Origin of the sequence: Mucilaginibacter sp. PAMC 26640, from assembly GCA_001596135.1 — a bacterium.
Classification (GTDB): domain Bacteria; phylum Bacteroidota; class Bacteroidia; order Sphingobacteriales; family Sphingobacteriaceae; genus Mucilaginibacter.
Window position 1 is genome coordinate 5,418,942 of the sequence record CP014773.1, and the last position, 57,671, is coordinate 5,476,612.

The window sequence follows — 57,671 nt, forward strand, 5'->3', positions numbered from 1 at the left end:
ATTTTACAAGTTCATCAAATATTTCATTTGCTATATACATTGCGCATCAAAATAGCTACTCATACGGACCATCTATTTTATTCCTTGTTCTAAATATCCAGCTAACGCGCGGATCCTGGCCGATACTACCCCTATTTGCTGCTCCGTTTCGGTCCAGTTGCGTTGCTCTATTGCTTCGCGAATGCCCGGCAGTGTTTTTACGCCATAGCCGGTATAAAAGCCCGGTGCATAAATGGTATGCTTGTACCATCCCCTGCGCGGTAATCCATCCGTTGATAACAATTGTTGCTCGGCATGGTAAAGCAGCCCGTTAAGTTTTTTATGGTCCCCGTCCTTTAACGTAGCTGAGGCCCAGTAAACGGAAAGCTTATCTGCCGATTTTTTGAGCGAATCCAGCGCAGTGGTCAAGGGTGCAAAATTTACCACCGGCACATCTGCTTTTGCTGCAGGTGCCATATATTTTACAGCAGGATCGGCAGCCAATGTATAGGCATTGCCTTTTACCATCTGGTTATCTACCTGTGTGGCCTCCCGCATATCGGTAACCAGTTTAGCCAGCTCGGTGGCATACCGTCCAATGGTTTCCTGCAGATTACGGAAATCGAATGGTAATACATCCGCATCTGCCATGCGCAAGGCGGCATGCCCGGCGGTTTTACTTAAAGCAACCCCGTATTCGAATGTGGGATCCTTGAAACGCTTGTAATCATCGTACGAATCATAAATTGAGTGATATTCGCCGCCACCATCTTCGCCTCCAAAGCCAAAATCGAGCGTAGGTATACCCAAATGCTGCAAAAAAGAGGAGAAATCCGAGCCGGAGCCCAGCGGCTCCAGTCGCTGCCCTTTACGGTCCAGGATCTCTTTTTTATCGCTTATTGATGAAGCACCAACTAATTGTGATGCCTTTTTACGCTCAAATACGCTCACCTTCGTTTGTGGATCAATAACTCCCTGGGTTATTTCGTCTGTAAAGGTCTCCAGGGCCTGCGAGCCGCCTGCGTTTAAAAACCCGCGACCGTTGCCATCTGAATTAATATAGACTACTGCTTTTTGCTGCAGCTCTTTCTCGTGCCCTTCGGCATATTCGGTAGAACCTATCAGGCCCGGCTCCTCACCATCCCAGGAGCAATAAACAATACTGCGTTTTGGTTTCCAACCTGTTTTTAACAAGGCACCTAATGCCCTGGCTTCTTCCAGCATAGCTGCCTGCCCGCTTATTGGGTCGTTTGCGCCATTTACCCACGCATCATGGTGATTACCCCGCATTACCCATTCGTCCGGGTATTCTGATCCTTTTATTTTTGCGACTACATTATAGGCAGGAACCATGCTCCAGTTAAATTCCAATTTTAAATGGGCGATGGCCTTGCTCCCTCCCAAATGATAAGTGATAGGCAAAGAACCGGCCCAGCCTGCCGGGACAACCGGCCCATCCATCCCAGCCAGCAAGGGCTGTGCATCGTGGTAGCTGATCGGTAACACCGGGATCTTCAATATGGTTGTGGCATCAGCCCGGTTCAACCGTTTGGCTTCTTTGGTTGCACCCACGCCCGGCGTAAGCGGATCGCCAGGGTAAAGCACCATATCCATTACAGAGCCACGCTGAACGCCGTATTCATTTTTGTACGCACCCATGGGATATACATCACCGGCTGAATAGCCGTCATCTGCCGGATCTGAGTAAATAATACAGCCGATAGCGCCATGCTCATAGGCAACTTTGGGTTTGATGCCGCGCCAGGAATGGCCGTATTTGGCAATCACGATTTTCCCTTTAACATCTATACCCAGCGTTGCCAGTTTTTCATAGTCGGCCGGTAAGCCGTAATTTACAAACACCAGTGCACCGGTTACGTCTCCATCCGCACTCCAGGCATTGTAAGTGGGCAATTGGTTGGCCTGCCCGGAGGTGCCGTCTGCTGCCAGCACAGGTTCTTTTAACAGCGCAGTATATTTATTGGGAGCGGTGAGTTCCAGCACCCGTGTTTTTGGCGTAGGGAAAAGCACAGTATAGGTTTCCAGCCGGGCATCCAGCTCATAGCTTTTGTACATGGCCAGGATCTTATCGGCTACTGCCTTGCTCCCCGGCGAACCCAGGCTATGCGGAAAAGCAGAAAGATCTTTAATGGTTTGGCCAATGTGAGCAGCGCTTAAAGAGGCATCAAAGGCTGCTTCGTTTTGCATTTGTTTAGCTGCTGCATCAGGGCTAAAACCAGTTATCGTTTTTTGCTGACCGAAAGCAACACTTGTACTTAAAAGAAGAATGGCTAGAGATTTTTTCATGCAATATGTTGAGATAGGTGAAGATATAGAATTTGAATGAACAATGCAGGCCTGAAGCAGCTTGATTTTTAGCGCATTCGGAAACTATCGTTCAAAAGATAAGCATAGAAGGTGTTTCATCGAAAGTGATTCACAATATTTATGGCGAAAATTCAACTACTATAATGCATTGAAAAACAATGATTTGCACAAATAAGTTTCTGGATGGGTGTTTCACCTAAAAATGCAACCAATTGGTAATCAAACAGAAAGGTGATTCACCCGATTCAGATTCGCGGAATGAAACACCTGTATAGTGATGCAAAAAATTTTAAGTTTTAATGATTAGTCCCGGTGTAGGTTTATACTTTACTAAAGATAAAGAATAATCAATTGTCGATTGCTTGTCGCGATGGAACTATTTATATTTCCAATGCCTGGTTTTGCCCTCGCTGATCCATTGCAACCCTTCCGCCAGCCGTTTTTGGCGTGTGGCATCGCTCTTGGCATCTTCAAACCAGGCAATGTATTCTTTTTTTTGCGAGGCACTAAAGTTTTCGAAATGACCCGAAGCATCAGCGTTTTTATCCAGCAGATCTTTTAAATAGGAAGGAACTTCCTGCGCAGCGCTCATGGTGGGCATTTTTTTTGCTGCCGGTTTAGGAAGGGCTTTAGCAGCAGGTCCTCTCAGGGCCATCGCCTGCCGGATATACCAGATCAGGATATCGTCTTCGGGCAAATCGCTTAAGGATTCAATTCTGCCCAGGCTCCCTGCGGATTCGCCACCCTCCAGATGAAGGATACCGTGCGGATCGGGCAAGGTTTCTGCCTTCCAGAAACCAAATCCAAGATGTTGTTTAAATGCCATCATATGACAAAGTATGCCGTTATACTCAAAAAAAGGCGAACTCCATTTCATAGTTTCCTTAATCTCCGGCGAGGCTTTATGCACAAGTTCGCGCAGATGAATCAAGATGGGTTTGGCAAAATCGGCCGCCTTCGCAATGTAGGCATCTATCCGTTGATCGTACTGTTCCATTATGCAATATAAATACAAAAATGAAATATTGGCCCCCTAGCCGCGCAATAAATTCTTCAGATCGGGATGCGATTGCGAAGCCAGGAATTCAGTAATTTCAAACTCGGCCAGTTGGTGTTTATGGAAAGGATCTTCAGCAATGATCTTTTCTAAGATCTCCTTATCGTCTGCCTGGGCAATGATTATCCCGCCGGTACGCGGCACCTTTCTGCCACTCATGATGAAAACATCGGCCCTGTAATATTTATTGAGATACTTTACATGTGCCGCCATGTGCTCGTCGAGTTCCTCCAGCGGAACAATATAGGTGAGGTTGATGATAAACATTTTAGAACAGATTGGTAATTAATTTAACAGCGACTAACCCTATTGGTTTGTGCTTCCTAAAGCTTTGGGTCACTTTAAAAAACAAAAGGACCTGCATAGCTTTTCGCCATGCAGGTCCTCTATATTCAGCATCATGATTGGCTTACACCAATTGCATAAGTGCTTCTTTAGTAAAACCTTTTAATTCATCTGTACGGTGCTCACGAATTTTCTGTACCCAGTATGGGTCGGCAAGTAACGGGCGCCCTACTGCCACCAGGTCAAAATCACCGCGATCCATCCTGCGCAATAATTCGTCGAGTGAACTCGGCTGTGAACTTGCACCGCCAAAAGCAGCCAAAAATTCTCCGTCGAGGCCTACCGAACCAACCGTGATTGTTGCCTTGCCGGTAACTTTTTTGGCCCATCCGGCGAAGTTCAGGTCTGATCCTTCAAACTCCGGCTCCCAGAAACGGCGCTGCGAATTATGGAAAATATCCACACCTGCATCAGCCATCGGGATCAACCACTCTTCCAGTTCCTTCGGCGTTTTGGCCATTTGCAAATTATAGTCAGCAGGCTTCCATTGTGATAAGCGAATGATCACTGCAAAATCTTCTCCTACCTGTTTCCTTACTTCTTTTATCACCTCTATTGCAAAGCGGCTGCGTTCGGCCAATGTTTTGCCACCATAACTATCGGTGCGCAGGTTGGTGCCTTCCCAAAAGAACTGGTCTATCAGGTACCCATGTGCGCCGTGGATCTCCACGCAATCAAAACCCAGTTTTTTAGCATCAGCAGCGGCGCGGCCAAAAGCGGCGATGGTATCAGCAATGTCGGCATCAGTCATCGTGTTACCATTATTTGAGCCCGGTTTGTTTAAGCCAGAGGGCCCTTCAAAGGGCTGCGATGGCAACCAGCCTGATTGGTGATTATCCATAATGCCCATATGCCAGATCTGCGGACCCATGGCACCGCCCGCGGCGTGTACGCCATCCACTACATTCTGCCAGCCGTTGAGGGCTTCAGTACCGTAAAAATGCGGGATACTTGCATCATTGGATGATGATACCCGTTCTATAACTGTACCCTCAGAAAGGATCAGTCCAACTTCTCCTTCGGCGCGCTTGCGATAATATGCAGCCACGTCTGGAGTTGGTACCCCATTTGGAGAGAACGACCTTGTCATGGGAGCCATAACGATGCGGTTTTGGATATTTAAAGATTTCAGGCTAAACGGCCTGAATAAGGTGTCTGTAGTACTCATGATATATATTTAATACGTAATATTTGATTTATAATTCGGATCCAATCAGCTCACTCAGGGCAGCAAAGGCTTCTTCATTTCTTTTATAGTAGGTCCACTGCCCTATACGGGTAGCGCTAACCAATCCGGCCCGTTGCAGCAGCGACAAGTATTCGGAAACGGTAGACTGGGTAAGCGAGGCTTTTTCCTGAATTTTGCCTACGCACACACCGGCCCCGCATGCCGCAGTATGTCCCGGAAAATTAATTTCCGGCTGTTTTAGCCATTGCAGAATCTGCAAGCGGGTGTTGTTTGAGAGTGCCTTAAATATGGCGAGCTGATCCATGGCACAAAGATATATCGGGTTTTCCCGATATCTAAATAAAAGAAAATAGATGACTCATGGCTGATAATGACACGGAGTAGCGTCTTGCCTATTAGAAAGTTTTAGAACAGCTTTTATTTGAGAGCTACTCCACCACCAAGTCCCGGAATAACTGGATATGCCAGCTATCTTTAAACGGTACTTCCCATTTGGTTTGCAAATCTGACAGGTTTTGCGCCATGTTGTTAAATACAATGGTGCTGGTACCGATCTTACCTTCTTTGAGTAGTTCTTCAAATTGGTGGCGCGGTACGGAAACGATTTCTTCACCATCACGATAAGCCAGGTTAAATCTGTCGAATAAATTAATTCCAAATTGCGGCTCCAATTGCTTCATAAAATTGACTGATTTATCAATAGTGCAACCGCTGGCTCCGGCCTGGCTTTCATCCACAAACAAAATTAAAAACCGATTGTACCTGATCTCGGCCTTTGCTTTCAACTGGTTATTGTGGGCCGTCCACCCGGTAGTAAAATTGTCTAGCTGCACCTGTATTTGCAGGGTTTCGGCATCGGTTAATTTACGGTCGGATTGGTAGATCCAAACCCGGGTGTGTGAAGAAAATTCCATATGCAAATTTATTCAATTTATTAAATTAGAAGTATTGATTGTTGTCATCCCAGCATCAATTCTACCTGTTGTGAAAAAAGTAAATATTGTAATACTCATTTTGGCGATGACGCCACTTTTATACAGCTTTAGAGCTTTGATGGGCGAGCAGGAGTGGCTAAACTGGGGCAATAAATTCCTGAACGATGCCTATGACCCCTCAGGAGATATTAAAATTAAAAAGTGGGAGATTACGCTTACGCAAGATCATTTTATCCGCCTCCGCAAAACTTATCAACAGGGTAAACAGGAATATTTTTCCTTTAATTTAAAGCGCTTTGCAGAGATAAATTACTTACCGGGAAGTGCCGCCAACGATACGCTCCAGGTAAAAACACAGGCTGATGATATCATCATGCAAACCTACAGTGATCCGCAGGGAGACCTTGATTCTATGGCAACAATGATTAGCATTCCGGTGAAGAAAATTAGCCCAGCTCGGTTAGATAGCCTGCAACAGGCGTTGCGTTATTTAAAGGCGGGGACAATGTAATAAGGCCAAAGCGGGAGTTAATCGCTGTACCAAAATCCTTCTACTTGCTTCCCAAAGGAAGAAACGGCGCATGCCCCACACCCATTCTAAATCTACGCTATATCACAACCCGTTCGCCCTTGCGGTAATCTCTGCGATATCCAGCACTTTTATTTCCGTTTCTTTTTCCATATGCTTTACGCCATCGGTCAACATCGTCATGCAAAATGGGCATCCGGATGCGATAACATCAGCTTTTGCTTCCATTACATCCAGCATCCGTTCGTCATTGATGTCTTTTTTACCAGGCTCGGGTTCTTTAAACATTTGGGCGCCGCCTGCACCACAGCAAAGGCCGTTGCTTTTGCAGCGTTTCATTTCTACCAGTTCCGTATCTAATATTTCTAACGCAGCGCGTGGCGCTTCATAAACGCCATTGCCACGGCCTAAATAGCAAGGATCATGAAAAGTGATCCTGCGCCCTTTGAAGCTTTCGCCACCCTCCGCCTTGAGTTTGCCTTCATTAATCAAACCCTGGATCAGCTGCGTGTGGTGGATCACTTCATAATTTCCGCCTAGTCCCGGATACTCATTCCTGATCGTATTGAAACAATGCGGGCAGCCGGTCACTATTTTTTTGATCTCGTAAGCATTCATCACTTCGATATTGGTCATGGCCTGCATCTGGAATAAGAATTCATTACCGGCGCGTTTTGCAGGATCGCCGGTGCAGCCTTCTTCTGTGCCTAAAACGGCGTAGCTGATGCCAACATGCTGCAATATCTTGCAGATATCGCGGGTGATCTTCTGCGCCCGCTCATCAAAGCTGCCGGCACATCCTACCCAAAACAATATCTCGGGCTGCCTGCCTTCCGCAGCCATTTCGGCCATGGTTGGAACTTTAAGCATATCAGGCTTTGACATTCCCTGTTCGGATTTATACTGGCTGCTCTCCATTTTGACAATCTTTATTCTTCTTCGCTTATTTGGCTAATGAACTCATCGATGCTGCTGTAATTGGCAAACTTGATGGCCGAATTAATCTCTTTAAGCCGGTTCAGAATAGCTACTACCAGTTCCAGCGCATCAACTTCTTTACCCAGCATATTGGCATCCCAGTTAATGCCCGCTAAAGTATCGTTTTCAGACAGATCCATACACCAGTCTTCCAGGAACATGCCAAGCGGCACCTCGGTTGGCGAAAAACTCTTCCAATCGTCGCGGGCGCAGATCTTGGCATAGGCCCTGTCCGACCAGAAAGGAATTACCCCTACTTCGTCATCTTCCGCAGATTCGGTATTCGCCCAGCCTGTTTTGTTCTTTAAACCCCAAACCAATTTAGTGGCGGCTACCCGTTCAACAAACTGGTTATATTTACTTTCTATAATATCTGTGACCTCTAACATGCTCTTTTAAATTAATCCTTCTCCGCCCAATTGAGCCTGTCGGCCTGGCTGTATTTCCACGGCGCGCCATTATTTTCCATATTGCCGAACATATTGTTTAGGCTGGCCGGTGCCTGCGACTCCTCCATTACCACGTACCGGCGCATTTCAGTAATAATTTCCAGCGGATTAATGTTTACCGGGCAAGCCTCCACGCAGGCGTTACAGGTAGTACAGGCCCATAATTCCTCTCTGGTAATGTAGTTATCCAGTAATGTTTTGTCATCGGTATAATCTTTTCCGTGCTTATCAATGTTGTCGCCCACTTCGGTTAACCTGTCGCGGGTATCCATCATAATTTTACGCGGCGATAAAAGCTTACCGGTGATGTTAGCCGGGCAAACCGAGGTACACCTGCCACATTCGGTGCAGGTATAGGCCTCCATCAGGTTTTTCCAGGTAAGGTCGGTTACATCTTTCACCCCAAAACGGTTTACTTCCGCAGGCTCCGGTACAAAAGAAGGATCCAGCATGGCTTTCACCTCGTTGGTTACAGATGCCATATTAGTGAACTTACCTTTTTCCTGAAGGTTTGAATAATAAACATTCGGGAAGGCCAGCATAATGTGAAAATGCTTGGAATACGGCAAATAGTTTAAAAATGCCAGGATACCGATGATGTGAAACCACCAGCAAACCCGCTCTATGGTTTCCAATATAGCAGCACCTTGCGGCAGCAAAGGTGCAATGAACGCACTTACCGGGAACTTCCCTGCCGAAACGTAATGCCCGAAGTGTAAAGCTTGTAGTTTGTAATCGGCAGCATTCATGGTGAGGAATGCCGTCATCAGCAATACCTCGATAATAAGGATATAATTGGCATCAGATTTTGGCCAGGCAGTCATCTCCGCGCCGCCAAATCTTTTTAACTTGAGGATGTTTCGCCGTGCAAGAAAAACCACGCAGGATAATAGCACCAATAAAGCCAGCACCTCAAAACCGCCTATCAGCAAGCCGTACAAGCTGCCAAGTGGTTTTGCAAATACACGGTGCGAGCCAAAAATTCCATCAATCATAATCTCCAGCACTTCCAGATTGATAATGATAAACCCTGCGTAAATGAAAAAGTGCATTACTGCGGCAACCGGGCGTTTAACCATTTTGGTTTGGCCGAGGGCCACTTTGGCCATAACTTTCCAGCGTGCGGCGGGGTTGTTGCTGCGGTCGGTATCTTTACCCAGCAATATATTCCGCCGTACTTTAGCCACGTTTTTACCGAACAGGTAAACAGCAGCTGCTAAGATGATGATGAAGATAACCTGGCCTATCATTATGCGTGCATAGTAATTTAAAAGCTAAAGTATAGAAATGTTTCAATGTTGGAAAGGTAAGTTTTGTTTTAAGATGCAAATGATGATTGCCGGCAAATTTTTCTAAAAAAAAATCTCCTTGTAAATTACTGAAAACCAAAGCCCGAGCCTTCTAAAAGGACGAGAGACCTACCCTGTGAGCAACAAAAATGAAAAAAAACTTTACAGGAATAAAAAAAACGCTACATTTGCAAACCTTAAACGGAGCGGTATCATAGCTCAGTCGGTAGAGCAAAGGACTGAAAATCCTTGTGTCGCTGGTTCGATCCCAGCTGATACCACACTTAATCTAGCCTCTTAGGAATACTAAGAGGCTTTTTTATGCCTTAAAACTGCTTTTGGAGCCTATAAATGCAGATTTTATATAATTTGTTATTTATGATTCGGTAGACATACAATTGGTCCTACCCTATTCAAATTTACCAATCTTTAGGTGAATCCGATGCTTTTGGCGCAGTTTTGGCGCAGTTTTTCATGTTTCCATATTGATTTTGATTAAAGTGAATGAATGATTATGATGCCCATACAGGTGCAAGGTTTGATCTAAGTGCAAGGAGGAATGGAATAAATGATGGGTAGTGTGTGGGCATGTGTTTATGCCGGAAATTCCTTGCCATGTGTCAAACCTAACGCCTAACTTTGCTGAATAATCATTCCTCACTCTTCCCTTTCCTATTCAAGAATTTCCATTTTCCAAAATGTTCATTCAAACTACCTTATATAGGAAGATTACAAGAAATGTATATTTTTTGGAAATTTTGTAATAGCTAGATCTATATGTCGACTAACACCCTATTATGTTTAACTAAAGCTGCAAAAACTCATTTTATCCTTAAAACAGGCAATAAGCTGTCTTTTGCCTTATTTGTTGCAAAACCTATGTTTTGGCGCAATAACGTGCAAACTCATGCTTTTGTAGACAAGTTCCAAAAAGTTGATATAATTCTGCTTTATATAGGAAATTACAATAATTTAAAAATTCTTGGATAACAGTTGAATGATCGGTTGGGTACATTTAAACCCAATTTATTACAAGTTGACACGTCAAAATTGAATCTTTAATGCATCAACTTCCAACTAGTTCCATCTGAGAACGAAACTTCTATTGGCCAAGCTAATTTCAGCTTCTTAGCATCCCGGCTTAGTACGTTCCAGGTGGAACCTTCACTTCTTCCTGGTCGCAAAGGATCATCTGTAAAACCTCCTCCAAAGCCAGCTGCATAGGTGCTTCCTAAATCTGCAGGTTCATTAAACGCATTGGTGCCGTACCATTGAAACTTAATGCCACTAACGGTTTTCTTAGATATGTTTTTATATTTCAAAAAGACTGAACGATAATTTGAGTATTCTTCCTTGACGATCTTAGCTTGAAGAACCTTTACCGGGGCACTATGCAAACCTACGGTGTCGAAGGCAGCTTTTGCGATATTCTGATTAACCATTTTTTTAATGTGCTCATCCGCACTCTCGCCATACATTTTGCGCGAAAAGCTATCTCGTTCCATTGCCTTGTCAATTTCTGTCTTCGGTTTATCCTGTTGTTGACAGCCAGAAAGGATTAAGTAAATTGAAGCAATCAGAAAAAGTTTAAAGGTTTTCATTGTGATAACTTGATTAGGTGTGTAAGGCCTAAAGTTATATAACATTTAAGAGAATATCCATTTTCCACTTTTTTTTAATAAATGTACCTTATAGGGATATTACAAAGATTTAAGATTTTTTGGAAATGATATTTTAGTGTATGTGGTATGGTTTGTTGGATTATGAGTAGGTGGTTTTCTAATTTAATGTATTAAACGGTACAGAATTAAAAACCTAATTATTTGCGATTGTTGACTATATTTCTAACGTATCAATAAGTGTAATTTTGCTACATAAGTCCATTCTGACACTTTCTTTTCAATCCACGATTTTGGAAATATCATACTTTTATATGGAGCAGAAAGCTTGAACTACTTAATTAAAAGCATAGTCAATTTATAAACATTGAAATTCTTCAGTTTATATAGATTTTATAAACTATAAATCGATAGATATACATTTAAAAGTAAATTACACATTTAGGTAATAGCTTTTTAATCCTCTCTTTCTCTAAATAGTTAAGACGATTTCTTTCAATATGAAGCTCTTCAAGATGTTTAAGATTTGTTATAGTGGATGGAAGAGCCATTAACTTATTATTACCTAATTCCAGGTAAAGAAGCTCTTCAAGCATACCAATTTCTTTTGGTAGCTCACTGAGTTTATTGTTATTCATAATTAAGATGCGAAGATTCTTAAGCCTTCCTATTTTAGAAGTAACTTGACTCAGCTCATTCGAGCTTAATGAAATTTCTTGAAGTTGTACTAAGTTAGTTAATACATCAGGAAACTTTTCAAAGCGGTTTCCTAACAAGTTTACCGAAAGTGCATTGTGTAGCGTGCTAAACCCAATTGGCAAGTAAGTTATATCTTGACTGGCAACATCGACACTTAATACTTTGCCTGATTGTTTGATAGCAGAATCAATATTATTGTACTCAGGAAGACTTCTGAATTTTCTAATATAATCCCAATAGTACCTCATTCCGTTTATCAAGCTAAGCGAAAAGTCGAAGCTCTTGTTGCTTTTTGTTGATGTCCATCGCCCAGCTGCTTCGGCGCGGTTCTCTGAAACTTTACCTTTAAACGATCCTGTGACTTCTTCCTTCGCATCTCGTTCATAGAGTATGAATGTATTGTCTTTGTACATCTTGCCTTTGAGTTGCAGGCTACCCTGTTCAGGTTTGTACCAGTAAGAACCAACTACCGTAGAATCGAGAAGAACTAGGAAGTTAAGCTTTACAGGAACTTTTTTCGATGGAGCGATTTGTATGTAGCCTTCATAGATATAGGTTGGACGAAAGCTTTTATCTTGAGCATAGAGATTAATCGCAAGCAGATAAAAGACAAAGGTAATAAAGGCGGGTTTCATATGATCTAAAGTAAATAACTTTTTTCTTGATGCAGTGAGGGTTTAATGATTCTTTACTTTTATAGAGGTACTCAAATTTTTTAATTAAATTCACTTCCAAAAGTAAGCAGCCACATCAGCAATTTTTATCATGGAAGCTCTTGTTAATTAAGGATATTTAGCAACTATCAAATCCTGTGTAGCTTTGTGATTTGCCTCTTCGTCTTCACCAGACCATAAAACATCATTTACCGCATATGTTAATATTTCTGCAATGATCTTTTCTATTTCATAACCATACTCTTCAGTTAAGAGTTCTAAAGTATCAACAACACTTACACAATTTATTATAGCTTCATTTATAGTATACACCCAATAAGATGAGAAACATAATCTACCTAGTACTCTTTTATTTAATTGTATCATGCGCGAGTAGTCAGGGTATAACAACGATACAATACAAAAGTAAACACATTGGCGAATTTGATCCGAGAAGTATCACTATGGTTTTACCGAAAGGCTTCAAACTTATAACTTTAATCGGCGGCCATAATGAATTAGAAAATCAATATGTTTATTCAGACTCTTCATATATCTATATATCTGACTTTGGGGGCAGTACTTTAAACGATAAAAACATACGATCCTTAGGTGATAGTATTGCAAACAAACGCTTTGAGGGCACAGAATTAAAGGCTAAAATTGCGAAACAACTAGGTAGACAATACGAGCCGGAGACTATGATCCTTCAAGGTAGAATGGCCAATGGCTTGTACTGGAAAGACATCAGAATTCTTAATCTCAGTATAGGATATGTAAGTGTGTCGGAAATAAAAAAGAGTGAGTTTGAGAAGGCTTTAGCTTCTTTTAGAAATAAATAAACAGATATAAACGACTTGAGCCTAGCGATGTGCCAGGAGTTGTTAATTTTAAGATACCTAGGATATATAGTTAGACCCTTTGACAACTAAACCTGACAATACATTTGTAAATAAGGTGATTAAAAAAGAAGCAGAGTGAATGTAGTAAATTATATTAATATGAAAATAAAAACAGATCGAAAAACGATATTTATCGCATCTTTTTTGGCAGTTCTTATATGTGATTTTACTATAGCTGCTAATATAAACATTGAAACGAATTTTGTTCCTGATAAGAAAACTGCTATTAAAATTGCCGAGGCAGTTTGGTTACCAATCTATGAAAAAAATATATTTAAAGAACTTGATGCACATCACTTTGATGCAGCAAGACCAGGAAAGCAGGCAGATCAGTTGATAGACACTATAGTAAAGTGGCTTAAAAAGCAAGGCGTAAAACATTAGTATATGAGAACTATGCTATATTATATAACCTTTGTTATAGCATATTCGGCTTTAGCAGCAACAACAGCTATGTTTTTTTTAACATGGGGTGCAAAAAGGAGTTTTCTTGAAAAGATTTATGTGTTTTTTATAGGTACACCTTTTAATTGGAGTAATTCTTTGTGGTATCTACCGCTTAATGGAGTAGTTTGGGCTACCGTTTTTTATCTAGTAAGAATTGGCTTACGTAGGTGGCCTTCAATGTTAAAGAGTTAAAAATATGATGAATTATAGGTAACAACAAAGCCCGGTATCTCGCCTAGCTTTGCTCTTTATCGAGCGTAAATTGGGTTATTTGTAAAATTTGTTATTAGGTATTCTAAACTGATGTTTTAAAAGGTACAGAAGCACTTAACAGGTTATGCATTCACTGAGTGAATTGCCTAAGTACCCTATAATACATTAGTCATAAATTCTACTAATACCTGCCTACAGATTAGTATCTTCATCATTTAAGTAGCATTAATACCTTTACAATAAGAAGGAATTGTAGAAAGAAACAGGCCAGTACGATTATGGCGTTAGATTCAATGACCCGGTGATTGCAAGGTGGACGAGTGTAGATATTGATAAAACTAAACCACATAACATTATTACCTCTAATTAAGATGGAGTTAGAAAAGGAGATATTACTAAACAAATTTGCGCAGGGATTAATTGACATTAGCTTAATATTAGAGCATTTTGATAAGCTTGACTTGGGTAATAAGCGATTGTTTCTAAATGAATTATCTTTTTTAATTATGCAATCAAAACCGGTTGTAACAGATACAGAAATCGCAATTAAAGATAGTTTGTTGAAAACTTCATTTACACCATGTGTTCTTTTGTGTAAAGGCCCAATATCCACGAGCATTCAAAAGATAATCGGTTTACCTGAACCTGAATTAGGCAAAGCTGTAAACTTATTATTAAACCTGTTTAAGGTTGCATATGTCAGGCGATTTAAGGCAGAAAAGGATAATTCTTCTAAATGGTGGTTTTGGGACTTGTCGAATGAACAAAACATCAAAGCAATCAAGGAATGATCTAATTATTATTAAACTAAAAAAATCCACTAAACTGTGGCTTCTGTTATTTAATGTGCGTAAGACTTACCAGTTTACATACCTGATAATGGCAGTAGACATAAATAGGAATGGTTTGAACGATAGACTTGAGAGTAGTTTTTGATTAAGGTAGCTGTAAGGTCTTCCAATCTGATGTTTTATACGGCAAAGAAGCACTTAAAAGGTTATGCATTTAGTGAGTGACTTGCCTAAGTACCTTGTAATAAACAAGCAGAGCCTTATTCAACGTGTAAGTTGGAATGGAAAATTTAAAATATTGTAGTTCATTCACAAGTTGTGTTGCCTTCATCTTTCAATATATCAGTCTTTGTTAAATGAATAGATATCTCCGTATTTTCCTTTACACTTACGAAAGAGTAAACTCTTTGCCTATTTTATTTACTCTTAAAACTTTATCCGATTCGAATCCTAGACTTGTGCAAATTGGCTATTAGCGGTAAAAATTAAAAAGACAGAAAGACGTTTAATGTTAACCATATCACTTCAGCTTATTAGATTTAGCTCGAAACCGGTCGTATATTCGGTAATTTATGTAAATTGGAACCACATTCATGTAACCTTACCATACTCAATGAAAGTGCTAATCTACATCTTAATATTATTCTTCGGCATTACAATTATTGCGTGTAATAAACCAATCCCAAAGGTGAAGTTGTCAGATGTTCAAAACCATTCGATTGATACACTTAGCATTGTTAAGGATGTTTCTCTTATTTCTCTGATTGGAAATGCCCAAAGTTTTTACAAGCAGAAGGTTAGAGTCATTGGCTATTTACATCTAGAATTTGAAGGCAACTGTCTGTATTTAGACAAAGGCGATTACGAACACAGTATCGAAAAGAATGCACTTTGGGTTGATGTCAATAACAAGATATTTAAGCATAATTTCAGTAACCATTATGTCCTTATCGAAGGGGTGTTCGATGGCAACAGGAAAGGTCATATGAGTATGAATAGCGGGTCTCTATCTAACATATCCCGTATAGAACTATGGCAGCCTAGTATAAGAAGACCTTAAATTATAAAATATACTATTATTTGCTTTAGAGCATTGTCAAATCAATTTAAACTTTATGTTCTGAAAAGATACTATTCGCAAGTTCTCATAATAAACAGCTTAAACCTTAAAATTTTAGCATCCCGGATAATAGCATTCGTAGAAGAACTTAAAATTTCGTTATCGATAGATTTGAGTCAAGTTTTGATTGAATTGGCTGTAAGGTATTCTAACCTGATGCTTTATAAGGTACAGAAGTTCATTGCCAAAGTAATCATTCAGTGAATTAAGTATCTAAGTACCTTTTAATAAATTAGTTTGAAATTCTATTAATATCAGCGTACAGATTATTAACTTCATATCATTAAAGTAGCAATAATACCTTCACAGTAGCAGGGGAATACAGGAAGGAATGATTAGTATGATTAGAGCGCACGGTTCTATGACCCCTCATCTTAAGATCGAAAAGCATTGATCCTCAGGCTGAAAATGATAGAAAGTGGTTGCCATAAAATCATGCAAGTGATGACCTTATTATTGGTTATGGTCGTGAAGAACATACGGACAAGCCGTTAATAAAAGACAGACAAATGTATCATACGTAGATCAGGAACAGCAACATATAGGAAGTGGACTATGCTCGGCTTAGCCGACCTTACTTCAAAAATGTTTGTTGTAATTGTCATCATTTGCATTGCACAAATAGAAAAGTGTCAATGGAGAATTACCCCTTCATTAAATGTATTTTAAGGCTTAATAGTGTATGAAAAAGGCGTTATTATTATTAATAATATTATTATTCGCAGCGATTGTCTGGAGAGTAGAGTATAGATCCTTCTATTACTTGAAAAATGGAAAGTGTGTTACAGTTTGGAAAGCATATGATGGTCTTTGTTACATTATTCCCCGTAAATATAACGGAGTGTTGAAGCCGTCGGCTGAAAGCTATTTAGTAACACCTTACACAAAAGGTCTCGACATTATTTGGCAAGAAAATTCTAATAATATTATTGCAAACTTAGAAGATGAAAAAAATCAAATCATACATAATTGTCCAAGTGGTATTCAGATTGCCAATTATAATTTGAATAAAAGATACAATGACAGTTTGTACCTTTATTTTGATGGTGAATATTATCGTTATAAAAAAAACGTCGATTATCTTACTCTTAATATCAAAGAAGAATATGCCTATGATAAGAAAGGTAAAAGGCAAGATTAACCCTCGCTAACCCCAAGACTAGGGTTTCGGCGACATGTTGGATCATCATAACAAAGAAGATCCAGATCAAATACGAGAAAATGATGGAAAGAATGGTTAAATTACAAAAAAAGAGCTGAATGGTAGAGTAAAAGTCGCTGAAAATGCTATCTAATCCCAGTTACAAAATGCTTTACAACAAAGAGCGGAATATCTCAAAAAACAGGAAGAAGAAAAGAAAAAGAAGTAATGAACTACTTATACAGGCTTTTATGAAAAGAGTAACGACATATTTAACTGCGATTTTGATTAATTGTGTAGTTATTTACGCTACACGTTATTTGGTTTTTAAAAAAGAGCTAAAAGACATTAAATTAATGTCTTATGTTTACAAGCACCCAATCATTCAAGTAAGAGAGGAGGTTGTTAGAATGTTTTCTGATGAACGGTATCATGCACTTGATATGACTCAAGGATATAACCCCTCAGAAAGCAACTTGCTGAAAATATCGCAATCCGACAATCAAAACTATTTCTTTATTAACTGGTACGCTTGGGATTCAGTAGGAGAATCAGAACTATATTACAATTGGTGGGGGAAATTAAAGTACATTCCAAAGTACCATATCGTTTTAGACTCGATATCTAATGATCAGACAAAGATCGAAATCCAAAGCTTTCCAAAAGTAGAAGCTGGTACAGAGTTTTCTCTAAATCATGGCTTGCCTTATGTTACGTCTCGCAAAGTCGAAGTGAAGCCTACCACTATCGAGGAATATGAAATTATCAAAAGGATTGGCAAGGCATTAGGCGAGAAAATGCCCGAGTAAAATGTATGTTGCAAAACTCCCGCTCGGCCAAGCCTCCGTGCTTTCCGAGCTAACGAAATGTTGTTAATAGAACGAAACCTGGCCATATGCCTGGCATTGATATTTAATGTGCGTCAGCCTTACGAATTTTTATCATCTCTGGTAATAGGAATGGTTTGAACGATAGACTCCGGTTTGGTTTTTGATTAAAATAGTTATTGGGTATTCTAACCTAATGTTTTAAAAGTTATAGAAGCACTTAACAGGTTATCCATTCACTGAGTGAATTGCCTTAGTACCTTGTAATAAATTAGTCATAAATTCAATTATACCTGCGTACAGATCAGTATCTTCATCATTTAAGTAGCATCAATAACTTTACAACAAGAAGGTTTATAGGATTAAACAGGCCAGTACGATTATGGTGCAAGGTTCTATGATCCGGTAATTCCCCCGTTGGACAAGTGTTAACCCTTTGGCGGAGAAGTTTAGACGCATGAGTTCCTATGTTTATGGCGGTAATAACCCTATTCGGTTTATAGACCCTGATGGAATGGCTTTTATGGATCCTGGTGATAGGTTTAAAACGGTCTTGCGCTAACGTATTAGTATTCATTTCTTTATCTAGGTCATGGCTAATATACAGCATTTACAAGTTAAGACGCTTACGGCCGTTTACAATCTAACAATTACTTGTAGCCTATTACATCCTTCCTTATCTCTTTACGCCACTTCTTGCCAAATTGTTTATCAAGGTGGGTAAAGATTGCCTTGTTGTACTCCTTTATATACTTTTCCTCAGGTGAGTTGCAAGCAAAGTCGTAATAGCTCACTTTATACTTCTTCTCAAACACCTCCTGGCCTTCATAGTGAACGGACGCAATACCTCCAACGAGTAAGAGCTTAGCTTTACTTTGCTCAATATCTTGCTGAGCTTGTTTAGCGCTAACCTCATTCCACATGAATGACTCGCTTGGCTTATTACCCAACTCGTCTTGAGCATATCCAGTAAGTGAAATAGCAACAAGGACACAGATGTACAATAAAGAAGATGTACTGAATTTATAAATCAAGGCCATTCTGTTCATAGTTTACTTACTGCAATGTAGCAATCTTTCGCTATCTTCATAGCTTCAGGCAATCGAATTCTATGAATCTAAATTTAATAAGCTTAATAGCTTTCGTAATGTTATTTATACTATTGCTTGTTGTCTTTGTAGCCTTTGTTTATTTAACAGGCAGCCTAAACAAGAGAAAGTATCTTAAGGATATTAAGAGCACATTCCAGAGGCTTGGCTATACGATAATCAAAATTGAGAAGGCTACTGGCGTTGAAGAAACAGCACAAGAAGATCCCTCAATTGCTTTCGTTATAAGTTATGGAGGAAGCGCTACGCATACCTTTTATAAGAACGTTGTCTATCTTAATAAGTTTAATCAACAGAAGAACTGTACTGTTGCAATCAAGAAGTTTCTATTTATAATTGTGTCTATCAAATATAAGTTTGAGCATTGACTATCCTAGCAGATCTTTATCTTCATAGTATGAAGTGCATCCTTATCCTTGTCTTTATAGCCTTGTTGACTTGTAAAGCATCAGCGCAACAAACGCACCCGCCATTGGACTCGATTTTAGGTCTAAAAATGGCGAACCCTGAAGAGCCTCATTTGCCCACTAGCGAGGTTTCAACGCACATGGGTAAGGATGTCTACATATATGATATTGTATGGGGGCATAAGGCGTTAAATGACACACTATCAATTTTATACATTGGCGGATTGTTCCCTAAACATCACATAATAGTTATGCTCCAAGGCAAGCAAGTGGTAAAGCACTTGCAGTTGGTAAGAGAGGGATTGCCTATGCACTTTGGAGGCATTGTTACTACATATGAGGGGAAGCCTGCAATTATCATTACCAACTCCTTTCAATTTTGTACCCGCATACAGATATAATATATCATTTATCCTAAAGCAAGTATGTATCCATACCCTTTAACAAGCAATGTAGCATCGTTCCTTATCTTGATTACATGAAGAACCTCGTTATTGGAGCCTTTGTAGCTTTGTTGACTTGTAAAGCGCTAGCGCAAGTATATAAAGTAGTTGATGCAAGAAAGAGTAATATTCCCACAGGCAAATGGATTTCAGTTGAGGACTCTGTGTTTGGCTATAAGGCTACATCTGATGCAATGATGGTTTTCTTGGGTGGGGCATATCCGAATCAGCGCTTAACAGTCATCTTGAAAGAAGACGCGATGGCTTCTCCTGAGTTCTTTCATAAGAAGGTTGTTGTAGTTAGTGGCATTGTTAAAAAACGAGATGGTCAGGCTAAGATGATGTTAACAGATAAACAATTTCTATGGGTCAAACGATCTGATACATCAAGAGCTCATAGGGGGCGAGGGGAAATCTATGATGTTTTCCCAGGTAGGCCACCAATAACAGCAAGAGAAGCAATGAAGCTAGTTGGAAGGACGGTTCTTATTCGTGATACAGTGTATTACTATAAAGCTATCAGTTCTTCATTAGGGTTGCTTTACATTGGCAGCAAAGTAAGAAATAACGCTTTAATGATTGTGCTTAAGAACATGTATCCAACAACCAATCTTGGAAGTTTGCTTGGGATAAACTTTGACTTCTACGGTAAAGTCATTCTCTATAAACGAAGGCCCGCTATTATACTTCCCGACTGGGGATATAAATATTCATTGTAATGCAACATTTACCCTCAAGCAGGTATGACCCTTTAACTTCTAAATTTGCACTGGTTACTTAGAATGATGCTGATAGAACTTCAATGTCTTAATCGCTGCTATAAGCTGCTGCTGTTGTAAGAAGGTAAGGTTAGAGGTGGACATTTGAAACTTAACCTTACAGCATCCTTGCATCCAAAGGCTATCAATGTAAACACCTGTAGTACCTCTTGTTGTTACTTTCGGTGTTATAAGTTTAGCCTTGTGGCCATCAATATATATCCATGCTACTTTATTTCGTCTTACACTTTCTAATGTCGTGCTGTCAGCCTTGCCAATAAGTAGCCTTTCCTTGCGCTTTTTTGACCTTCGGAACTTGTAAACTTTCCCATCTTCCACCTGGTAATAGTCTCCGAACTCGTCTTCGTTAAGATTGTTTGAGTACCAACCTAAATCAAATCCAACAAATTCATCCTTGCCTATTTGAATGTATCCAAAGAAGGAATCTTCAGTCTCTACTTCTAACCTTACCCACTGCTTGGGTACTCGTATACTGAATTGAGGATATTGAATTAGTTTCGTAGCTCTGCTGACCTGAGCAAATGCCAAACTTGAAGTAAATAGAATAGTAAGTAAGGTATAGACGTATCGATAGGTTCGTGACATGGTGTTAAGTAGATTGGGTAAAGCTAAGTAAACTTGTTTAAAAGGTAAACCTCTAAAAGAGAGTGCCCTGAACACCATTGATAGATTTTGAAGCTTGTGTAGGCTCAAACGGCTTGTCAAACTTAGACCTTGCCTGTTCACTTACTGGTTTAAGCCATATGTAACTTTGTTCAGGCTCTGTAAACTCAACTTAGTAAGGCATGTTGTAACCGTTAACTAATATAGTTTGGATCTTATAACCACGATAGAAGTCATTGCTAAATTAGTTATATGGGCTATCTAACCTTGTAAAGAGTTAAGTAGCATGTTAAGCAAGGCCATTTTACAGCATGTTAGTCAAGGTCTGCACCGTAAAGCTTAAGGTGCCTGTTGATCTTAGCTGCACTAAGTAGCACCCTACCGCTACCGCAAGCGCAATCAGCAACGGTTTGTCCGTCGGTAGGATTGCCAACGCTTATAGTCGCCATCATGTCGCAGATGGGTTCCGGTGTAAAGTACTGGCCATTGTGTCCATTGCTGATAGCTTGCATGTACAATTCAACAAGTGGGTCTGAAAAGCCTTCTAATAGTTCACCTACAATCTTTACAAGTTCAACAAATTCGTTTACCTTCTTATGGTTGCGGTATGTGTCCAGTGCTGATTGCTGCGCTAATTCATCCTCGTACACTTTAAAAGGTAAAAGTGTCCAGTCTAACAGGTCGGTAAAGGCGGTATGCAAGGATTGGCCATAAGCGAAGCGTTCGAACTCTTTAAGTAGTTGTCTAATGTCTGTCATTGCAGTGAGTTTTAATCCGAGGAAATTCTCGAACAGACGAACTGCTGAACAGACGCACTAAGGCAAGGTGGAGAGCTAAGTAAATGTGGAAGGCTGCCATTGATTACAATGGAATACCCATTTTCGTACTACTACCTTGAAGCGTAGCGACTATGTGCGGATGGGTCAGCTAACTTTGAGAAGAGAATGACCGAGTGCCTACCTAAATACTGTATTGTTTCTTACAAATTGGATATCACCTGAGTAGTTGATCAAAGAGATTCTTTCTTCATAGTGCTTTGTTTCTGCTTTAAGATAGTAATAAGCTTTCTGCTCGTTAAAGTCGATTATAATTTGGTCGCCTTTCTCAATTCCGTCAGCAACATTTGTATAGATCTCTGCCAACCCGTTCTGAATCTTGTATGGATAAATACCTTCTTTCAATGTATCTACAAACCGACTTTTATTTGCTGTATCTAGCTGTAAAAGCAATATACCAAAGTTATGGCTGTTAGAGGTCTTGACGCTTAGTACCGTTCCCCGAAAATACAGATTATTCATTAGCATACGATTGCTCAGAACTGCCTGCTTTGACGTTACAGATTGGAGGCACTTCACCATACCAAAGATGATAAAGAGCATGAATATAACTTTCAGGATTGTTCTAGGTGCTATTCTTGTAGTCATAAGATTATGTTCACAAGGTTAATGCTTTCTTTGGCTACTTAGGAACCTTCCTACGCGAATTGAGCAAATGGTCCGAGTAGAGAAGATCTGTAGGTAACTTAGTAAACAGCTAACGTGCTTGGTAAATTATTGCGACGTCTTCAACGTTCTTGTTTTTTAGGAATGTTCTAAGCCGCTTATCATAATCACTAGGTGAGTGTTATCTTTCCATCGTAAGCTAATGGCTGTAGCGTTAAGAAATGCTTTGCCATGATCAGAGTCAGTAGTAAAGGTATTACCCACCTCTGTTTCATCTAAGCTGTCATCAGCGTCTTTAATGGATATTTGTAAAGAATCATCCGCGGTCGCATTACCTCCTTTCAGAAACAGAATGGCTTGTTTGGTTTTGGCCGGGTTAGGCACACTTTTAATTTGAGAAGCTGGTCCAGGCGCAAACAACGAAAAGCAACTACTTAATAGCAACGTTGCGATCAGGATAAAGCATTTTAATGGAACATTGAGATATCTCACGCTTGCAAGATAACAAAGGCAATTGGGCTTAACAAGCACCCTGCGAGCCGTCCGCGAGTGGAGTTTGGGTCTGAGTGGAGGAAGCCCCGATAAGGTGCAGGTATTATCATACTGTCAGTGTTTAGAGAATATTATCGCCTTACCCAGACTCGGGTCATCATCAGTACGGATAAGCTTATAAGGTCGCTGATCACCCATCAAATACATCGATGCGAAGCCCTCGGGCATCTTTGATAACCGAATCCCATAACAGGGCTTCGAATGCTTCCATGATGCTTCTAAAGTATCAATTTTCCAAGTGCCTTCGGCATCTATATAATCAGGATCATCAGAATCAAACCTTTGAAATACATTAGGAACGTGTACTGCTTTATATGTACCGCCTGCTTGAATATTGATTGACGAAGCGGCAGTCTCTTTCTGAGGAAACGCCTCTGGCTCAATGGATATACTTTGTTCCTCAAATTTGTAGATGCCACACACATCAAGCGGAATTGGTGGCTTATTGGTTATATCGCCAATATAGGGTGGAGATTATGATGAATGAGACCACACTATTTCGGCGCAAGCTGACCCACTGTTTCGGGGCAAACTGACCATGGTATTTCGGGGCAAACTGACCCACCAAAACGCGTAGCAAATGCTGTAGAAGCAACCATCTTTTGAGGGCAAAAGACCCGTTCTAAGATGGCCAATTTGACAATCAGCATGAGTAAGATTAGAAAGATTTTAAGGATGAACAGCCAGGGTCGCAGCACGCGATTTATAGCTGCCCAGATTGATTCATCCCGGAATACCGTAAGAAAGTACCTGGCCGTCCTTAAGAAGAGCGGCTTTACCTTTGAAGAAGTTAATAACCTTAATGATAAGGAACTGGAAGACTTTTCGGCAAGACCAGGGAAAACAACCAGCCAAGCAGCCGTATGCAATCCATGCTGCGCTGCTTCCCCCACGTCGATAAAGAGCTTAAAAAGACTGGTATGAACCGGCAGATCTTGTGGGAAGCCTATATCAAGGAGTTCCCCGAGGGCTATAAGTACACCCAATTTTGCACGTATTACAACCAGTGGAAGACCAAGGTCAATCCGACCATGCACATGGATCACAAGGCCGGGGACAAACTGTACGTCGATTTTGCGGGTGAAAAGATGAGCTATACGGACAAGGAAACCGGTGAAGTCATTGAAGTAGAAGTTTTTGTGGCAATCCTTGGGGCCAGCCAGCTCACCTATGTAGAGGCTGTTATGAGCCAGCAAAAGGAAGACTTTATAGCGGCCTGCGAGAATACCTTGCACTTTATCGGCGGCGTTCCGGCCGCCATTGTGCCGGATAACCTGAAGGCGGCCGTAACCAAAAGCAGCCGCTATGAACCTACCCTCAACGAAACATTTGAAGACTTTGCCGATCATTATGGCACTACCATATTACCGGCGCGGGCGTACCGCCCGCGCGACAAGGCATTGGTAGAAGGGGCCGTTAAGATCATTTATACTAAGGTATACGCCCCTTTAAACAAGCATATCTACCATTCTTTAACAGAACTCAATACAGCGATCTGGCAGGCCTTGGAAGCCCATAACAGCCAGTTGCTCAAAGGCCGCAATTATAGCAGGATACTACAGTTTGAAGAGATAGAGCGTGGCACCCTGGCACCCCTGCCTGTCCTGCGTTACCAGTTCAAAAAGCACTTTTATGCCAGGGTGATCAAGAACGGCCATGTCAATCTCGGCCCGGATAAACACTATTACAGTGTGCCTTACCGCTTCATCGGCAAAAAGGTCAAGCTGTTATACTCCCGCACCATTGTAGAGATCTACTACAATTATGAGCGTATCGCTTTGCACCAGCGCGAAAAGAACCCCTACGGTTATACTACCGACAAAGAACATATGGCCAGTGCCCATCGCTTTAAAAGTGATTGGACACCGGATATGTTCCTCAATTGGGCGACCTCCATCCATGAGGATGTCAGGCTATATATCCATCAGATACTGGAGCGTAAACAACACCCCGAACAGGCTTACAAATCCTGCCTGGGGATACTTGGCTTTGCAAAAAAAGCAGGGAACGACCGGTTAATAATGGCCTGTCAGCGGGGGCTCAGTTATGGTATTTATAGCTATAAAACGATACAAACCATATTGGAAAACAAGATGGACAATTATGAGGAAAGCATATTTGCCGATGAGCTACCTATGCCTGATCACGGTAATATCCGGGGAAAAGACTATTACAAATAACCATTAAAACAACAATAACATGAACACAAGTACCTTAGACAAACTGCGGAAGATGAAGTTCTTCGGGATGTTCCATGCCTTTAAAAGCAGCATGGAAACCGGTAAAACAAACGACTATACGGCAGATGAACTGCTGGCCCACCTGGTAGATGCAGAATGGGACGACCGGCAGAACAGGCGTATTGAACGCACGATCCTTTATGCCCGATTCCGCTATAAAGCCGCTATAGAGGACGTTCACTACCATGCCGACCGAAGTATCGACCGCAACCAGATCATGCGCCTGGCGGACTGTACGTTTGTTGATCGCTTCGAGAACCTGCTGATTACCGGGAGTACAGGCATCGGTAAAAGCTATATTGCTTCTGCTGTGGGTTACCAGGCCTGTGTATTGGGCTACCGGGTATTGTACACCAGTACGCCCAAACTGTTCGCTAAACTGAAGATGGCCAAGGCGGACGGCTCCTACATGAAAGAGCTGGCTAAGATCGAAAGGCAGCAATTGCTCATACTCGACGACTTTGGTATCCAGCCTTTTGATGCACAAAGCAGGGCTGCACTAATGGAGATCATTGAAGACAGGCACGGTAAGACCTCGCTGATCATCACTTCGCAGTTGCCGGTGAGCAAATGGTTTGAAGTGATCGGTGAAAAAACGGTTGCTGATGCGATCCTTGACCGGATCGTTCATGATGCACACCGTATCGAGCTAAAGGGAGAATCTATGAGAAGAAAACGTAATGTTGAACCGGAAAACAGCCATTAATGAAATTACCTTTTAAATAACTATTTTTGTACATGCTTTTATAGCATTTGCTGCAACCCAAAAGTCAGCTAACCCCTGGGTCAATTTGGCCCGAAACAGGGTGGTCAACATCTCCATAATATACACTATAAAAGACAGGTGTTTGCCGAAAACTTCGTACATGGAAACCGGGAAAAACTCACGAATATTATCACTGCAAGCTGTTATTTTGAAATCAGCATTTACACTAATTAACAGCCCATGGCTTTGCACCCTCCCGGGAATATGTATTGGTTCACGATCGCAATTTGTGAAGTCAACTTTGAGCATAGCTTTAGGTTTTTAAATAACTAAAGGGATTGTTAAGACATTGAGGTAACTCTGTCTCGTTTAATATCAAATTCCAGCAACGAACGCAAGTTTTGAAACGTTCTGTTCGCACTCTTTACAATACGTTCAAAATGGACTTCCGGAATCCAATCTAACTCCTTGTTGAATATCAGCCACTTGTCCATAGTCTCGGACCCGTAACCATAGAAATAGGAAAGCCCTTTTTGGTCGATAAGACCTAGCTTGGCATTTATCGCCCTAATAAAGAATTTTCCGCCAAGCGTTAAACCCTCCATGACATACACTGCCCCAAGCGCATCTAAATAATTAACGATGTCAGGAAGGATATGATTATCAGTAGTTATAGTGGAGTGACCTCCTAAAAATGTAATGTCTTTTAAAAGCGCGTATGATTTGCGCCTATGATGGAATTCCAAATGGCCGAATTCGGCCAAATGAGGATCGATTATAGACTCAAGTGGGCTAAAAAACCTGTAAAAAACTTCCAGCAGTTTTAAAAGATCTTTTTTAGAAAGAAGTTCGCCAACCACAATTGACATCACTTTTTTAAGCTGCTGATGTTCTCTTCGTGTATGAAGTTTAAGCATTTCTGATAAAGAATCCTCGCTTAACATACTTTAATTATCTAGTGAGCAAGGTTACCAGTAATTACTCATGATGTTTCTAGGAAGACGGCTTATAACACCCTGTAAAAGGCTTAATATTTCTTACTTTTCAGATACCAAATTACGGATTCGGCTTTATGACTCTTGGCCACTGAATTGTCCAGGGCAGGTTTAACCATTTCACGGTCTTTTGGCGCTTTAAAATTTTAAAGCCAAATTGAAACGTGGGCTCATGATCCTCCGAAACATCGAGGATATCACGCAATTTTGCTCGATGAGGGGGTACCATTATCGATTTTTTTTCAAGCACTTATGCGGCTAATCTCATTGGTTTTGTTCAGGACTTCAAACAATTTTATATTGGCGGCATCCAAAACTTTTATAGATGTTACATCTTCCGTTGTAATTATAACACCGGCTATTTGTTGCTGGTGGTTATACCATGGCCGAAGGTCCCACTTGATCCAACACCTCGATCCATCATCCTTGAGAACTTCGTCTCCGTTACTGCTCAATGTCTCACCATCCAGGCATCTTTTGAACATAGCTTTATGCCTGCTCGAGTATTCTAAAAAGAACCCTTTGAATTCCGTGCCGATTACCTCTTGTTCGTTTAGATTGTAATAGGTTACCCAAAGTTTTGAGCAAGCAAGGTAACGAAAATCGCGGCCGAGCATGGCAACGGAAGAAGGAAGTTGGCTCACAAGGGTTTTATGAAGATCTTGATATTCCAGTTGTAAGGCAATAACTTCTAAACGGTTGTTTTTCTGGTCGAGATATTTCCGGTAACAGTCGTTAAAATTACTTTGATTAGCAAAACTGAAATGCGCTGAAGCTTGCTTTTTGCTCCATTTTTTTTCAGTCAAATAGTTTTCAGCTATCTCCATTTGCAGGGTTCGGTAAAATGAAAAAAGTGTGCATTTAAATTTAGCTTTAAAACCCCTTTTTAAGCTTGTAGAAGAGATAAAATGCTTTTTGGCAAGGGACTCTATACCTGGAAATATACTGAGCACGTCGGATTTTAGTGATAGGGCTACCTGATCTATTATTTGTGTCCTGTAAGGCAAATTATCTATTGCTTGAGCAATTTTGCTTTCAGTATTTACAATTAAGCTGACGTCTCTCTCTCCTTTTAACTGAGCTAAATGGACAAAAAAGCCTATGACCTTGTTTCCTTCAAAATCAGGCGTATATGTTGCGATCGACTTCCTTGATTCCCCAGATATAACCGGGATTTCTCTTTCGAATATCTGTACTTTACCGTCGAGCACACCGGATATATGTTTACTGTTCAGGAAAAAATGTGCCTCCAATAACCCTGGTAACAAAACTTTATCGATCAATTCTTCCGCCGGTTGCTCGAACCAGTCCAAATAACTCGAATTAGCATATCGGCAAACGAGGTTTTTATCCCAATAGGCGAGCATTGCCGGAACATGGTCAGCAACCTTATTAACCATGTCAAATTTCAATCCCACTTTGTCGGACATTTACACTTGTTTAAACGAATGAGGTATTCGGAAAGACCGGCTAAAAAGAATTTATAAACCTAAACAATATTTGGTTACTGCAACCTTTTTAAATATAGTGTTACGCTTCGATATTTTAGGATTGATTTGTGTGATCTGATATTTTCAAATTCATTTCCATTAAACCATTCCACCATTTAAATCAGAATTTTAGTTTTTGATGATTAGTTTTTTATAATTTGGGTTACAGAAAAACGAAGGTTTTAATGTAATCTGGAAATCTATGCAAATGTTCGTTTTTATACCTGCAAGCTCCATTACACTAAACAGTTACACAGATTATATTACATAAAACGGTAATTGATATAACGTTTTTCTGTAAAATGCTTAAGTTAAAACATATGGCTTAACAACCCATTTCAAGTAATTAGATTAAAAGATTTGTCAATTTGGACTCTTATCCGTTTGTATTAAATAAAACTCATAACAATCAACGTGACGAAAGACTGCCTCGAAGGATGACACAAATATTTTAAGGATTTTAAAGCAATTATTAAGGTAGATGTATTCATTTTGAATAAGTGATCTAGTTTCAATAAACCTCAAACCAATTTATTTAAGCCAGCTATTAATCTTTGAAACAAACTTAAAGCATACTTTACACATAATTTTAAACGATAATTGTATATTCGCCATGCAGATTTCAAGTATCAAAAGTAAGGTATTCTATACGTTATTAGTGTGATACCAAAAAGGATACCTTTTAGAAAGCATGTAAATAATAAACAGTAAATCAAGCTGTTATATATAGGGTTCTGGTACAGCTGATACCACAAAAAAAGCCTCTTAGATAATATTTAAGGGGTTTTTTGTTTTTATGGTTACAAAAATGGGTACACTTTGTATTAAAACCCCTATTGAATTTATTTAAATAATATTTTAGGCTATTTATTTACAATATATCAGTTACTTGAAACATTTTCATAATTGCCTTCCCCCCTTCTGACGTATTCTAAACCTGCGATTGGTTACGCCATGTAAAAAAGAATCTTGCAACCTTACCGGTCGAAATAGCAACCTAGGCTAAAATCTTATCTACAACAAAGCCTGGTCTACAAAGTATGTCGCCACAACAGCCGATTTCTATCATTTGATTGAAACAGAAAGTTAATCCCCTTATAATTATCTCGGAAACTAAGTTGATTAATATGATTAGCATCTATATACCCTTGGCGTTGTATTCATGTGTTTAATAGAATTATTTAATTTCTGTTATTATTTGTTTGGGTTTGTGTAATCTTTATGTACCATTTCCTAAAATAAGGCATACCGTTGTTATGCTGAAATATATTTATCTTCGGGTGTTAAAAATATTGTACTAAATTTTATTGCTACTCAAATTACGACCTTGATGTACACGCAATATGAAGATTTGGTACGCTGTAATGGCGTAGCTGTATCTTTTATGCGTGTAGGGCGTCGTAACCCTGAGTAGCTGAATTTTACAATAGCTACGCCATATTCTTTACTCAAATTAAGACAATGAGAAAATTTATTCTACTGGCTATGTTTATAGCCATTGTTCCTATTTGTAAGGCTCAGGGATGCTTTTACAATGAAGTAACTCCAACAACAACCGCTATTTGTTTTGATTTTAAAACTGGATTTGATGTGTCTAAAATGGCTGCTGATCACATTAACCCGAACAGGTATGAGTTTGGTCAAACACAAGATAGCCAAAGGTGGAAAGTACCCTCTTGGTCAATGATGGATAAAGAGGGGGGTTTTTATAATATCCATCGCTACGGCTTTGATTTGGGATATAAAATAAATATTTGCTATAAAATAATTCAATCTAAGCAATCAGTAGAGATTGCTATCCTTATGAATGGCGAAGAGTGTTACCATGGGATAATAGCTATACAGTATAAGAAAGATGATTTATTTACCGCCTTTGATGTTTCAAGGACAATGCTCGGAAAACAAACATACCCGTTTACATTAGTGTTTAAAAACGGGAATGATTTAGAGGCGTTTAAGTACGGTGATTTGTTTATCTCTAAAATACGATAAACTATTTGCTTGACTTGATTTTATCTGTATAACCAAGTATTTGCATCATTTGTTCCAACGGCATGTTTAAACCGTCCGTTATTTGTTCCTCTGATTTATTTTGATTAGGCTTTTGCGCCGTTTTTGCCTTTGTATTTCCTTTTGGGTTGGCCTACGGGGGATACATAGGTCAAATAAGGAGGGTTAATATTACTTTGTTTATGGGCAAATCCTATACGGTGTTTGATGCCTGCAATTTAAACAAGGCTTATTCCATAATTGCACAAATACGACGAATTAATTACAACTAAACATAAGTACTACCCTAGAATAATTATTGCTTATATACGCAATATGAAGGTGTGTTGACCTACTACTACGATGGCCCCGACGTTAGTAAAATTGTTTTTTGTATGTCCACTATGCCGCCCTGCTTATAGGTAGTTCCGATATATCCCATTTAAATAAAGCCCTTAAATCTGTGAAGGACATTAATTGCGCAAATGAAATAGAGTAATAGAATATCGCAAAGGCTGTGATTCGGATGACCTTAATCATGTGACAATTTTGGTATAACAATGTCTAACTGTTTAAATATTTGTGATAATATACAATTTGATAAGATGAATGCAATCCTTAGTATTGAAAGCATTAATCCTACATTAATCTATATTTGAACCAACAATTAAATAAACATTTAGTCTAGGCAAATATTATTGATATAAAGATAACCAAATCAGATACTTACGAACGCTGTCGTATGTTGATAAATATGTAAGAATTTTCTATCAATAAAGTGTGATTTTATGCGATTATAAAAGGCATTTTTGATTGTTAATTTTTTGGCAATTTCTGCATGGGGGATTGTCATACATTAACATTCCTAAAACCATTTAATATTATCGCCTACCCCGGTTATATAAAATCAACCCCTTTTATATACTAAGAATGTCTCAAAAGGAGGCATTGTTCCTCTTGGCTGTAAGTAATTATGTGGTACATTTGGCAAAAGAAAAAAGAACGTAGAACCAAAGCCAAGGGCAGAAAAGTATCAAGAAAAGGAATCTTTTGGTGGCACCCTTGAACAAATGATAAGCATAGCAGTTAGTGCTAAGACACCTCCAGAAAAAAAAGAAAAGGGAAATCTGAAAATTAGTAAGCTTTACTACTAATAATACATATATTTGCCATGGGAACTGCGTGTCGCAATTCGGCATAGGGCCAATATCTTAAATGATATTGGTTTTTTGCTTTTATGGGAATTTCTTCAATCCGTAAATAACCCCATTACGCTTATAAAATTTATCCTTTAAAATGTCAAAAGCAGGATTGGCTCTTCTTTCATTAATTATATGAGTAGCTATTGGATAAGCTACCAAATCAGCAATTTGCAAACCATTTACATTAGCTTTTTTTGATCTAAACTCAACTTTTACATTTAGTTGTTTTAAGCGCTCTGGTTTAACATATGCTGTACCCCTATCTAAGACTTTCGAAATATATGTTTTTAATTTTTGGTCTTCCTTTTTGCCCCTTTCCTCTATAACAAGGTACAAAGTTTTTGCATTTGGTATTTCATCTAACTTAAATACCGCTCGTTCTATAATAAACGATAAGCATAGTTCATACACATTTGAGAGTTTTCCGTATTTTTTTATATAATGTTCTTTATGTATACCGTCTGCTATTATGGTATATGTGTTACCTGAAATAATAGTATTAATGTCGGAAATAAAGTCTGCCTTTAAATCCAAGTCAAAGAATATTTGAAACTCCTTTCTAATTCTCCTAATATCGCTTGAGTGAAATATAACCTCCTTATTCCCCCAAAATTTCTCTTTAACTTCGTTTACTTCATCCCTGCACTTTTCGTAATCGATGTCTTTAAATAAAACACCGCAAAGCAAAAATACTGGAAATGATGCGTTTATATTTGATAGCCCATGGTCACCGCTTTCATCAAGAAACAAGTAGTAATTCTCCATACACTAAATGTAGATAATTGTACACTAATAATGAGTTAAATTTATCTTCTCAATCTTACATCATGCCTGCAGAAAACCTCACATATAGAGCAATAATTGATACTCTCAAATTCGTTAAATAGCATTAGCCAATAAAAACCGATTTATGGATATCTCACAAATTTATTAAGCTACTATAGTTTTCTTATGATGAGGGGTTTTCACAAAAAAAGAGATGATGGTTACAAATTAACCGGTAAAGACAAAATTCTAATTGCTAAATAAAATTAGACAATATTTATTGTTCGCTTGACATATGCTTTCTCAAACTGGCATATAGCTACTTTTCAAATTCCCTAAAGACTACGTCTGAAATTGATGTTATTAGTATGCTGTGTTCTATTTTGATCATCCCCTTTTATCGTGGTGATGCTAATAATTCTGCTTTTCTGCCTTTTTCTACTTCTGCAAGACCGGCATTAAATACATTACCTATTTTTAAGCCCCTACTTTATCCGCCAAGGCGAGTTTTTAAATTGGTTCATTGCTAAATTTCGCCTCTCAAGGTAAATAATCTAACCGGCAAAATATAAAAGTTAAACACACATCGTCGACAGACGTATAATCTTTTATTTGTGTTATTTCTAACAGTATTACTAGTGTAAGAGTTATTAATAGTGCGGTATACTATGCTGTTGATCTGTTGTAATTGTGATTCGCTTATTAAGGTGCTGTAATCAATGCAAAGAATTGTTTTTTAGCACTCCGTTCTTTCTCCTTTAATTCTTTAAGCTTTTTGTTGCCTGTTACATTATTCCAATAATCAGCAATCTCTACCGTAAGTTGTTCGTAGTTCAATTTGCAAGACAAATACATTCTGCTTTTTACACCAAAAGTCAAAGACAATTTTGATTTTACGAAGCCTCTTTGTAAAAGCTGATAGATAAGTTTATCAAACCAATACCTTTTAAGATACTTGACATAAACTTTTTCTATTTCTTTGTTCTTTAAAAAGTCCTCTAAGACCTTTTCGGACTTTGCACCTATCATCCGGGAAACAATCATTTTTTTTGTTGTGCCTGCGAAATCTTTTTTGCCAATTATAGATTTAACGGCTGCAAAAGCGGCTAGCAATACGATGTCGTTAAAAGATTTTGTCTTTCTATAAAAGTCAAATATCAATTCAGTTTTAAGCATTACTGATGGATCCTTACCATATATACGTTCATGCTTAATCACCGCCTTTTCAACCTTTTCGGCATTTCCCAATATTCTGTCTATACTTCCTGTCAAACCTAAAGACTTCATTGCTAAGTCCATTTTGTAAAATTCAACGCTCATATCTCGAAAAGCGATATGATCTTTGGCGTAACCAATAAGTTCGTCTAACTCATAAGGGTCAAATTCATCGCCTTGGAAACCGTTATAATCCTGATCAAAGCTTAAGACCTTATTTCGATACAAATCTTCTAAATAATGGTAAAGCTTATCTGTAAGTCCTTTCCTGTAATAACAATAAATTACCTGTCTATATACCGATACATCGTCAACCCTAAATGTCTTTGAATAGTTAAATATCCCTACATCGAAGATGTTGTCGATAGCCGATATTTGATCTTTAGAAATAAAAAGATGCTTTATTAAGCACAAAGGGAAGTGAATGTATTTTAATTCATTTTCCATCACACCCCCTTTCACGATAGGCTATAATTCCTGATACAAGTTCAATTTTATTTGATTTATCTTTGTCGTGCTGAAGGACTAAAGAATGTAAGGGAGTGTTCATTTTTGAACGCTCCTTTCTGTTATAAGTTCAAATCGCTGATTGGCAAGTTCGAATGTTCTCGCACTCCAGGCACTAACACCGAATGCATCTTGTTTTGGATATACAATATTGCCAAAACGGGCATTTATCTTTCGTTTGAACACTTCGTACCACTTATTGCCAAAAGTGTCTGAAACCTCATATAGATAGGCTGTATTTGAACGTTTGACCTGTTTGAATACAAAACCTTTTACTTCGCCTCTGCCATCAAAATATAAAGGCAGTTCTGTTGGATTATTTTCAAGTGTTGACATATCGAATTAAATTATTTGGTTTTAATTCGAGTCAATGCGTTTTGAATATCTTCCAGTTTGTACCTTACTTTGTAACCTAAGCGATAGGCTACGATAAATCCCTGTTTTGTGTACTCATTTAATGTCGGCAAGGAAATATCTAACAATTTCGCGGTTTCCTGCCGGGTGTAAATTGTTTTCTCGGCTTTTTGATTTGTGATAACTTTGTAGATTTCAGCGCGTACAGACTCTGAAATGCAATCCGCTAAGAGTATTTTAAACTCTGCAGGTTCATAGGTTGTGGTGAATGTTTGTGTTGCCATTGTCTTGTTTTTAATATTAATAAGACAAAGGAAAGTAACCTCACCACGGGGGAAAAATGGGGTTCTGACAAACTGATGAAACTAAATCAATCTGTATCTTTTAAACGCTTCAATGGAATATTTAACTGTGCGAGAAATGTTTTAACTGCCCTTATTCCCTTTTCAGTCATAATACTATCTTTTCCTTTGGAGTAAATACCGGAAATATCCTTTCTAACCGTGCCACTTTTAGTCTCCCCGATAATTTTAGAAATCAAATTAGCTAAATCAGTTCCATTCCTTAAAACCTGCTGAGAATGAAAATATTCTTTTTGCAAGTATTCAATAATTCCCAATTCATGCAAGAGAAGGATTTTGTGAGCGAGTTTATTGGAAATATCCGCTACCTCAACGGAATCGGCAATTTCCGGCTTACTTAAATACATATTTTCTTGTTCTTTAATGAACGCCTGCACTTGCATAAAGCAAGTTAAGCAATCTTTAGCCTTAGATAAACAGAAATTAAACAGCAACTTATTGACTTTTTCGGAAGAAATTGGAGTTTTGAAATCGTAACGCTCTAAATCAAATTCAACCCTATTCCAATTATATAAGTCATATTCCGCTTTAATAAAGAAATTTTCTATTTTTTTTTTAATAAGAGTAAAGTAACTTTCTAATTGATAAGGTGTTGATGTATGAAGAATATTTTCTTCAATCTCATTCACGACCTCTTTTTGCATCTCTAAAAAAAACATCGGATAATTAACCTCCGAAAAAACGAAGTCCGACATAGTTTTTAAATGTACGTTTAGAATATTAGGGGATTCATTATACTGTTCGTACCAACGCTCGAACGTAACTTGACCTTTTATTTTACCAAAACCCAGTGTTGGGATTTTAGTCTGGTTTTTGCAAAATGTATCCAGTTTTTCAGTTTTACGAACCATTATACCGCTTTTAATAATGGTTCATTCCAATGTTGCTTTAGTTTTTCAGCGTGTTCCTTTGGAGTTACCCGTATATATTTCATAAATGAACTTTCGGTAGTATGGCCCGTAATAGCCATTATACTGATCGTTGGGAAATTATCTAAGTACATATTAGTTGCGAAACTACGGCGAGCTGTATGGCTTGATATAAGGCTATGTTTGGCAACGTTTGTAATTACCTGTTTGCCGCCTTTTGTGAATTGAAGTGAAACTAATTCGTTAAATTTCGCCTCTTTGGCGATCTCCTTCAAATACTCATTCATTTTTTGATTACTGATAGTTGGAGGCAAACTATTTTCAGTTTTACCGGCATACTTTTTCATGATCTCCCTAACATATGAATGAATAGGTACTATCACAGTTTTTTTAGTTTTTTGGGTTCTAATTTCTATAAAGTCCTTCTTGATATTTTTCTGACTTATGTCGTTGAAATCTGAAAATCTTAAGCCAGTCCAACACCCTACCAAAAACAAATCTCTAACGCGCTCTAAACGTGTATTTTCACTTAAATCAAGTTCATAAAGCTTTTTTAATTCCGCTTTATCTAAATAAACGGTTTCGGTTTGTTCTGTTTTGGCGTTATATCTTTTGCCTGTAAAAGCCGTCTTTGTCAAATTCCTTGCAACGGCATCATTCATAATCACCTTTAAAAATCTTATATGCTTAGAAAGTGTATTGGTGGCGTATAACTTTTCAAAAGTCATATACTCCTTATAATCTTCAAAAAAAGCTAAGTCAATTTTTTCGAAGGCAAGATTGTAACTTTTGCTTGCTTTAAATTCTATAAGGTTCTTTTTAAGTGTTCTATAAATCTTAATAGTATTAGACTGTATTGGTGTACCCCTATCGCTCAATCGTTTCCCCGTTTCGCTTTCTTTAATGAATAATTCTGTAAAGCTTAATAGGTCGTAAATGCGAGTATCATCTAGTTCGGGTTCAGCAACTAGCTTCCCTTTTATTAATAATTTAATTTGCGCGGACGTTGGTTGCTGTTGATCGTTATCATTCAAGTAAGCGCGATACACATCTAAAGCAATGTTTCTTTTATTCTGCAAAGCAGTGTTAAATTCCGGGTATGTTGGAAAGGCTTTGGTTTGTTTTGCCCTTTGATTTTCACTATCCCAATATTTTGTATTGATCTTATCAATAGTACCAATTTTAAATCGAGTGTTCCTAAATGAAAAGAACATCATTACTGCTGTGACCTTGTTTGGAGTAGTTTCCCTTAGATAAAAATTAACTTCTGCCATGATTTTAACGTTTGTTAATCAAAGCTAACTGTTTTTTACTATGGGTACAAATTTGGGTACACTTATTTTTAACTTATCTTGATTTTGTTTTATCTTGCTTTCTTATTATACAAGCATCCATAAGTAAAACGCATTTCTTTTAAACGCTTTTAATCGGATGTTACAGTTAGGTTCGAGTACAGCTGATACCACAAAAAAAGCCTCTTAGAGAAATCTGAGAGGCTTTTTTTATGCCCTAAGTTGCCCATAGAATTTTCAAATACAGATTTTCTTTAATTTATTGTTTATAGTTCGGCAAACCGATATTCGTTTCTACCCTATTCAAATCTATCAATTCTGAGGAAATAAGATTCTTAAGCGCAGTTTTGGCGCGGTTTCCATCGGTCGTTGCTACTGATTTGTTATTGACTAAAAGGTATATTGCCATACAGTTGCAGGATCTGACTAAATGAAGGGACGAATGGCATAAAGGTAGGGTAATATATTGGAGCGCTACAGCGCGAATTAGGTACCTGCTATTCGAGCCTGACAAACATAATGTCAAAATTTACTACTGCACCGTGCATAATGCCGCAGATGCTCAGCCGTATTGCTACAGCTAATTTAAATTGAAGATCGAACTCTTACCGGATCAGCATGAACTTTCAGCGAAATCCGCAGTGTAATTCTTTTCGAAATTGATTCTAGCTCTATAGATGGATTTATGACTATCCAACAAACATTAATCCTATGTTTTTTTGCGCTGTACTGCTGCTTATTTTGGGTAAAACTCTGTTCACTATAGCAAATTGCATAAAGGAACACATTACCGATGCTGCATAAACAAAAACATAACTGGCGGGCAAATTAGAAAAGTGACTGGTAATATGGCTTTTTATAAAAATTATATGATAAAAATAGATCCATACTGTATTCGACGAAACAAAAGTGACAAAGTTTTTAAGCCAAAATCTTTTGTAAATGAACTTGATGATTGTAGGGCTCGCAGCATAACAGAGTAGACAAAGTACTAAACTGTAACTTAAATAGTATGCACGAGGTGGAAACTTAAACTGCTGCGTTGGGGGAATAGTATTTAAATTGATTAAAAAATATATGGCAAATCCAAAAACTGATGTTATACATATAGATAGTAAGAATAAGAACTGGCCGCCGGTAAATGATGATAATCTGGTGCCCAAACTAAAAACCAAAATATAAAAGATACCAAATAGAATTACTGCCTCAAAATAAATATATGCCTTATCCCCAAGTAAATCTTTCCAATTGTATTGAAAAAGCATTTCGTAGGCAAATAAACTGCTGACTAATATGAGTAAAAAATGATTGTTACTAGGTATCAAAGCATTGAAGCGTTCAATCAGCGGTGCAAATAAAGCGGTGATTAAAAACACTCTAAAAATCCAAACATAGCCTATGCCGGAAATAAAAGTATAGCTGTGAAAAACCTTTCCAAAAGTTAAGTGATCAAAAGGATTTGCCATCAACATATTGAATATAAAATATATTGTTAAAAATGTCCATGCAGGATACACAAGCCTTTTAATGCGCTTATTAACATAGTCTTTGTAACTATAAATTGAGGGATAGATTGAATAGGTTAGGCCAGAGACCAGTACCATAAGTGGAACATCAAAATTACGGAGTTGAAATAACCAAGCAGGCGGGGATAAGTGAGCAAGAATTATAAGAGATAATCCTAAAAACCTTAAAAAATCAACGGTTCCATTACGTGAAATTAACATTGTGATATGCGATAGTTCATTCAAAGCTATCCAATAAAGAAGTTTATTTAATCTATCAGAAAAAATGTTGAACGAATCGTGTGATGGTTGGGGCAATTTCTCACAATTAGACCACAATTTCTGATTGCTGAAGCCTATTCAGAAAAGCCAAGGCAGGCGAATTACTTCTTAGCTCGTAAAAGCAATATCGAGTGCTCGTTGATGTCATTTGAAATTAAACAGTTAGATAAATAGTATAGTCAAAGCCTTTCATATACATTGATTTTCAAGCCTTTGTCGCTAAATTGCTGCTTAAGCAAGACAGAAGCTCAAATCACCGGCGATGATTCTTCAGGTAGAAAAATGAGCTTAATAAAATAAAGAGCCTAACGGGTTTGTTAGGCTCTAAGTCGGTTATTTAAGTAATTTAAATTCGGCGGCTCCGCAAGGATTTGATTAAAACCCAATTGCTACAGTATGAATGTTATTGAGGCACCGGAATTCTTCTGACCGTATTATCCCCGCTGGTGTAGTAAAGATACTTTTCGCTATTCGCTAATGCAATTCCATTAGCCTGCGCACCGTTATAAATAGTAGTTAGCTGGTTGTTTTTTATCATTTTTATATCACCATTATCACCTGTAGTTAAATATACCGTGTTTCCTGCTTTGTTCACAGCATATGCATGAATTACTCCGGTATTAAGGTCGGCATAAACGCGATTTAGGCCCGTAGAGCCGATTGTATACAAGCCGCCATTGCTGCTTAGATATTTAACACCTACGGAACTGGTATGAAGCTGATAAGCGCTTTTCTCGTCGGAAATTTTTGTAAATGACGAACTTAATTGGTTTTTTTTGATGGTACCCAAATAGGTTGTGATTTGATTAGCTGGTAGATTAAAAAAGGTGTGCGTCATATAAAAAAAAGTACCTGTGGGATCTTCGTCCAAACCACCTACAAGGCCGATGCCATTGTCGGCATTGCTAAAGCTTTTAATAACTGCACCATCTTTATAAAGTACGAGCTTTTTGTTTGCCGAAATGCCAACAGTGCCATTATTCAGTACGGCAACATAAAAAGGGGCTTCGCTAAATTCAATTTCGCCAAAATATTCAGGGGCTATGTTAAGCGTGGTGACTTTATTCTGAATGCTAATTCTGCGGACGGCCTGGTTACCCGAATCGCAAATGTACAGCGTTCCGTCGCCATCTACGAAAATGCCGGTAATTGACTTAAACCTGGCTGCAGATCCTACACCGTCAGTAAAACCGCTACTGCCCGCTTTACCGGCTACCAGCAACGGAGTTATTTGTACCGCCAGGCTTTCAACATGGGTGGTTGCTAAAGGATTGTTTACTGTAGGCTTTACTGCATCTTCCCGCTTACAAGCCGTTAAATACAACAGCAGCGCAGCGCACGTGATTGTTAGATTTCTTTTCATAAAGGTTAATTTTTTATAATTGAATAGCAAATATAACCCGATGAACTGCCACCCTGTTATACAATTTCGTGCCAATTTGGGACAACAGATCTGTTGCAATGAAAACAATAACCCGCAGACATTTTGAGATACGTAAGCCCTACTACACGCACCCTCCTGTCTTTTAAGCTATTAGGCTCTGTTCTTCACAACCATATTACAACAGCAACTAAACACGTATGCTGCCATAACGTGACTCATACTTTTAGTTAAACCGATCGTTGAATTAATTTAAAGTTAACCTGACTAATATTAACCAGTTCCATATTTAAGTTCCAAAACAGAACTAGTTATAATGCTTGTACGGGGAAACTTACCGATAAAAACGGAGTTGCTGATAGATTCACAACTACATTGCTTTAGTGGTGTTGTCAATCCCAGAGGGACAACATCCATCTCACCGTTGCGGCATAATGAACCTATCGAAGGCACTACCAGGATTAGCATGTTAGAATTAAAGACCATCTAAGGAGTAAAATTCGATGATGCTTACGCCGATAAATCGAAGGAGAATTAGTAGGAGTTGAAGTTAAATTTATAAATATGGCTGATCTTATTTATCGTACCGTTGTTCGATCCTATCTGGAGCATAGCCATCTAATTAGACAGTACAAGTTAGCATTGTACTTATACTATTTTTCTATAATCACCACAGCCGATGCCGCACTTTTAATGTGCGTTAGCGAAACAAGAATATTGCTGAACTGCATGGCGCCGATGGTAACACTAGTTTCATCCAACAGCTCAATCGACGGCTTACCATACTCATCGTTTACTACCTCTACCTGGTTAAAGGATGTGCCTTTGAGCCAGCCAGTGCCGATAGCCTTAAAAAATGCCTCTTTGGCGGCAAAGCGGGCCGCATAATGCTCAAACTTATTTGTCTTGGCTTCGCAGTAAGTAATTTCATTGACGGAAAATACCAGATCGCGGAAACTGTCGCCCTTGTTTATCTTTTCAGCCAGGCGCTCCACTTCAACAATATCAATACCTATACCGGCTATCATTTAATTCCTTTAAATCAAACTTAGGTATTTTAACATAAATAAGATAGGACTAGGCGTATTTTCGCCGTTTTTACATCAACTGACAATTCTTTGCAAGTTCTTTACAGTGGTAAAAATCTGTCGCCTGTTTCTCCACGGATAACCTGATTCTGTTAATTTAAATCGGCAGAGCCTGCTTTTTTATTAAAAATCTTAAGCAGGATAAAGGTGATTAGGGTAGCCAGCAAACCGGCCGCAATAGCCAGGGTAATGCTACCAATGAGGTACTGTTGCGTGTGTTCTTTCATTGATTCCAAAGAAATCTTAGGTATAAAAGCCATCGATGCAGCCTTCTCGCCCATCCATATTTGCCCGGCTTTGAAGCTCAGAAAGATAACCAGCGGGATCATCGGCGGAATACTGATATGCGATGCAATGGCCACCAATGGTTTATTTAGCCTGAAAATCGCGGCGAAAAGCAATCCGGTGATCATTTGAAACCCCCAGATCGGCGCGATACCCATGAAGACGCCAACGCCTACCGATGTTGCCTTTAGCGCAGGCGACTGGTTAAAATTAAATAAATGCTGTTTCAATAATTCTTTAGCCTTTTTTTCCACGAAGATCAAGCGGAAAAAATTCCGGGGCTTAATGTAAACGAAGGCTATCAGCACCGCCAATAAGTTTAGCATATTTAAGCGGATCTGGTTTACTACTAATCTTAAATTGGACTTTATCTCTTTCGGTGCATAAACAACCGGTACCGAATCTATACGGATGCCGCCCCAAGCTGCACGAATAAGCAATTCCCATTGAAATTCATCTCCATTGGTAACATACTTTCTGTTTTTCATCAAGTATAATGGATACAAACAGAAACCCGACTGCGTATCGGAACAGGCTACACCTGTTGCAACTTTAAACCAAAAACTTGCGAGTTTATGTGAAAAATTAGTTTTACTGCCTGTGTCAGTTTGCCCTGTAAAACGCGATCCTATGATGATAGCGTTTCGAACAGTTTCCAGTTTTTCGACAAAGGCAGGAATATCCTTTGCGAAGTATTGCCCGTCGGCATCCAGGCAAATGGCAAATTCAAAGTGCAAAGCCAAAGCATGTTTAAATGATTTGCGCAGGGCTAGGCCCTTGTCCGCATTTTCGGCACAGTCAACAATCTTCACAAACGGATAGGCATTTAATACGCCAGCCATTTCGGTTGTTAGGCCACTAATGGCAACGAAAACATTTGATGTGTACGCCGAAACATCTGCAAGTAAAAGGGCGAGCGTTTCTGTATTGATATACCTGGGTATAATTACACAAATTTTTAAATCGTCAAATATTTTATTAATTCCCGTCAATTCCTCTATCTGTTTTGGTAAGCCCCAATCATCACTTTCTGTAATTCGGACAAAGCTCCTGATGCATGTTCATACTGCCCGTCAAATTTATTCAACTTTTAAAACGCAGTGCCTGTTTTTAGTTATTTTTCTCGCTGGCGCAAATGCGATGCAACAACACTCCCGATCAAAACCTAATAAAGCACGCTAACAAAAAAACGCGTCTTTAAATATTTACTCTACTTTTGCACAGGCTCTGTAAGGTTAGTATTTAATGGTCTGGTAAAGATCAGCGCTGTGTTCAGCTAAATTCTTAAAGCAAATCTGTTAATTAATAATGCTTTTACAATAATCAAACCAGAAAAACATACAGTCACAACTATAAAAATTTCTCCATTTAAATATGAAATGCGCATTAGTAACCGGTGGATCAAGAGGAATTGGAAGAGCTATTTGCTACAAAATGGCCAGCTTGGGCTACTATGTGATTATTAACTATAAAGCCAACCAAACCGAAGCTGATCACACCCTTACCCAGATCAAAGAAAACGGAGGCACTGGAGAGTTGCTTCGTTTTGATGTTGGAGACAAAGCGGAAATTGCAAGTGTATTAGGCGATTGGCTAGTACACCATACCGAAAAACATATAGAGATATTGGTAAATAACGCAGGTATTAAAGATGATGGCCTGATGATGTGGATGACCGACGAACAATGGGATGGCGTATTAAAAACCAGTTTAGATGGCTTCTTTTACGTTACCCGGTTGGTATTGAACGGCATGCTCCAACAAAAATATGGCAGGATAGTAAATGTGGTATCGCTATCTGGCATTAAAGGCCTTGCGGGCCAGGTAAATTACTCTGCAGCAAAAGCGGGTGTAATTGGCGGCACCAAAGCGCTGGCCCAGGAAGTTGGCCGTAAAGGAATAACCGTAAATGCAGTTGCGCCGGGTTTTATAAAAACCGACATGACTGAGGGCCTCAATGAAAAAGAATTGTCATCCATCATCCCGGTAAAGCGATTTGGCACCCCGGAAGAGGTGGCCCACGCTGTAGCGTTTTTAGCATCAGCAGAGGCTGGCTATATTACCGGGCAGGTACTCTCCATCAATGGAGGCCTTTATTCTTAGCGTTGCGATATTAAATTTAAAGGTTAAAACAATGGAACTCTCATTAGCAGATACATTATCCCTTATTCCTCAGCGGCCGCCATTCGTAATGATCGATAAGCTGGTAAGCTGTGACACAACGAAGTATAAGACCACCTTCCTTGTAACAGCGGACAATTTATTAGTTGACAACGGCAACCTGAGCGAAGCCGGGCTAACCGAAAATATAGCACAAACGGCTGCGGCCGGCGCAGGATATCTCGCAAAGCAAATCAGCGAACCCATTTTAAACGGCTACATAGGCAGTATTAAAAACCTGGAAGTGTTTGGATTACCTAAAGTGGGCGATGTTGTAGAAACCGAAGTTAATGTAGAAAATCAAATATTTGACGTGACGATCATATCCGGAACTGTGAAGTGTGCAGAGGTGATGCTCGCCCGTTGCGAGATGAAAATATTCATTAGCAACTAAACCTGCAAACAACAATCTCTTCCTAATCACTGATATAGCAGATATACAATGCTGAATAATGATCTTTTTAAGTTTACCCATCTGTTAAGGACAGAAAGTAGTGTGACAGCAACTATAGAACTCAATCCTGCTCACCCTATCTTTAATGGGCACTTCCCGGGGCAGCCTGTATTGCCGGGCGTTTGTATGCTGCAAATCATCAAAGAGTTGCTGGAAGTTTCGCTTGGCAAACCAACCCGCATGCGTAAAGCAAGTGAGCTTAAATTCTTATCGCTAATTTCTCCGGAGGAAACCGACGTGCTGCAGGCCCAGATAATAACCACGTTAGCAGACGGCCTGATTAGTTTAGACGCTAAGCTGCATAATAATGAAACTGTGCTTTTTAAATTCAAAGGAATGTTTGAAGAGCTGGTATAGCATCTTATTTAAGCGCCAGAACTATACCCCCCACCTCATAGCCATCAATTCCAGATCTGACTTTGAAATTGTTTCGGGCTCACACCGGTCTCCTTTTTAAATAATCTGGAGAAATAGGGCAAATTTTCAAAACCAAGCGAATAGGCCGTCTCTGCAATATTATGATCAGCAGCTTTGTTAACGGCGGCAAAACTGGCGGCCCTGTCGTTTACGTCCAGTTGGATTAGAAAAACCGAATCACCGTATTCGCTTACCAGGTCATCCAGATCGGTTAATTTGCGTGCAGTTGCGGCCACCTTATCGCCGCGATCTAAAAATGCTTTGGCCCATAGCTTTCCAAACCCACGGGAAGCGCCTGTTATTAAAATAGTTTTTGACATTGTTTTAGTTGTTAAATATTATAACACAAAGGTATTTAGGCTAAGGCACAGCAGTTTATACAAAAGCGGCAATTACTGATACAAAATGCGGATCGAAGTATAACTGTATCGAAGACATTTTTAATTGCTTTTTCAAATATTTGTTTTACCTTGAGTTACCAATTTACCTGATATGAAAAGAAGAAGTGCTCTTAAAGGCCTATCTGCCGCAGCAGTAGCTTTATTAGTTAACAAATTTGCCAAAGCAGCCGATTTTGAAAACCAGGAGCGTATTGCATCCGGTATTTTTAAACCCTCCTGGGAATCACTTAAACAATATCAGGTACCTGATTGGTTCAGGGATGCCAAGTTTGGGATGTGGGCACATTGGGGGCCGCAATGCCAGCCCGAACATGGCGACTGGTATGCACGCGGCATGTATCAGGAAGGAACCGATGCCTATAACTTTCATCTGAAAAAATACGGTCATCCCTCAAAATTTGGGTTTAAGGATGTAATAAACGAATGGAAAGCGGAGAACTGGAATCCCGAAGAACTGGTTGGTTTGTATAAAAATGCAGGTGCACAGTATTTTTTCGCGCTTGCTAATCATCATGACAATCTTGATCTTTATAATAGCAAATATCAGCCAAAATGGAACAGTACCCGGGTTGGCCCTAAAAAAGATCTGATAGGCGGATGGGCTAGGGCTGCAAAAAACCACGGTTTGCGTTTTGGAGTAAGCGTACATGCATCGCATGCATGGCGTTGGTATGAGTCTGCACAGTTAGCAGATAAAACCGGCCCAATGGCAGGCATCCCCTATGATGGGAAATTAACTAAAGCCGATGGCAAAGGTAAATGGTGGGACGGCCTTGATCCTCAAGATCTTTACGCACAAGGTCATCCGCTGAGCGAGAATAGTGCCAACCCCAATGCCATACACAAACAATGGGGATGGGAAAATGGGGCTGTTACACCAACGAAGGCATATTGCGATCAGTTTTTGAACCGAACCATCGAATTGATTAATAAATACGAACCCGATCTGATCTATTTTGACGATACCGCCCTACCCCTTTGGCCCATCAGCGATGCAGGTTTGCAAATTGCCGCCCACATGTATAACAGCAATATGAAAAGGCACAACGGCAAACTGGAAGCCGTACTGAACGGAAAGATATTGGATGCCGAACAGCAAAAATGTATGGTTTGGGATATTGAGCGTGGGCAAAGCAATAAAATTGAGCCTTTTGTATGGCAAACTGATACCTGTATTGGAGAATGGCATTATGACAGGCGGGTATATGACCGCAAGGGATATAAAAGTGCAAAAACGATTATTCATACCCTGGCAGACGTAGTGAGTAAAAATGGCAACCTTTTGCTTAATGTCCCGGTACGCGGCGATGGCACTATTGACGAGCAAGAGAAAGAAGTAGTAGCCGGGATAACCAAATGGATGCAGGCTAACCAGGAAAGCATTTTTGCTACCCGACCATGGAAGGTATTTGGCGAGGGGCCGGCAATGGAAAATGCCGCACCGCTAAGCGCCCAGGGCTTTAATGAAGGCAAGGGCAAGGCATTTACCTCACAGGATATTCGCTTTACTACAAAAGGCGATATTTTATACGCTATAGCTTTGGGCACCCCTCCCGATGGAAAGATTAGGATCAAAAGTTTGTCTGCCGATAATCCGCTATATCAGAAAGCTATTTCCCGGGTTGAACTGGCAGGCACAGGACAGCCCCTTAATATGACCAGGACCACAGAGGGCTTGCTTGTTACGCTGCCCGCCAATATGGAAGAGCAAGTAGCCTATGCATTGAAAGTAATACCGGGATAAGTATACCTATAGCCTTGGATTAACGAAGTGTTTAAAATAGCTTATATTGAATTTATTTTAAAGAATTGTTGCTGAATGGCGTACAATACAAGGCCCGTTCTGGATTTCAAATTGAGTTTTTGAAATAATGATTCACGGTAGTTATCCACCGTGCGCGGACTGACACACATTTGTTCTGCAATTTCTTTGTAGGTGAACTCGGAGCAGCTCAGTTTTAGAAACTCTATTTCCCTGACAGAGAAATGCGGAGTGCTGTTATCTGTTGATACCGAACGGATGAGTTTGCCGGATACCAGCTCATTGATGAACACTCCTTTCTGGTGCACAATTTTTATCGCTTCCAGTAATTCTCTGGGTTTGCTTTGTTTTAGCACATACCCACAGGCACCATACCTAATCATTTTAATAACGGCGCTGTCGTCATCATACATACTGAGGGCCAATACAAAAATTCCCGGATAACTTTTCTTAAGCCACTCTGTTGTTTGATAACCATCCATTACGGGCATGTTAATATCCATCAGTATAACATCGGGTATGGAATGCTTTTTTAGCATTTGCTGCATTTCCTGCCCGTTTTCGGCTTCAAACACAATTTCTAATTCCTCAAACTTGCTTAGCAAGCTGGCTAATCCGCTTCTGAAGAGTGCGTGGTCGTCCACAATTGCAATTAAAATCATATTTGCTGAATTTGCCCGCTGTACGGTATCAGTATGTTTACAGTAGTTCCTTTAGCCGGGTGTGAAGTAAGATCCAGCTGCCCACCAGATAAATTGACTCTCTTACTCATATTGAATAGCCCCATTCCCTTCTGCGTATCGGTTAGTTTACCTGTATCGAAGCCCTCCCCGTTATCTGTTATGGCAAGGCTCAGTATACCATCCATCCTTTTAAGTTCGATAACTATCTGCGTGGCTTTTGCATGCTTTACTATATTGTTGATCGTTTCCTGAACCACCCTAAATACGATCAGATCCTTTTCAGTATTCTTCAAATTGAGCTGGTTGTTTTCATCCGTAAAAACAACACTGTACTTACCCGAACGCTCCAGCCATCGCACTTCCTGCGATATAGCCTGCGAGAGACCCAAATCAACTAATTGCGTACCCTGGATCAAACGCCCAAGCATCCGCAATTCCTTTATCGACTGGCCCGCAAGCTCAATAGCCGAATTGATCTTATCCTGCTCCTCCGGCAGGCCCTCCAGCTCAATAGAACCCAGCGTTAACGATGTAAGGCTTAATAGCTGGCCAATATTATCATGCAGGTCTGTGCCGATGGTTTGGAGTGTTTGTTCCTGCACCTCCAGCTGGGTTTTAACAAGCTCTGCCTCAAAAGTCAACTTCATAAACTCTTTTTCTTCGCCATGCTTTTTTTTTCGGGTATTATAAACAAAAATATACAACAAAACAGAGGCCGGCGCCAGCAGGAATATAAGTGTTGTTGTAACAACTAAATTTGTGATCTCTTTATCAGCCATCGCCTGCAAATAAATGAATAGGTCCAACAACCATAAAGAATAATGATGAGCATATTGTTAATGTACATTACTGCTACCTGTTTCATAGTGCGTTGTTTTTTAACTGGTGCTTTTACTGGCGCTTTGATGCCTGTTTTGGCAGACGTAGTGCTAACCGGAGTAGTTTTTACATTGTAAATTATACCCAAAGGCTTTTTTGCTGTGTCACCATGGACACTATTCACATCTGTAGACTTTACGTTAACCACACCTATGCCCCTGTATATATTAACCGCAGTGCTCCCGAAGTAAAAAAACAGTACACCGGCAACCCACCAAAAATTTGGCGCCACTTTCAAATCAGTGTAATCATCGTCCTTCAAAAGCAAATAGAAATAGTAAAGAGAATACACCGTGAATAAAATGGATTCGGCGTTGTTGGTAAGCGAATGAAAAATTAGAAGTCCATGCCGCAGACTTTCGAAAATGTAAAAGCCAGTCAACACAATTGTACCGAGAATTATAAGCATTTTACTTTTTTGGTATTGGCTAAACAGACCTTCAAATACCCAGGTTATAAAACCAATCTCAAAAATTATAAATCCATTATACAGCCATTGATTAGATTGACTGGCTTTATTCAGAAATATACCTGTAAACTCTGTGATACAGGTAATAAAAATAAACAAGCAAAACCACCGCCAAATCGGCTTACGATTATTTAATAGGCATAGTAGCGCTATTAAAAAGCAAGACAGTTCGGTAATGGTGTTTAAGGTAAAATAAGTTTGCATATATATTTATCACCTACAGTTATCAGGGCAGAGCTCACCTTTATCAAGGGCAGGGGTCAAAAAATCTACGAAATATTTTTTCTCAAATTCTTGTTTATAATTTTGAAACGGTAAGCAGCCAAAGTAATCTTCGCTAATTTTTTTGGTGTTGTTAAACTTAGTGCATGTAATTATAAAAGCGTCCCTTTCCGATTCATATTCGGAAGATTTAAGATTTCTTGCAAAGTAAACTCTCATTCCGTCAACATCCGGATCTGATACAATTGATTTGAATAATAGTAAATCGAACCATTCACCTGTAGTATTGATCGGATTTTTACCGAACGCTTCTACCATCTCTTCGGCGATATTCCGTGGTATAGAGTGTGGTATCCCCAAGCAACCGGGTCTATCAGAAACCCCGGATTTCCTATATAATAAGGCCCCGCCACAATTGCTGCTTCCTTCACATGCAGCTCCTAAAATTTGGCCGGAAGAAGTAAAAAGTGGTGCATTTTTATCGTGCTCATACCAGTCAAAATGTTGCTTCCCAGATTTGCCTCTGCAAGATAAGGCTGTACTTAAACCATTATCTATAGTGGATACCAGTATAACTGACATTTTAAGGGGGTATCCGGTGCTAGTTGGGTCACTTCCGAAATAAATGCGAACACCGTCCATTACGTCCTCCCGGTTTGGATCTAATTTCTGCTGTTCTGCAATCTCAGCCTCTAGTAGTGCAATCATATTGCTAATCATTGTTTTGCTAAACCAAAAAGTCATCTTGGTCGGTGAAGCGTCTCCATTTCCTCTGCTTTTAAAATCGTCGATCATGGCGTAGGCGTTTACTCTGTCTATGCCATTTAAACTAATTAACTGTTTATTAGCAGTTAAAAAACTTTGTTCAGAAACTAATTCTTTCATGATTGTTTGGGGTTTAGTTGTTAATAAAATTATTAAAAATATTTATCTGTTTTGTCGTTATTTTAATATAACACGCAGTTCTACAGGCATCTAACTAACCGTTTAAAAAATTAACACTATCGAAATTAAATTTACGCTTCGTTGGACGCGTCGATGTTTTTGTAAATATGCCCACATTTAAATTGCTTTTATACCGTAGTATCACGCTATCTGCTACCGTAAAAACACCCTCTTTGAGTTATCATATTTAGGAATAATAAGATAGTGTGCAATAGATTTGAACGGTGGAACAGGCTGACACAAATAATTTTGAGGCACTGGTTACAAATGCACTAATTCATTTAAACAGGTAACTTTCCTATTAATTTTTAGGTATTCTTGTGTATATATATACAACAAAAGGCCTCGATAGCATACTATCGAGGCCTTTTGTTGTAATATTAACAGTCTTGGTTATTCGCTTATTGTATCAAGATGTAGTAGATGATTTCTTCTCTGCTGTTAGTTTATTTTACCTCCGACATCAATTCATAGCTCATTCCCTTTGTGGTTACCAATGTTAAAAGATAACTCTTCCCATCGCGTACAGAGGATTTGCCGGTGCCTATTAGCTTAACTGGCCAGTTGCTGCGCAATTTACATACACCACCCTTTACCGACTTGATCATGACACTTTTTAACTGATGATTGCTCCAGCCAATATTTACTTCAAAATTGCCCATTGCTTTCAAACCCTTTACGGTGCCGCTCTCCCATTCATCGGGCAATGCCGGCAACAGGTATACATCGCCGCTTTGACTTTGCAGCAGCATTTCTGCTATGCCCGCGGTAGCACCAAAGTTACCATCGATCTGGAATGGTGGGTGGGCATCAAAAAGGTTGGCGTAGGTGCCGCCGCCACTGGCATACTTGGTCCCGTCTTCGCCGGTTAAGTGCAGCAGGTCGCGCACTAGTTTATGAGCGTGGTTACCATCCTCCAATCGGGCCCAAAAATTTATTTTCCAGGCTTTGCTCCAGCCGGTACCTTCATCACCGCGAATCTCAAGCGTTTTTCTGGCGGCAGCGGCCAGATCCGGGGTTGTGCCCGGCGAGATCTGTTCGCCGGGATAAAGCCCGTATAAATGCGAAACATGGCGGTGATGCGGATCCATCTCCTCCCAATCCTTATACCATTCTACCAGGTTTCCTTTTTTCCCGATATGGAACGGGTAAAGTTTAGCCTGCCTTGCCATAACGGTATCACGCAGTGCCTTATCCATATTCAGCATTTCTGAGGCTTTTATAAAGTGGGCGAACAGATCGCGAATAATAGACATATCCATCGTGCTGCCCAGCGCAATGGTTCCCTCCACGCCATTCTCGTCTTTAAAAGCATTTTCCGGCGAGCCGGATGGTGCGGTAACCAGGTAACCATCCTTGTCTTTGACCAGCCATCCAAGTGTAAAATCAACTGCGCCCTTCATTAAGGGGTAGGCCTTGTTCCTTAAAAAGGCTTCGTCTTTTGTAAAAAGGTAATGATCCCACAAGTGGCGGCTTAACCAATCGCCACCCATCGACCAATTTGCCCACATCGGGTCGCCGGAGCCGTCTCCTACCGGGTTAGACATCGCCCAGATATCGCTGTTATGATGCACTACCCAACCATTTAAACCGTAAAACTCTTTAGCAGTTTGCTTACCGGTTATTGCAAGTTCTGCAGTTAGGTTAAGTAATGGCTGATGCAATTCGCTCAGATTGGTAGTTTCCGCCGGCCAATAATTCATTTGTGCATTGATATTGGTTGTATAGTTAGAACTCCATGGAGGTCGCATTTCGTTATTCCAAATTCCCTGCAAATTAGCCGCAGTTCCACCCGGGCGCGAACTGGAAATAAGCAGATAGCGGCCAAACTGAAAATACAAAGCTTCAAAGCCGCCATCTTTAGCACCTTTTGTGTAAGCAAGCAGGCGTTCGTCAGTCGGCAGGTTTGTGGTGTTGCTTTTTTCTGTTTTCAACTCAAGCTTTACCCTGTTAAAGTAATGCTGAAAATCTGCCACGTGGGCGGCCATCAATTGCGCATAATTTGCTGCAGCTGCCTTGCTCAGGTACTTTTGGCTAATTTTATTTTCATCTTTACCCGCGGTTACAGGGCTTTTATCAAAACCGTTGAAGCTTGTAGCAGCCGATACCAGCAAAACTACCTCAGTGGCATTTTTGATTTGTATGCCTGCTGTATCTGTAGCAATACTACCGCCTTTGTTAATGGCTTTGGTATACCAGGCATAGCGCATTCCTTTGGTAAGTGAATCTTTGTAACTAATCGGGTTGGGAGTCTTCCCAAGATATCCGGGATCAACATGGGTTGGCGCTTTGCCCTTTACCAGCAATACATTGCCCGCACTAACTGCCTTCTGGTGTTTTAAAGGTGTATTGACAGAAATTAACATATTAAGTTTACCGGGCTTGCTTGCACTAATGCGCACCACAATTACCTGCCCCGGCGCCGAAGAGAAAACCTGGCGGGTATAGGTAACGCCGGCCACGGTAAATTTTGTAGTTGCCACGGCATTGCTTATATCAAGATCTCGGTAATAACCGGTTATAGCGGCCGATCCAAGGTCTTGTTTAATATGCAGATCTCCCAGCGGAAGATAACCTTCCGAATAGGGGCCCTGCATGTTTTTGCTAAGCTGTGCCGCATTTTTATAATCTCCGGCAAATATGGCTTCCCTTACTTTAGGCAGCCAGGAAACTGCACCAGGATTCAAATTTCCTTTAACCGGCCCGCCAGACCATAAACTGCTTTCATTCAGCTGCAGCAATTCATCCGCGGCATTTCCGAATATCATAGCACCCAAACGGCCATTACCAACTGGCAGCGCCTGTGTCCAACGCTTGGCAGGTTGGTTATACCAAAGCTTTTGAGATTGCTGGCATAATCCGCAAAAAGGGAACAACAGCATTAACGACAGGATAAAATTCTTCATAAACTGGCTATAATTTAACGGCTGAATAACCGTTACAAACACAGTTATAAACCTAATATTTTAGCGGATAGATTTCAAACAAAATCGGATTTAATTATTCCGCAACTTTATTCAATCACAATTTATGTCAGTCTATTCCCGCCGTTCTTTCATCATCAAAAGCACCGTTATTACTGCAGCTGCAAACTTTACAGGTATTTTACAACAGGCAGATGCAGCTCCAATTGATACAATTGGTAAAGAAGCCGTGATCCTGTTTCAGGGTGACTCCATTACCGATGGTAACCGCACCCGCGATAACGACTGGAACCACGTGATGGGCCATGGCTATGCGTATCTTATTTCCAGCCGGTTATGGTATGATCACCCGGAAAAGAAATTTCATTTTCTAAACCGTGGTATCAGCGGCCATAAAGTAACCGACCTCGCCGCACGCTGGCAAACCGACACCCTGGATTTAAAACCTGATGTACTGAGCATCATGGTTGGTATAAATGATGTGTTGGCCTGTTTTAACGGCAATAAATCTTTTAGCGCAGAAAACTTCGAGAACGATTATCGCGGATTACTGGCCGGTACGTTAACTGCTTTGCCAAACATCAAACTGGTGATCTGCGCCCCATTTGTAATGCAAGGTACACGCACCAATGCCGAGTATAGTAAATGGACCGCAGAAGTAGCAAAACGCAGCGCTGTTGCCAAAAAACTGGCAGGCGAATTTAATGCCGTGTTTGTAGATTTTCAAAAGCCTTTTAACGATGCGCTTGCAAAAGCACCGGTTGAATATTGGGTTTGGGATGGAGTGCACCCTATGCCCGCCGGACACGAGTTAATGGCAAGGCATTGGTTAAAGTTGGTGAATAAGCAGATAAAATTATTGTAAACATTAGGCTGTTAAAGGGTTGAAAAGTCTATTTAATTTTAATTTGTTAAACAAAACAGGCTTTTTATTTATTGAATAAAACTGATATTGGCTTATTAAAACAGAATATAGCCAATCATACATTAAATACTTTTTTATTATCATATTTGGGTATCAAAACCCAATAACCGAAAATACAATCTACACTACTATGCAGGAATTAGACCCCACCATCCTTCAGAAAGCCAACTCATGGCTGGAAGGAAATTACGATGCTGATGTAAAAGCGCAGATCCAGAAAATGATCGACGATAAAGCTTACACCGAACTAACCGATTCATTTTACCGCGATTTAGAGTTTGGTACCGGCGGCTTGCGCGGAACAATGGGCCCCGGCAGTAACCGCATCAATAAATATACCATCGGCGCGGCCACACAGGGATTGGCTAATTATCTCAAAAAAACCTACCCGGGCGAAAAAATAAAAGTAGCTATCGCGCATGATAGCCGTAATAATGCTGACCTGTTCTCGGGCATTACTGCAGATGTTTTCTCTGCAAACGATATTCACGTTTACTTTTTTAAAGCCCTGAGACCGACGCCCGAACTTTCGTTTGCGGTGCGCCATTTTGGCTGCAAAAGCGGTGTAATGCTTACCGCATCGCACAACCCTAAAGAGTATAATGGCTATAAGGCTTATGGTGATGACGGCGGCCAGTTTGTTGCCCCGCACGATAAGGCAGTTATGGATGAAGTGGCCAAAATCACAAGTGTAGACGATGTTAAATTTACCCGCGTAGCTGCTAACATCGAAGAAATTGGCGAGGAGATAGATGCGCTTTACCTGGATAAGATCACCACACTTTCAGTGTCTCCGGATGCCATCAAACGCCAAAAAGATCTGAAAATAGTTTACTCGCCTATCCACGGTACGGGTATTACCCTGGTACCACAGGCACTGGAGCGTTTTGGTTTCGAGAATGTGATTTTGGTTGATGAGCAAACCACGCCGGATGGCAATTTCCCTACCGTGGTTTATCCAAACCCTGAAGAGAAAGAAGCGCTTACCTTAGCCCTTAAAAAAGCACAGGAAACAGACGCCGACCTGGTAATGGCTACCGACCCGGATGCCGACCGTGTTGGTATTGCTGTAAAAGATACCAATGGCGAATTTATCCTTCTGAACGGTAACCAAACCGGTACGATGCTCATCAACTACCTGCTTACCGCATGGCAGGAAAAAGGCAAGCTTACCGGCAAAGAGTATATTGTAAAAACCATTGTTACTACTTACCTTTTAGATAAAATAGCTGCCGCCAAAAACGTTACCTGCTATAACACACTTACAGGCTTTAAATACATCGGCGAACTGATGACCAAATTTGAAGGGGAGCAGATCTTTATTGGTGGTGGCGAGGAAAGCTATGGATACTTAATAGGCGATTTTGTTCGCGATAAGGATGCAGTAGTATCAGCGGCATTCATTGCAGAAATGACCGCCTACTATAAAGATAAAGGCAGCAGCCTGTTCGAGGCTTTACTGGAGACTTATGTGCAATACGGCATTTACAAGGAAAAACTAATTTCTCTTACTAAAAAAGGGAAAACTGGTGCAGAGGAGATTGTGGCGATGATGGAAAAATTCCGCAATAACCCGCCTGCAGAACTTGGCGGCTCAAAAGTGATCACGCTAAAGGATTACGAGAAACGTGTTGAAACCGATCTGGTAACCAACACTTCAAAACCTATCGAATTACCAACATCCGATGTGTTACAGTTTATTACCGAAGATGGCAGCATCATCTCTGCACGCCCATCAGGTACCGAACCGAAGATCAAATTCTATTGCAGTGTAAATGGCAAACTGGCCAGCAAAGAGGCCTATGCCGAAACTGATAAAGGCCTTGACCAGAAGATCGATAAGATCATGGTTGATTTGGGTGTTTAGTCATTCCCTGCTTAAAAAAAGCCATCGATCCTTTCAAGACGATGGCTTTTTTATTGGCCAAAGCTAGCTTATTAATAGAGTCGAAAAGCAAATTGAAAATGCTACAATTATAGGAGGAATGGATCATTAGGGAGCATGCAACCGTTCAATTAGAACAGGATGTAATCAATAATTAAACTCAGAATTAAACAGGCAAAATAATTATAGTCAACAACTTTAGCATATTACAAAAGACAATGATTGTAAAAACATCTTCTTAACTTTTCCTACCTTTAAGCCCTAACCGTTAGCCTTTCATGCCCTTCAGCGAAAACAATTATGCATTTACCGTGCAACAGAGCTTGCCGGCAACTATCGCGATACTAAATCACAACACCTTTTATAAGCATACCCTTAGCCGGGTTATTACCACAAAATATTTTATAGGCCAGGTAAATGATACCGATTTCCGCATCATTGGCGCATCAGCAAAATCACCGGCTTGTATCCTCAGCGGAACACTTGACCCTATTGATGAACAAACCACCATGGTGGAAATAAAAACCAGTTTGCATAAAGCGTTTCTTAGCATGTTTGTGATATGGACGGTATTGGCAGCGGCCGCCCTGATACTCCCTGCAATCATTCATTTCAATCAGCGGCTACTCGTTTCCGGCATTGTAGGCGCAGTTGCCGGTGCCGTTGTGTTTAGGCTTGCGCTGCACTTATTTTATGTGATAGCGCGCAATAAAAGCATCCGGCATATTGAAAGTATTCTGCAATAGTTACAGGTGAATAACACCTGTAGTATTTGTATATTTAGCAAACTAAACTACTCAATGAAAGCATTTTACAGCAAAGCAATTATTTTTGCCGCATTACTTACCGGTAATAATATATATGCACAGGAAAAGATCGACACCTCCATATTTGGTAAGATCAGAAGGGCTGAAATGAACAGTTCACAAATTCCGCAAATTGCCCACTACCTTACCGATGTAGCTGGGCCAAGGCTTACCAACTCCCCGGGCTACAAGCGAGCTGCCAACTGGGCCATAGCCACCATGACCAAATGGGGTTTAACCAACGCCGCGATGGAACCATGGGGCGAATTTGGTAAACAATGGGAAATTGAAGATTTTAGTATGAGCATGCGTTCGCCATACATAGAACCGGTAAGGGCCTATGCCAGCCCCTGGAGCCCGGCTACCAATGGCCTGCAGCAGGGTGGAGTGTTTTTGGTAAGTCCCCAGCAATATGTAGATACAACCTATCTGGCCGGCCATGCGGCAGAAATGAAGGGCAAATTTATACTGGTAACGGGTGGGCCGCTTGACAACGCGGCCAGTTTTGAACCCGCATCAGCCAGGTTGGCTGATACCGCGCTGGCAAATTTGAAAGATACCTATATGGTGACTAAAAAAGATTTAGCCATGTATCCCACCTATATGGCGCTTTATAAAAAGGCCGATGCACTGTTTAAAAAGGCCGGTGCAATTGCGTTGATCAGCGCGGGCAGAAACAGCAGCAACGGAACCGTTTTCGTTCAGGGTTACTACGGCTATAAATTGACCGATCCGGAAACCTTACCGCAGGTAACCATGGCGGCAGAAGACGGACAAAAGATTAAACGCCTTGTGCAGTCCGGCCAAAAAGTTGAGTTATCGCTAAATATTAAAACCCGATTCTCTACAGACGATACAAAGGGTTACAACGTAGTGGGTGAACTGACCGGCAGTGACCCAAAACTAAAATCGCAAGTGGTTATGCTGGGCGGCCACCTGGATTCGTGGGCGGCGGCAACCGGCGCAACCGATAATGCAGCAGGTTGTATTGTAATGATGGAAGCCATACGGCTGCTGGATTCATTGGGCCTTAAACCGAAACGCACCATCCGCATTGCTTTATGGGATGGCGAGGAACAGGGCCTGTTAGGCTCATACGGTTACGTAAAAAATCACTTCATCGATGCTACTAAATTTACGCTGAAACCAGAGCAGGCAAAAGTATCCGCCTATTTCAATTTAGATAATGGCACCGGTAAAATACGGGGCATTTACGCCCAGGGGAATACCGCAGTAAAACCTTTGTTTGAAGCATGGCTGAAACCATTTAATGACTTGGGAGCCAATGTAGTCACCATGAGTAACACTGGCTCAACAGACCACCTTTCGTTCGACTGGGCAGGCATACCCGGCTTCCAGTTTGTGCAGGACCCTATAGATTATGAAA

General features: G+C 40.0%; 62 protein-coding genes, 1 tRNA gene and 1 pseudogene (2 of these 64 cut by a window edge). 24 read left to right on the plus strand and 40 right to left on the minus strand.

Annotated features, from left to right (window positions below; genetic code table 11):
* From A0256_23565 to A0256_23595, 7 genes are all read right to left on the minus strand, one after another.
* Window positions 1-40, minus strand: the 5' end (the start) of a protein-coding gene (locus A0256_23565; protein AMR34215.1) for a hypothetical protein. 413 nt of this gene lie to the left of the window's left edge; 40 of the gene's 453 nt are visible here — the first part of the coding sequence; its start codon is at window positions 38-40; the stop codon falls past the left edge of the window.
* Between the two features lie 32 nt (window positions 41-72).
* Window positions 73-2,286 carry a folate hydrolase gene (locus tag A0256_23570; protein AMR34216.1) on the minus strand — a complete coding sequence of 738 codons (2,214 nt, stop codon included), beginning with the start codon at window positions 2,284-2,286 and terminating at the stop codon, window positions 73-75.
* A 397-nt stretch (window positions 2,287-2,683) separates the two neighbouring features.
* Window positions 2,684-3,304 carry a hypothetical protein gene (locus A0256_23575; protein ID AMR34217.1) on the minus strand — a complete coding sequence of 207 codons (621 nt, stop codon included), beginning with the start codon at window positions 3,302-3,304 and terminating at the stop codon, window positions 2,684-2,686.
* Window positions 3,305-3,340: 36 nt separating this feature from the next.
* Window positions 3,341-3,631: a GTP cyclohydrolase gene (locus A0256_23580; protein ID AMR34218.1), complete on the minus strand. Its 291-nt coding sequence runs from the start codon at window positions 3,629-3,631 to the stop codon at window positions 3,341-3,343.
* 142 nt (window positions 3,632-3,773) lie between these two features.
* The gene (locus A0256_23585; protein AMR34219.1) at window positions 3,774-4,877 is read right to left on the minus strand and encodes a 12-oxophytodienoate reductase; all 1,104 of its coding nucleotides are present in this window, start codon (window positions 4,875-4,877) and stop codon (window positions 3,774-3,776) included.
* Between the two features lie 28 nt (window positions 4,878-4,905).
* A complete protein-coding gene (locus A0256_23590; protein AMR34220.1) occupies window positions 4,906-5,202 on the minus strand; it encodes a transcriptional regulator in 297 nt (98 codons plus the stop codon).
* Between the two features lie 124 nt (window positions 5,203-5,326).
* Window positions 5,327-5,812, minus strand: a complete 486-nt coding sequence (locus A0256_23595) for an ABC transporter ATPase (protein AMR34221.1) — start codon at window positions 5,810-5,812, stop codon at window positions 5,327-5,329.
* Window positions 5,813-5,951: 139 nt separating this feature from the next.
* Here A0256_23595 and A0256_23600 point away from each other — a divergent pair, with 139 nt between their 5' ends.
* Complete coding sequence (locus A0256_23600; GenBank protein AMR34222.1) at window positions 5,952-6,344, plus strand: hypothetical protein; 393 nt, start codon at window positions 5,952-5,954, stop codon at window positions 6,342-6,344.
* Window positions 6,345-6,446: 102 nt separating this feature from the next.
* Here A0256_23600 and A0256_23605 read toward each other — a convergent pair whose 3' ends face one another.
* From A0256_23605 to A0256_23615, 3 genes are read right to left on the minus strand one after another with little or no spacing between them, the layout of a single operon-like run.
* Window positions 6,447-7,247 carry a CoB--CoM heterodisulfide reductase gene (locus A0256_23605; protein ID AMR34661.1) on the minus strand — a complete coding sequence of 267 codons (801 nt, stop codon included), beginning with the start codon at window positions 7,245-7,247 and terminating at the stop codon, window positions 6,447-6,449.
* Window positions 7,248-7,291: 44 nt separating this feature from the next.
* A complete protein-coding gene (locus A0256_23610) occupies window positions 7,292-7,729 on the minus strand; it encodes a hypothetical protein (protein ID AMR34223.1) in 438 nt (145 codons plus the stop codon).
* A gap of 11 nt (window positions 7,730-7,740) precedes the next feature.
* Window positions 7,741-9,039 (minus strand): Fe-S oxidoreductase, encoded by a 1,299-nt coding sequence (locus A0256_23615; GenBank protein ID AMR34224.1) that lies wholly within the window; start codon window positions 9,037-9,039, stop codon window positions 7,741-7,743.
* A gap of 247 nt (window positions 9,040-9,286) precedes the next feature.
* On the opposite strand from A0256_23615, the gene A0256_23620 reads away from it, so the two are divergent.
* Window positions 9,287-9,359, plus strand: a tRNA-Phe gene (locus A0256_23620).
* A 496-nt stretch (window positions 9,360-9,855) separates the two neighbouring features.
* Complete coding sequence (locus A0256_23625; protein AMR34225.1) at window positions 9,856-10,068, plus strand: hypothetical protein; 213 nt, start codon at window positions 9,856-9,858, stop codon at window positions 10,066-10,068.
* A gap of 68 nt (window positions 10,069-10,136) precedes the next feature.
* On the opposite strand, the gene A0256_23630 is transcribed toward A0256_23625, so the two are convergent.
* The 3 genes from A0256_23630 to A0256_23640 form a co-directional block, all read right to left on the minus strand.
* Complete coding sequence (locus A0256_23630) at window positions 10,137-10,724, minus strand: hypothetical protein (protein ID AMR34226.1); 588 nt, start codon at window positions 10,722-10,724, stop codon at window positions 10,137-10,139.
* Between the two features lie 395 nt (window positions 10,725-11,119).
* Window positions 11,120-12,031, minus strand: a complete 912-nt coding sequence (locus A0256_23635; GenBank protein ID AMR34227.1) for a hypothetical protein — start codon at window positions 12,029-12,031, stop codon at window positions 11,120-11,122.
* Window positions 12,032-12,178: 147 nt separating this feature from the next.
* On the minus strand, window positions 12,179-12,436 hold the full coding sequence (locus A0256_23640; GenBank protein ID AMR34228.1) for a hypothetical protein: 258 nt from the start codon (window positions 12,434-12,436) through the stop codon (window positions 12,179-12,181).
* A 77-nt stretch (window positions 12,437-12,513) separates the two neighbouring features.
* Between A0256_23640 and A0256_23645 the strand changes: the two genes are divergently transcribed.
* The 7 genes from A0256_23645 (at window position 12,514) to A0256_23675 (ending at window position 17,472) form a co-directional block, all read left to right on the plus strand.
* Window positions 12,514-12,891 carry a hypothetical protein gene (locus A0256_23645; protein ID AMR34229.1) on the plus strand — a complete coding sequence of 126 codons (378 nt, stop codon included), beginning with the start codon at window positions 12,514-12,516 and terminating at the stop codon, window positions 12,889-12,891.
* A 135-nt stretch (window positions 12,892-13,026) separates the two neighbouring features.
* Window positions 13,027-13,335 (plus strand): hypothetical protein, encoded by a 309-nt coding sequence (locus tag A0256_23650; protein ID AMR34230.1) that lies wholly within the window; start codon window positions 13,027-13,029, stop codon window positions 13,333-13,335.
* 647 nt (window positions 13,336-13,982) lie between these two features.
* Window positions 13,983-14,402, plus strand: a complete 420-nt coding sequence (locus tag A0256_23655) for a hypothetical protein (protein ID AMR34231.1) — start codon at window positions 13,983-13,985, stop codon at window positions 14,400-14,402.
* Window positions 14,403-15,015: 613 nt separating this feature from the next.
* Window positions 15,016-15,462: a hypothetical protein gene (locus tag A0256_23660; protein ID AMR34232.1), complete on the plus strand. Its 447-nt coding sequence runs from the start codon at window positions 15,016-15,018 to the stop codon at window positions 15,460-15,462.
* Window positions 15,463-15,495: 33 nt separating this feature from the next.
* A complete protein-coding gene (locus A0256_23665) occupies window positions 15,496-15,726 on the plus strand; it encodes a hypothetical protein (protein AMR34233.1) in 231 nt (76 codons plus the stop codon).
* Between the two features lie 478 nt (window positions 15,727-16,204).
* Window positions 16,205-16,663: a hypothetical protein gene (locus A0256_23670; protein ID AMR34234.1), complete on the plus strand. Its 459-nt coding sequence runs from the start codon at window positions 16,205-16,207 to the stop codon at window positions 16,661-16,663.
* A 167-nt stretch (window positions 16,664-16,830) separates the two neighbouring features.
* Window positions 16,831-17,472 carry a hypothetical protein gene (locus tag A0256_23675; protein AMR34235.1) on the plus strand — a complete coding sequence of 214 codons (642 nt, stop codon included), beginning with the start codon at window positions 16,831-16,833 and terminating at the stop codon, window positions 17,470-17,472.
* 334 nt (window positions 17,473-17,806) lie between these two features.
* On the opposite strand, the gene A0256_23680 is transcribed toward A0256_23675, so the two are convergent.
* Both A0256_23680 and A0256_23685 read right to left on the minus strand, forming a co-directional pair.
* The gene (locus A0256_23680; protein ID AMR34236.1) at window positions 17,807-18,100 is read right to left on the minus strand and encodes a hypothetical protein; all 294 of its coding nucleotides are present in this window, start codon (window positions 18,098-18,100) and stop codon (window positions 17,807-17,809) included.
* A gap of 40 nt (window positions 18,101-18,140) precedes the next feature.
* On the minus strand, window positions 18,141-18,539 hold the full coding sequence (locus A0256_23685; protein ID AMR34237.1) for a hypothetical protein: 399 nt from the start codon (window positions 18,537-18,539) through the stop codon (window positions 18,141-18,143).
* A 62-nt stretch (window positions 18,540-18,601) separates the two neighbouring features.
* On the opposite strand from A0256_23685, the gene A0256_23690 reads away from it, so the two are divergent.
* The 3 genes from A0256_23690 to A0256_23700 all read left to right on the plus strand — a co-directional run bounded on the left by A0256_23690 (window position 18,602) and on the right by A0256_23700 (window position 20,168).
* Window positions 18,602-18,967 (plus strand): hypothetical protein, encoded by a 366-nt coding sequence (locus A0256_23690; GenBank protein ID AMR34238.1) that lies wholly within the window; start codon window positions 18,602-18,604, stop codon window positions 18,965-18,967.
* Window positions 18,964-19,407, plus strand: coding sequence for a hypothetical protein (locus tag A0256_23695; GenBank protein ID AMR34239.1), 444 nt, complete (start codon window positions 18,964-18,966; stop codon window positions 19,405-19,407). Before A0256_23690 ends, A0256_23695 begins: the two co-directional genes overlap by 4 nt.
* A 77-nt stretch (window positions 19,408-19,484) precedes the next feature.
* Complete coding sequence (locus A0256_23700) at window positions 19,485-20,168, plus strand: hypothetical protein (protein AMR34240.1); 684 nt, start codon at window positions 19,485-19,487, stop codon at window positions 20,166-20,168.
* Between the two features lie 54 nt (window positions 20,169-20,222).
* Here A0256_23700 and A0256_23705 read toward each other — a convergent pair whose 3' ends face one another.
* The 5 genes from A0256_23705 to A0256_23725 form a co-directional block, all read right to left on the minus strand.
* Complete coding sequence (locus A0256_23705; protein AMR34241.1) at window positions 20,223-20,891, minus strand: hypothetical protein; 669 nt, start codon at window positions 20,889-20,891, stop codon at window positions 20,223-20,225.
* A gap of 254 nt (window positions 20,892-21,145) precedes the next feature.
* Complete coding sequence (locus A0256_23710; GenBank protein AMR34242.1) at window positions 21,146-21,589, minus strand: hypothetical protein; 444 nt, start codon at window positions 21,587-21,589, stop codon at window positions 21,146-21,148.
* 198 nt (window positions 21,590-21,787) lie between these two features.
* Complete coding sequence (locus A0256_23715; protein ID AMR34243.1) at window positions 21,788-22,255, minus strand: hypothetical protein; 468 nt, start codon at window positions 22,253-22,255, stop codon at window positions 21,788-21,790.
* A gap of 156 nt (window positions 22,256-22,411) precedes the next feature.
* Complete coding sequence (locus A0256_23720) at window positions 22,412-22,657, minus strand: hypothetical protein (protein AMR34244.1); 246 nt, start codon at window positions 22,655-22,657, stop codon at window positions 22,412-22,414.
* Between the two features lie 222 nt (window positions 22,658-22,879).
* Complete coding sequence (locus tag A0256_23725) at window positions 22,880-23,248, minus strand: hypothetical protein (GenBank protein AMR34245.1); 369 nt, start codon at window positions 23,246-23,248, stop codon at window positions 22,880-22,882.
* 204 nt (window positions 23,249-23,452) lie between these two features.
* Between A0256_23725 and A0256_23730 the strand changes: the two are divergent.
* Together A0256_23730 and A0256_23735 are read left to right on the plus strand one after the other, a co-directional pair.
* Window positions 23,453-25,005, plus strand: a pseudogene (locus tag A0256_23730) (transposase).
* Window positions 25,006-25,024: 19 nt separating this feature from the next.
* A complete protein-coding gene (locus tag A0256_23735) occupies window positions 25,025-25,771 on the plus strand; it encodes an ATP-binding protein (protein ID AMR34246.1) in 747 nt (248 codons plus the stop codon).
* A gap of 12 nt (window positions 25,772-25,783) precedes the next feature.
* Here A0256_23735 and A0256_23740 read toward each other — a convergent pair whose 3' ends face one another.
* The 4 genes from A0256_23740 to A0256_23755 all read right to left on the minus strand — a co-directional run bounded on the left by A0256_23740 (window position 25,784) and on the right by A0256_23755 (window position 28,196).
* Window positions 25,784-26,080: a hypothetical protein gene (locus A0256_23740; protein AMR34247.1), complete on the minus strand. Its 297-nt coding sequence runs from the start codon at window positions 26,078-26,080 to the stop codon at window positions 25,784-25,786.
* Between the two features lie 32 nt (window positions 26,081-26,112).
* Window positions 26,113-26,688, minus strand: a complete 576-nt coding sequence (locus A0256_23745) for a hypothetical protein (GenBank protein AMR34248.1) — start codon at window positions 26,686-26,688, stop codon at window positions 26,113-26,115.
* A gap of 139 nt (window positions 26,689-26,827) precedes the next feature.
* Complete coding sequence (locus A0256_23750) at window positions 26,828-27,016, minus strand: hypothetical protein (GenBank protein ID AMR34249.1); 189 nt, start codon at window positions 27,014-27,016, stop codon at window positions 26,828-26,830.
* Window positions 27,009-28,196: a hypothetical protein gene (locus A0256_23755; GenBank protein AMR34250.1), complete on the minus strand. Its 1,188-nt coding sequence runs from the start codon at window positions 28,194-28,196 to the stop codon at window positions 27,009-27,011. The genes A0256_23750 and A0256_23755 overlap by 8 nt, the downstream gene beginning before the upstream one ends.
* A gap of 1,521 nt (window positions 28,197-29,717) precedes the next feature.
* On the opposite strand from A0256_23755, the gene A0256_23760 reads away from it, so the two are divergent.
* Window positions 29,718-30,248 (plus strand): hypothetical protein, encoded by a 531-nt coding sequence (locus A0256_23760; GenBank protein AMR34251.1) that lies wholly within the window; start codon window positions 29,718-29,720, stop codon window positions 30,246-30,248.
* Between the two features lie 1,232 nt (window positions 30,249-31,480).
* Here A0256_23760 and A0256_23765 read toward each other — a convergent pair.
* The 10 genes from A0256_23765 to A0256_23810 all read right to left on the minus strand — a co-directional run bounded on the left by A0256_23765 (window position 31,481) and on the right by A0256_23810 (window position 42,344).
* Complete coding sequence (locus A0256_23765; GenBank protein AMR34252.1) at window positions 31,481-32,212, minus strand: hypothetical protein; 732 nt, start codon at window positions 32,210-32,212, stop codon at window positions 31,481-31,483.
* A 702-nt stretch (window positions 32,213-32,914) separates the two neighbouring features.
* On the minus strand, window positions 32,915-33,874 hold the full coding sequence (locus tag A0256_23770) for a hypothetical protein (GenBank protein ID AMR34253.1): 960 nt from the start codon (window positions 33,872-33,874) through the stop codon (window positions 32,915-32,917).
* A gap of 99 nt (window positions 33,875-33,973) precedes the next feature.
* Window positions 33,974-34,270 (minus strand): hypothetical protein, encoded by a 297-nt coding sequence (locus tag A0256_23775; protein ID AMR34254.1) that lies wholly within the window; start codon window positions 34,268-34,270, stop codon window positions 33,974-33,976.
* Between the two features lie 11 nt (window positions 34,271-34,281).
* Entirely contained in the window at window positions 34,282-34,572 is a 291-nt protein-coding gene (locus tag A0256_23780; GenBank protein AMR34255.1) for a hypothetical protein, read from the minus strand.
* Between the two features lie 86 nt (window positions 34,573-34,658).
* Window positions 34,659-35,501 (minus strand): hypothetical protein, encoded by an 843-nt coding sequence (locus A0256_23785; protein ID AMR34256.1) that lies wholly within the window; start codon window positions 35,499-35,501, stop codon window positions 34,659-34,661.
* Window positions 35,501-36,793 carry a hypothetical protein gene (locus A0256_23790; GenBank protein ID AMR34257.1) on the minus strand — a complete coding sequence of 431 codons (1,293 nt, stop codon included), beginning with the start codon at window positions 36,791-36,793 and terminating at the stop codon, window positions 35,501-35,503. The genes A0256_23785 and A0256_23790 overlap by 1 nt, the downstream gene beginning before the upstream one ends.
* A gap of 707 nt (window positions 36,794-37,500) precedes the next feature.
* The gene (locus A0256_23795) at window positions 37,501-38,538 is read right to left on the minus strand and encodes a hypothetical protein (protein AMR34258.1); all 1,038 of its coding nucleotides are present in this window, start codon (window positions 38,536-38,538) and stop codon (window positions 37,501-37,503) included.
* A 463-nt stretch (window positions 38,539-39,001) separates the two neighbouring features.
* On the minus strand, window positions 39,002-39,961 hold the full coding sequence (locus tag A0256_23800) for a hypothetical protein (GenBank protein AMR34259.1): 960 nt from the start codon (window positions 39,959-39,961) through the stop codon (window positions 39,002-39,004).
* Between the two features lie 671 nt (window positions 39,962-40,632).
* Complete coding sequence (locus A0256_23805; GenBank protein AMR34260.1) at window positions 40,633-41,007, minus strand: ACP synthase; 375 nt, start codon at window positions 41,005-41,007, stop codon at window positions 40,633-40,635.
* Between the two features lie 152 nt (window positions 41,008-41,159).
* Window positions 41,160-42,344: a hypothetical protein gene (locus tag A0256_23810; GenBank protein ID AMR34261.1), complete on the minus strand. Its 1,185-nt coding sequence runs from the start codon at window positions 42,342-42,344 to the stop codon at window positions 41,160-41,162.
* A gap of 382 nt (window positions 42,345-42,726) precedes the next feature.
* On the opposite strand from A0256_23810, the gene A0256_23815 reads away from it, so the two are divergent.
* The 3 genes from A0256_23815 to A0256_23825 all read left to right on the plus strand — a co-directional run bounded on the left by A0256_23815 (window position 42,727) and on the right by A0256_23825 (window position 44,323).
* A complete protein-coding gene (locus A0256_23815; protein ID AMR34262.1) occupies window positions 42,727-43,455 on the plus strand; it encodes a beta-ketoacyl-ACP reductase in 729 nt (242 codons plus the stop codon).
* 31 nt (window positions 43,456-43,486) lie between these two features.
* Window positions 43,487-43,906: a 3-hydroxyacyl-ACP dehydratase gene (locus tag A0256_23820; protein ID AMR34662.1), complete on the plus strand. Its 420-nt coding sequence runs from the start codon at window positions 43,487-43,489 to the stop codon at window positions 43,904-43,906.
* Window positions 43,907-44,008: 102 nt separating this feature from the next.
* Complete coding sequence (locus A0256_23825) at window positions 44,009-44,323, plus strand: hypothetical protein (protein ID AMR34263.1); 315 nt, start codon at window positions 44,009-44,011, stop codon at window positions 44,321-44,323.
* A gap of 44 nt (window positions 44,324-44,367) precedes the next feature.
* Here A0256_23825 and A0256_23830 read toward each other — a convergent pair whose 3' ends face one another.
* Complete coding sequence (locus A0256_23830; protein AMR34264.1) at window positions 44,368-44,703, minus strand: hypothetical protein; 336 nt, start codon at window positions 44,701-44,703, stop codon at window positions 44,368-44,370.
* A gap of 172 nt (window positions 44,704-44,875) precedes the next feature.
* Between A0256_23830 and A0256_23835 the strand changes: the two genes are divergently transcribed.
* A complete protein-coding gene (locus A0256_23835; protein ID AMR34265.1) occupies window positions 44,876-46,528 on the plus strand; it encodes an alpha-L-fucosidase in 1,653 nt (550 codons plus the stop codon).
* 41 nt (window positions 46,529-46,569) lie between these two features.
* Here A0256_23835 and A0256_23840 read toward each other — a convergent pair whose 3' ends face one another.
* From A0256_23840 to A0256_23860, 5 genes are all read right to left on the minus strand, one after another.
* The gene (locus tag A0256_23840) at window positions 46,570-47,208 is read right to left on the minus strand and encodes a DNA-binding response regulator (GenBank protein AMR34266.1); all 639 of its coding nucleotides are present in this window, start codon (window positions 47,206-47,208) and stop codon (window positions 46,570-46,572) included.
* A complete protein-coding gene (locus tag A0256_23845) occupies window positions 47,205-48,008 on the minus strand; it encodes a hypothetical protein (GenBank protein ID AMR34267.1) in 804 nt (267 codons plus the stop codon). The genes A0256_23840 and A0256_23845 overlap by 4 nt, the downstream gene beginning before the upstream one ends.
* A complete protein-coding gene (locus A0256_23850) occupies window positions 47,981-48,781 on the minus strand; it encodes a hypothetical protein (protein ID AMR34268.1) in 801 nt (266 codons plus the stop codon). Before A0256_23850 ends, A0256_23845 begins: the two co-directional genes overlap by 28 nt.
* Window positions 48,782-48,790: 9 nt before the next feature.
* Window positions 48,791-49,684 (minus strand): hypothetical protein, encoded by an 894-nt coding sequence (locus A0256_23855; protein AMR34269.1) that lies wholly within the window; start codon window positions 49,682-49,684, stop codon window positions 48,791-48,793.
* Window positions 49,685-50,190: 506 nt separating this feature from the next.
* Window positions 50,191-52,650, minus strand: a complete 2,460-nt coding sequence (locus tag A0256_23860; GenBank protein ID AMR34663.1) for an alpha-L-fucosidase — start codon at window positions 52,648-52,650, stop codon at window positions 50,191-50,193.
* A gap of 124 nt (window positions 52,651-52,774) precedes the next feature.
* Between A0256_23860 and A0256_23865 the strand changes: the two genes are divergently transcribed.
* The 4 genes from A0256_23865 to A0256_23880 all read left to right on the plus strand — a co-directional run.
* Entirely contained in the window at window positions 52,775-53,533 is a 759-nt protein-coding gene (locus tag A0256_23865; GenBank protein AMR34270.1) for a lysophospholipase, read from the plus strand.
* A 190-nt stretch (window positions 53,534-53,723) separates the two neighbouring features.
* Window positions 53,724-55,460, plus strand: coding sequence for a phosphoglucomutase (locus A0256_23870; protein AMR34271.1), 1,737 nt, complete (start codon window positions 53,724-53,726; stop codon window positions 55,458-55,460).
* A gap of 296 nt (window positions 55,461-55,756) precedes the next feature.
* Entirely contained in the window at window positions 55,757-56,224 is a 468-nt protein-coding gene (locus A0256_23875; protein ID AMR34272.1) for a hypothetical protein, read from the plus strand.
* 54 nt (window positions 56,225-56,278) lie between these two features.
* Window positions 56,279-57,671: the 5' portion of a hypothetical protein gene (locus A0256_23880; GenBank protein AMR34273.1), read on the plus strand. Its footprint extends 167 nt past the window's final position; 1,393 of the gene's 1,560 nt are visible here — the first part of the coding sequence; its start codon is at window positions 56,279-56,281; its stop codon lies off the right edge, out of view.

Bases quoted from the DNA above. Each gene is read 5' to 3' on its own strand.
- A0256_23570 (AMR34216.1), bottom strand. From the start codon at position 2,286: ATGAAAAAATCTCTAGCCATTCTTCTTTTAAGTACAAGTGTTGCTTTC.
- A0256_23575 (AMR34217.1), bottom strand. From the start codon at position 3,304: ATGGAACAGTACGATCAACGGATAGATGCCTACATTGCGAAGGCGGCC.
- A0256_23580 (AMR34218.1), bottom strand. From the start codon at position 3,631: ATGTTTATCATCAACCTCACCTATATTGTTCCGCTGGAGGAACTCGAC.
- A0256_23585 (AMR34219.1), bottom strand. From the start codon at position 4,877: ATGAGTACTACAGACACCTTATTCAGGCCGTTTAGCCTGAAATCTTTA.
- A0256_23590 (AMR34220.1), bottom strand. From the start codon at position 5,202: ATGGATCAGCTCGCCATATTTAAGGCACTCTCAAACAACACCCGCTTG.
- A0256_23595 (AMR34221.1), bottom strand. From the start codon at position 5,812: ATGGAATTTTCTTCACACACCCGGGTTTGGATCTACCAATCCGACCGT.
- A0256_23600 (AMR34222.1), top strand. From the start codon at position 5,952: ATGGGCGAGCAGGAGTGGCTAAACTGGGGCAATAAATTCCTGAACGAT.
- A0256_23605 (AMR34661.1), bottom strand. From the start codon at position 7,247: ATGTCAAAGCCTGATATGCTTAAAGTTCCAACCATGGCCGAAATGGCT.
- A0256_23610 (AMR34223.1), bottom strand. From the start codon at position 7,729: ATGTTAGAGGTCACAGATATTATAGAAAGTAAATATAACCAGTTTGTT.
- A0256_23615 (AMR34224.1), bottom strand. From the start codon at position 9,039: ATGATAGGCCAGGTTATCTTCATCATCATCTTAGCAGCTGCTGTTTAC.
- A0256_23625 (AMR34225.1), top strand. From the start codon at position 9,856: ATGTCGACTAACACCCTATTATGTTTAACTAAAGCTGCAAAAACTCAT.
- A0256_23630 (AMR34226.1), bottom strand. From the start codon at position 10,724: ATGTTATATAACTTTAGGCCTTACACACCTAATCAAGTTATCACAATG.
- A0256_23635 (AMR34227.1), bottom strand. From the start codon at position 12,031: ATGAAACCCGCCTTTATTACCTTTGTCTTTTATCTGCTTGCGATTAAT.
- A0256_23640 (AMR34228.1), bottom strand. From the start codon at position 12,436: ATGATACAATTAAATAAAAGAGTACTAGGTAGATTATGTTTCTCATCT.
- A0256_23645 (AMR34229.1), top strand. From the start codon at position 12,514: ATGGTTTTACCGAAAGGCTTCAAACTTATAACTTTAATCGGCGGCCAT.
- A0256_23655 (AMR34231.1), top strand. From the start codon at position 13,983: ATGGAGTTAGAAAAGGAGATATTACTAAACAAATTTGCGCAGGGATTA.
- A0256_23660 (AMR34232.1), top strand. From the start codon at position 15,016: ATGAAAGTGCTAATCTACATCTTAATATTATTCTTCGGCATTACAATT.
- A0256_23670 (AMR34234.1), top strand. From the start codon at position 16,205: ATGAAAAAGGCGTTATTATTATTAATAATATTATTATTCGCAGCGATT.
- A0256_23675 (AMR34235.1), top strand. From the start codon at position 16,831: ATGCTTTACAACAAAGAGCGGAATATCTCAAAAAACAGGAAGAAGAAA.
- A0256_23680 (AMR34236.1), bottom strand. From the start codon at position 18,100: ATGCTGTATATTAGCCATGACCTAGATAAAGAAATGAATACTAATACG.
- A0256_23685 (AMR34237.1), bottom strand. From the start codon at position 18,539: ATGAACAGAATGGCCTTGATTTATAAATTCAGTACATCTTCTTTATTG.
- A0256_23690 (AMR34238.1), top strand. From the start codon at position 18,602: ATGAATCTAAATTTAATAAGCTTAATAGCTTTCGTAATGTTATTTATA.
- A0256_23700 (AMR34240.1), top strand. From the start codon at position 19,485: ATGAAGAACCTCGTTATTGGAGCCTTTGTAGCTTTGTTGACTTGTAAA.
- A0256_23705 (AMR34241.1), bottom strand. From the start codon at position 20,891: ATGGTGTTCAGGGCACTCTCTTTTAGAGGTTTACCTTTTAAACAAGTT.
- A0256_23710 (AMR34242.1), bottom strand. From the start codon at position 21,589: ATGACAGACATTAGACAACTACTTAAAGAGTTCGAACGCTTCGCTTAT.
- A0256_23715 (AMR34243.1), bottom strand. From the start codon at position 22,255: ATGACTACAAGAATAGCACCTAGAACAATCCTGAAAGTTATATTCATG.
- A0256_23735 (AMR34246.1), top strand. From the start codon at position 25,025: ATGAACACAAGTACCTTAGACAAACTGCGGAAGATGAAGTTCTTCGGG.
- A0256_23740 (AMR34247.1), bottom strand. From the start codon at position 26,080: ATGCTCAAAGTTGACTTCACAAATTGCGATCGTGAACCAATACATATT.
- A0256_23745 (AMR34248.1), bottom strand. From the start codon at position 26,688: ATGCTTAAACTTCATACACGAAGAGAACATCAGCAGCTTAAAAAAGTG.
- A0256_23755 (AMR34250.1), bottom strand. From the start codon at position 28,196: ATGTCCGACAAAGTGGGATTGAAATTTGACATGGTTAATAAGGTTGCT.
- A0256_23760 (AMR34251.1), top strand. From the start codon at position 29,718: ATGAGAAAATTTATTCTACTGGCTATGTTTATAGCCATTGTTCCTATT.
- A0256_23765 (AMR34252.1), bottom strand. From the start codon at position 32,212: ATGGAGAATTACTACTTGTTTCTTGATGAAAGCGGTGACCATGGGCTA.
- A0256_23770 (AMR34253.1), bottom strand. From the start codon at position 33,874: ATGGAAAATGAATTAAAATACATTCACTTCCCTTTGTGCTTAATAAAG.
- A0256_23775 (AMR34254.1), bottom strand. From the start codon at position 34,270: ATGTCAACACTTGAAAATAATCCAACAGAACTGCCTTTATATTTTGAT.
- A0256_23780 (AMR34255.1), bottom strand. From the start codon at position 34,572: ATGGCAACACAAACATTCACCACAACCTATGAACCTGCAGAGTTTAAA.
- A0256_23785 (AMR34256.1), bottom strand. From the start codon at position 35,501: ATGGTTCGTAAAACTGAAAAACTGGATACATTTTGCAAAAACCAGACT.
- A0256_23790 (AMR34257.1), bottom strand. From the start codon at position 36,793: ATGGCAGAAGTTAATTTTTATCTAAGGGAAACTACTCCAAACAAGGTC.
- A0256_23795 (AMR34258.1), bottom strand. From the start codon at position 38,538: ATGTTAATTTCACGTAATGGAACCGTTGATTTTTTAAGGTTTTTAGGA.
- A0256_23800 (AMR34259.1), bottom strand. From the start codon at position 39,961: ATGAAAAGAAATCTAACAATCACGTGCGCTGCGCTGCTGTTGTATTTA.
- A0256_23805 (AMR34260.1), bottom strand. From the start codon at position 41,007: ATGATAGCCGGTATAGGTATTGATATTGTTGAAGTGGAGCGCCTGGCT.
- A0256_23815 (AMR34262.1), top strand. From the start codon at position 42,727: ATGAAATGCGCATTAGTAACCGGTGGATCAAGAGGAATTGGAAGAGCT.
- A0256_23820 (AMR34662.1), top strand. From the start codon at position 43,487: ATGGAACTCTCATTAGCAGATACATTATCCCTTATTCCTCAGCGGCCG.
- A0256_23830 (AMR34264.1), bottom strand. From the start codon at position 44,703: ATGTCAAAAACTATTTTAATAACAGGCGCTTCCCGTGGGTTTGGAAAG.
- A0256_23835 (AMR34265.1), top strand. From the start codon at position 44,876: ATGAAAAGAAGAAGTGCTCTTAAAGGCCTATCTGCCGCAGCAGTAGCT.
- A0256_23840 (AMR34266.1), bottom strand. From the start codon at position 47,208: ATGATTTTAATTGCAATTGTGGACGACCACGCACTCTTCAGAAGCGGA.
- A0256_23845 (AMR34267.1), bottom strand. From the start codon at position 48,008: ATGGCTGATAAAGAGATCACAAATTTAGTTGTTACAACAACACTTATA.
- A0256_23850 (AMR34268.1), bottom strand. From the start codon at position 48,781: ATGCAAACTTATTTTACCTTAAACACCATTACCGAACTGTCTTGCTTT.
- A0256_23855 (AMR34269.1), bottom strand. From the start codon at position 49,684: ATGAAAGAATTAGTTTCTGAACAAAGTTTTTTAACTGCTAATAAACAG.
- A0256_23860 (AMR34663.1), bottom strand. From the start codon at position 52,650: ATGAAGAATTTTATCCTGTCGTTAATGCTGTTGTTCCCTTTTTGCGGA.
- A0256_23865 (AMR34270.1), top strand. From the start codon at position 52,775: ATGTCAGTCTATTCCCGCCGTTCTTTCATCATCAAAAGCACCGTTATT.
- A0256_23870 (AMR34271.1), top strand. From the start codon at position 53,724: ATGCAGGAATTAGACCCCACCATCCTTCAGAAAGCCAACTCATGGCTG.
- A0256_23875 (AMR34272.1), top strand. From the start codon at position 55,757: ATGCCCTTCAGCGAAAACAATTATGCATTTACCGTGCAACAGAGCTTG.